52 protein-coding genes and 2 tRNA genes (2 of these 54 running past the window's edge) are annotated in these 56,790 nt (G+C 59.6%); 33 read left to right on the plus strand and 21 right to left on the minus strand.

All coding sequences use genetic code 11. The annotated features are described in order from the left end of the window. The 4 genes from ACZ47E_RS00535 to ACZ47E_RS00550 all read left to right on the plus strand — a co-directional run. Positions 1-473: the end of a 2'-deoxycytidine 5'-triphosphate deaminase gene (locus tag ACZ47E_RS00535; RefSeq protein ID WP_045533194.1), read on the plus strand. 625 nt of this gene lie to the left of the window's left edge; 473 of the gene's 1,098 nt are visible here — the last part of the coding sequence; the start codon falls outside the window, past its left edge; its stop codon occupies positions 471-473. 58 nt (positions 474-531) lie between these two features. Beyond that, positions 532-605: transfer RNA gene (locus ACZ47E_RS00540), tRNA-Gly, on the plus strand. 139 nt (positions 606-744) lie between these two features. Beyond that, the gene (gene aqpZ / locus ACZ47E_RS00545; RefSeq protein ID WP_278067202.1) at positions 745-1,470 is read left to right on the plus strand and encodes an aquaporin Z; all 726 of its coding nucleotides are present in this window, start codon (positions 745-747) and stop codon (positions 1,468-1,470) included. A gap of 52 nt (positions 1,471-1,522) precedes the next feature. After that, complete coding sequence (locus ACZ47E_RS00550; protein ID WP_006698952.1) at positions 1,523-1,816, plus strand: hypothetical protein; 294 nt, start codon at positions 1,523-1,525, stop codon at positions 1,814-1,816. A 182-nt stretch (positions 1,817-1,998) separates the two neighbouring features. Here the strand turns inward: ACZ47E_RS00550 and ACZ47E_RS00555 are convergent, their stop codons facing one another. Further along, a complete protein-coding gene (locus tag ACZ47E_RS00555) occupies positions 1,999-3,936 on the minus strand; it encodes a glycosyltransferase family 2 protein (protein WP_278067203.1) in 1,938 nt (645 codons plus the stop codon). A gap of 170 nt (positions 3,937-4,106) precedes the next feature. Between ACZ47E_RS00555 and ACZ47E_RS00560 the strand changes: the two genes are divergently transcribed. Next, entirely contained in the window at positions 4,107-4,868 is a 762-nt protein-coding gene (locus ACZ47E_RS00560; RefSeq protein ID WP_045533192.1) for a transporter substrate-binding domain-containing protein, read from the plus strand. 42 nt (positions 4,869-4,910) lie between these two features. On the opposite strand, the gene uppX is transcribed toward ACZ47E_RS00560, so the two are convergent. After that, positions 4,911-6,215, minus strand: a complete 1,305-nt coding sequence (uppX, locus tag ACZ47E_RS00565) for a Wzx-type polysaccharide biosynthesis protein UppX (RefSeq protein WP_045532874.1) — start codon at positions 6,213-6,215, stop codon at positions 4,911-4,913. Between the two features lie 268 nt (positions 6,216-6,483). On the opposite strand from uppX, the gene uppY reads away from it, so the two are divergent. Together uppY and ACZ47E_RS00575 are read left to right on the plus strand one after the other, a co-directional pair. Further along, on the plus strand, positions 6,484-7,782 hold the full coding sequence (gene uppY / locus ACZ47E_RS00570) for a Wzy-type polysaccharide biosynthesis protein UppY (protein ID WP_107341406.1): 1,299 nt from the start codon (positions 6,484-6,486) through the stop codon (positions 7,780-7,782). 26 nt (positions 7,783-7,808) lie between these two features. Further along, positions 7,809-8,561 (plus strand): polysaccharide deacetylase family protein, encoded by a 753-nt coding sequence (locus ACZ47E_RS00575; RefSeq protein ID WP_004439791.1) that lies wholly within the window; start codon positions 7,809-7,811, stop codon positions 8,559-8,561. Between the two features lie 68 nt (positions 8,562-8,629). On the opposite strand, the gene ACZ47E_RS00580 is transcribed toward ACZ47E_RS00575, so the two are convergent. Continuing rightward, on the minus strand, positions 8,630-9,277 hold the full coding sequence (locus ACZ47E_RS00580) for a S24 family peptidase (RefSeq protein WP_004439793.1): 648 nt from the start codon (positions 9,275-9,277) through the stop codon (positions 8,630-8,632). 112 nt (positions 9,278-9,389) lie between these two features. Next, positions 9,390-10,040, minus strand: a complete 651-nt coding sequence (locus tag ACZ47E_RS00585; RefSeq protein WP_278067204.1) for a response regulator — start codon at positions 10,038-10,040, stop codon at positions 9,390-9,392. A gap of 241 nt (positions 10,041-10,281) precedes the next feature. Here ACZ47E_RS00585 and ACZ47E_RS00590 point away from each other — a divergent pair, with 241 nt between their 5' ends. Together ACZ47E_RS00590 and ACZ47E_RS00595 are read left to right on the plus strand one after the other, a co-directional pair. After that, a complete protein-coding gene (locus ACZ47E_RS00590; RefSeq protein WP_004439797.1) occupies positions 10,282-10,635 on the plus strand; it encodes a DUF952 domain-containing protein in 354 nt (117 codons plus the stop codon). Further along, on the plus strand, positions 10,635-11,726 hold the full coding sequence (locus tag ACZ47E_RS00595) for a quinone-dependent dihydroorotate dehydrogenase (protein ID WP_278067205.1): 1,092 nt from the start codon (positions 10,635-10,637) through the stop codon (positions 11,724-11,726). The genes ACZ47E_RS00590 and ACZ47E_RS00595 overlap by 1 nt, the downstream gene beginning before the upstream one ends. A gap of 105 nt (positions 11,727-11,831) precedes the next feature. Here the strand turns inward: ACZ47E_RS00595 and ACZ47E_RS00600 are convergent, their stop codons facing one another. Together ACZ47E_RS00600 and ACZ47E_RS00605 are read right to left on the minus strand one after the other, a co-directional pair. Then, complete coding sequence (locus ACZ47E_RS00600; protein ID WP_037092341.1) at positions 11,832-12,329, minus strand: CAP domain-containing protein; 498 nt, start codon at positions 12,327-12,329, stop codon at positions 11,832-11,834. A 1-nt stretch (position 12,330) separates the two neighbouring features. After that, positions 12,331-12,597, minus strand: a complete 267-nt coding sequence (locus tag ACZ47E_RS00605; RefSeq protein WP_004439806.1) for a DUF6460 domain-containing protein — start codon at positions 12,595-12,597, stop codon at positions 12,331-12,333. 167 nt (positions 12,598-12,764) lie between these two features. Between ACZ47E_RS00605 and ACZ47E_RS00610 the strand changes: the two genes are divergently transcribed. The 3 genes from ACZ47E_RS00610 to ACZ47E_RS00620 all read left to right on the plus strand — a co-directional run bounded on the left by ACZ47E_RS00610 (position 12,765) and on the right by ACZ47E_RS00620 (position 15,161). Next, positions 12,765-13,706 carry a class I SAM-dependent DNA methyltransferase gene (locus ACZ47E_RS00610; protein ID WP_006698959.1) on the plus strand — a complete coding sequence of 314 codons (942 nt, stop codon included), beginning with the start codon at positions 12,765-12,767 and terminating at the stop codon, positions 13,704-13,706. Between the two features lie 130 nt (positions 13,707-13,836). Continuing rightward, complete coding sequence (locus ACZ47E_RS00615) at positions 13,837-14,448, plus strand: YitT family protein (RefSeq protein WP_006698960.1); 612 nt, start codon at positions 13,837-13,839, stop codon at positions 14,446-14,448. 71 nt (positions 14,449-14,519) lie between these two features. Next, complete coding sequence (locus ACZ47E_RS00620) at positions 14,520-15,161, plus strand: YitT family protein (RefSeq protein WP_004439810.1); 642 nt, start codon at positions 14,520-14,522, stop codon at positions 15,159-15,161. A gap of 26 nt (positions 15,162-15,187) precedes the next feature. Here ACZ47E_RS00620 and ACZ47E_RS00625 read toward each other — a convergent pair whose 3' ends face one another. After that, on the minus strand, positions 15,188-15,649 hold the full coding sequence (locus tag ACZ47E_RS00625) for a carboxymuconolactone decarboxylase family protein (protein WP_107341402.1): 462 nt from the start codon (positions 15,647-15,649) through the stop codon (positions 15,188-15,190). Between the two features lie 107 nt (positions 15,650-15,756). Further along, on the minus strand, positions 15,757-16,260 hold the full coding sequence (locus tag ACZ47E_RS00630) for an RrF2 family transcriptional regulator (protein ID WP_006698963.1): 504 nt from the start codon (positions 16,258-16,260) through the stop codon (positions 15,757-15,759). A gap of 49 nt (positions 16,261-16,309) precedes the next feature. On the opposite strand from ACZ47E_RS00630, the gene ACZ47E_RS00635 reads away from it, so the two are divergent. Together ACZ47E_RS00635 and pdeM are read left to right on the plus strand one after the other, a co-directional pair. Then, positions 16,310-18,901 (plus strand): ligase-associated DNA damage response DEXH box helicase, encoded by a 2,592-nt coding sequence (locus ACZ47E_RS00635; RefSeq protein ID WP_464016882.1) that lies wholly within the window; start codon positions 16,310-16,312, stop codon positions 18,899-18,901. Between the two features lie 46 nt (positions 18,902-18,947). Further along, positions 18,948-19,676, plus strand: a complete 729-nt coding sequence (gene pdeM, locus ACZ47E_RS00640; protein ID WP_004439820.1) for a ligase-associated DNA damage response endonuclease PdeM — start codon at positions 18,948-18,950, stop codon at positions 19,674-19,676. A 14-nt stretch (positions 19,677-19,690) separates the two neighbouring features. On the opposite strand, the gene ACZ47E_RS00645 is transcribed toward pdeM, so the two are convergent. The 4 genes from ACZ47E_RS00645 to podJ form a co-directional block, all read right to left on the minus strand. After that, the gene (locus ACZ47E_RS00645; RefSeq protein WP_006697645.1) at positions 19,691-20,128 is read right to left on the minus strand and encodes a universal stress protein; all 438 of its coding nucleotides are present in this window, start codon (positions 20,126-20,128) and stop codon (positions 19,691-19,693) included. Between the two features lie 157 nt (positions 20,129-20,285). Then, positions 20,286-21,113 (minus strand): TIGR02186 family protein, encoded by an 828-nt coding sequence (locus tag ACZ47E_RS00650; RefSeq protein WP_004439826.1) that lies wholly within the window; start codon positions 21,111-21,113, stop codon positions 20,286-20,288. Beyond that, positions 21,110-22,036 carry a sulfite exporter TauE/SafE family protein gene (locus ACZ47E_RS00655; RefSeq protein WP_004439829.1) on the minus strand — a complete coding sequence of 309 codons (927 nt, stop codon included), beginning with the start codon at positions 22,034-22,036 and terminating at the stop codon, positions 21,110-21,112. Before ACZ47E_RS00655 ends, ACZ47E_RS00650 begins: the two co-directional genes overlap by 4 nt. Positions 22,037-22,297: 261 nt before the next feature. Further along, on the minus strand, positions 22,298-26,041 hold the full coding sequence (gene podJ / locus ACZ47E_RS00660; RefSeq protein WP_278067207.1) for a cell division protein PodJ: 3,744 nt from the start codon (positions 26,039-26,041) through the stop codon (positions 22,298-22,300). A gap of 377 nt (positions 26,042-26,418) precedes the next feature. Between podJ and ACZ47E_RS00665 the strand changes: the two genes are divergently transcribed. The 6 genes from ACZ47E_RS00665 to ACZ47E_RS00690 all read left to right on the plus strand — a co-directional run bounded on the left by ACZ47E_RS00665 (position 26,419) and on the right by ACZ47E_RS00690 (position 33,915). Then, a complete protein-coding gene (locus ACZ47E_RS00665) occupies positions 26,419-28,215 on the plus strand; it encodes an acyl-CoA dehydrogenase C-terminal domain-containing protein (protein ID WP_077986626.1) in 1,797 nt (598 codons plus the stop codon). Between the two features lie 35 nt (positions 28,216-28,250). Further along, complete coding sequence (locus ACZ47E_RS00670; RefSeq protein WP_004439838.1) at positions 28,251-29,459, plus strand: acetyl-CoA C-acetyltransferase; 1,209 nt, start codon at positions 28,251-28,253, stop codon at positions 29,457-29,459. 139 nt (positions 29,460-29,598) lie between these two features. Next, the gene (locus ACZ47E_RS00675) at positions 29,599-31,815 is read left to right on the plus strand and encodes a 3-hydroxyacyl-CoA dehydrogenase NAD-binding domain-containing protein (protein ID WP_006697648.1); all 2,217 of its coding nucleotides are present in this window, start codon (positions 29,599-29,601) and stop codon (positions 31,813-31,815) included. A gap of 155 nt (positions 31,816-31,970) precedes the next feature. Then, entirely contained in the window at positions 31,971-32,402 is a 432-nt protein-coding gene (locus ACZ47E_RS00680) for a hypothetical protein (RefSeq protein ID WP_045532852.1), read from the plus strand. 283 nt (positions 32,403-32,685) lie between these two features. Next, positions 32,686-32,761: transfer RNA gene (locus ACZ47E_RS00685), tRNA-Phe, on the plus strand. Between the two features lie 563 nt (positions 32,762-33,324). Next, complete coding sequence (locus ACZ47E_RS00690) at positions 33,325-33,915, plus strand: alpha-ketoglutarate-dependent dioxygenase AlkB (protein ID WP_112555890.1); 591 nt, start codon at positions 33,325-33,327, stop codon at positions 33,913-33,915. A gap of 4 nt (positions 33,916-33,919) precedes the next feature. On the opposite strand, the gene mnhG is transcribed toward ACZ47E_RS00690, so the two are convergent. The 8 genes from mnhG to ACZ47E_RS00730 all read right to left on the minus strand — a co-directional run bounded on the left by mnhG (position 33,920) and on the right by ACZ47E_RS00730 (position 40,878). Next, entirely contained in the window at positions 33,920-34,264 is a 345-nt protein-coding gene (mnhG, locus tag ACZ47E_RS00695; RefSeq protein WP_004439848.1) for a monovalent cation/H(+) antiporter subunit G, read from the minus strand. After that, the gene (locus ACZ47E_RS00700) at positions 34,261-34,542 is read right to left on the minus strand and encodes a K+/H+ antiporter subunit F (RefSeq protein WP_004439850.1); all 282 of its coding nucleotides are present in this window, start codon (positions 34,540-34,542) and stop codon (positions 34,261-34,263) included. Before ACZ47E_RS00700 ends, mnhG begins: the two co-directional genes overlap by 4 nt. Beyond that, positions 34,539-35,027 (minus strand): Na+/H+ antiporter subunit E, encoded by a 489-nt coding sequence (locus ACZ47E_RS00705; protein WP_004439853.1) that lies wholly within the window; start codon positions 35,025-35,027, stop codon positions 34,539-34,541. Before ACZ47E_RS00705 ends, ACZ47E_RS00700 begins: the two co-directional genes overlap by 4 nt. After that, a complete protein-coding gene (locus ACZ47E_RS00710; RefSeq protein ID WP_004439856.1) occupies positions 35,024-36,670 on the minus strand; it encodes a monovalent cation/H+ antiporter subunit D in 1,647 nt (548 codons plus the stop codon). The genes ACZ47E_RS00705 and ACZ47E_RS00710 overlap by 4 nt, the downstream gene beginning before the upstream one ends. Next, positions 36,667-37,002, minus strand: coding sequence for a Na+/H+ antiporter subunit C (locus tag ACZ47E_RS00715; protein ID WP_003514993.1), 336 nt, complete (start codon positions 37,000-37,002; stop codon positions 36,667-36,669). Before ACZ47E_RS00715 ends, ACZ47E_RS00710 begins: the two co-directional genes overlap by 4 nt. After that, positions 37,002-39,920 carry a monovalent cation/H+ antiporter subunit A gene (locus tag ACZ47E_RS00720; RefSeq protein WP_278067208.1) on the minus strand — a complete coding sequence of 973 codons (2,919 nt, stop codon included), beginning with the start codon at positions 39,918-39,920 and terminating at the stop codon, positions 37,002-37,004. Before ACZ47E_RS00720 ends, ACZ47E_RS00715 begins: the two co-directional genes overlap by 1 nt. Positions 39,921-40,025: 105 nt before the next feature. Continuing rightward, the gene (locus ACZ47E_RS00725) at positions 40,026-40,403 is read right to left on the minus strand and encodes a hypothetical protein (protein ID WP_035206773.1); all 378 of its coding nucleotides are present in this window, start codon (positions 40,401-40,403) and stop codon (positions 40,026-40,028) included. A gap of 79 nt (positions 40,404-40,482) precedes the next feature. Further along, a complete protein-coding gene (locus ACZ47E_RS00730; RefSeq protein WP_161794457.1) occupies positions 40,483-40,878 on the minus strand; it encodes a hypothetical protein in 396 nt (131 codons plus the stop codon). A gap of 39 nt (positions 40,879-40,917) precedes the next feature. Here ACZ47E_RS00730 and ACZ47E_RS00735 point away from each other — a divergent pair, with 39 nt between their 5' ends. The 13 genes from ACZ47E_RS00735 (at position 40,918) to ACZ47E_RS00795 (ending at position 54,369) form a co-directional block, all read left to right on the plus strand. Beyond that, entirely contained in the window at positions 40,918-42,513 is a 1,596-nt protein-coding gene (locus ACZ47E_RS00735; RefSeq protein WP_278067209.1) for a globin-coupled sensor protein, read from the plus strand. Further along, complete coding sequence (locus ACZ47E_RS00740; RefSeq protein ID WP_004439868.1) at positions 42,513-42,812, plus strand: STAS domain-containing protein; 300 nt, start codon at positions 42,513-42,515, stop codon at positions 42,810-42,812. Before ACZ47E_RS00735 ends, ACZ47E_RS00740 begins: the two co-directional genes overlap by 1 nt. Further along, positions 42,809-43,174 carry a chemotaxis response regulator CheY1 gene (gene cheY1 / locus ACZ47E_RS00745; protein WP_004439870.1) on the plus strand — a complete coding sequence of 122 codons (366 nt, stop codon included), beginning with the start codon at positions 42,809-42,811 and terminating at the stop codon, positions 43,172-43,174. Before ACZ47E_RS00740 ends, cheY1 begins: the two co-directional genes overlap by 4 nt. A gap of 16 nt (positions 43,175-43,190) precedes the next feature. Then, positions 43,191-45,452, plus strand: coding sequence for a chemotaxis protein CheA (locus tag ACZ47E_RS00750; RefSeq protein ID WP_278067210.1), 2,262 nt, complete (start codon positions 43,191-43,193; stop codon positions 45,450-45,452). 13 nt (positions 45,453-45,465) lie between these two features. Continuing rightward, a complete protein-coding gene (gene cheR / locus ACZ47E_RS00755) occupies positions 45,466-46,374 on the plus strand; it encodes a protein-glutamate O-methyltransferase CheR (protein WP_004439874.1) in 909 nt (302 codons plus the stop codon). After that, positions 46,371-47,426 carry a protein-glutamate O-methylesterase CheB gene (gene cheB / locus ACZ47E_RS00760; protein ID WP_035206777.1) on the plus strand — a complete coding sequence of 352 codons (1,056 nt, stop codon included), beginning with the start codon at positions 46,371-46,373 and terminating at the stop codon, positions 47,424-47,426. The genes cheR and cheB overlap by 4 nt, the downstream gene beginning before the upstream one ends. Next, the gene (cheY2, locus tag ACZ47E_RS00765; RefSeq protein ID WP_003503467.1) at positions 47,426-47,815 is read left to right on the plus strand and encodes a chemotaxis response regulator CheY2; all 390 of its coding nucleotides are present in this window, start codon (positions 47,426-47,428) and stop codon (positions 47,813-47,815) included. The genes cheB and cheY2 overlap by 1 nt, the downstream gene beginning before the upstream one ends. After that, positions 47,812-48,357 carry a chemoreceptor glutamine deamidase CheD gene (gene cheD, locus ACZ47E_RS00770; protein ID WP_004439878.1) on the plus strand — a complete coding sequence of 182 codons (546 nt, stop codon included), beginning with the start codon at positions 47,812-47,814 and terminating at the stop codon, positions 48,355-48,357. Before cheY2 ends, cheD begins: the two co-directional genes overlap by 4 nt. A gap of 13 nt (positions 48,358-48,370) precedes the next feature. Further along, positions 48,371-48,754 (plus strand): chemotaxis protein CheT, encoded by a 384-nt coding sequence (gene cheT / locus ACZ47E_RS00775; protein ID WP_004439880.1) that lies wholly within the window; start codon positions 48,371-48,373, stop codon positions 48,752-48,754. 128 nt (positions 48,755-48,882) lie between these two features. Then, the gene (gene fliF, locus ACZ47E_RS00780) at positions 48,883-50,565 is read left to right on the plus strand and encodes a flagellar basal-body MS-ring/collar protein FliF (protein WP_278067211.1); all 1,683 of its coding nucleotides are present in this window, start codon (positions 48,883-48,885) and stop codon (positions 50,563-50,565) included. 372 nt (positions 50,566-50,937) lie between these two features. Beyond that, positions 50,938-51,669 carry a transcriptional regulator VisN gene (visN, locus tag ACZ47E_RS00785; RefSeq protein WP_004439885.1) on the plus strand — a complete coding sequence of 244 codons (732 nt, stop codon included), beginning with the start codon at positions 50,938-50,940 and terminating at the stop codon, positions 51,667-51,669. A 53-nt stretch (positions 51,670-51,722) separates the two neighbouring features. Then, positions 51,723-52,424 carry a transcriptional regulator VisR gene (visR, locus tag ACZ47E_RS00790; RefSeq protein ID WP_034496317.1) on the plus strand — a complete coding sequence of 234 codons (702 nt, stop codon included), beginning with the start codon at positions 51,723-51,725 and terminating at the stop codon, positions 52,422-52,424. Between the two features lie 97 nt (positions 52,425-52,521). Continuing rightward, positions 52,522-54,369 (plus strand): methyl-accepting chemotaxis protein, encoded by a 1,848-nt coding sequence (locus ACZ47E_RS00795; RefSeq protein ID WP_278067212.1) that lies wholly within the window; start codon positions 52,522-52,524, stop codon positions 54,367-54,369. Between the two features lie 54 nt (positions 54,370-54,423). Here the strand turns inward: ACZ47E_RS00795 and ACZ47E_RS00800 are convergent, their stop codons facing one another. Next, a protein-coding gene (locus ACZ47E_RS00800; RefSeq protein ID WP_278067491.1) for a PAS domain-containing hybrid sensor histidine kinase/response regulator crosses the window boundary here: on the minus strand, positions 54,424-56,790 show its 3' portion. 1,143 nt of this gene lie beyond the right edge of the window; 2,367 of the gene's 3,510 nt are visible here — the last part of the coding sequence; its start codon lies off the right edge, out of view; the stop codon is at positions 54,424-54,426.

Consider the following 56,790-nt stretch of genomic DNA (forward strand, 5'->3'; position numbering starts at 1 on the left):
ACGGGCTGATCGGTTATCGCGGCAAACACCATACGGCGGTGGTGGATGTCGACAAGAAGGCCCAGCACGATGTTCTCGATTTCTGGGAACCGCTCTATGCGCGCGGCCGCGCCGAACTGATCCTCGACCCGGACGAATTCTATATTCTCGTTTCGCGCGAAGCCGTCCACGTGCCGCCGCTTTATGCGGCCGAAATGACGCCCTTCGATCCGCTGGTGGGCGAATTCCGTGTGCACTATGCCGGTTTCTTTGACCCCGGCTTCGGCCACGCGCAGGCGGGGGGCACCGGCAGCCGCGCCGTGCTGGAAGTGCGCAGCCATGAGGTGCCCTTTATCCTCGAGCATGGCCAGATCGTCGGCCGGTTGGTTTATGAGCATATGCTGCAGAAACCGGAAGGCCTTTATGGCACCGGTCTCGGCTCCAACTATCAGGCGCAGGGGCTGAAGCTCTCCAAGCACTTTCGCGCCGCATAATGAGCTGCGGCGGGCGCTTGACACCCGCCGCGAACTATCCGATGTCTTGTTTGTGGGTGCGGGTGTAGCTCAATGGTAGAGCAGCAGCTTCCCAAGCTGAATACGAGGGTTCGATTCCCTTCACCCGCTCCAGTCTCCCTTGATCCCCTCGCCAAAAATATTGGCCCCTGTCTGCTGCCACGTCGGTGGCAGCGGGACTATGTGATTTTGCTTGACTACGATTAAATTGCACGTAATAGTTGATCCAGTCGTAACATGATGGGGAAATGTTATGAGTCGCAAACTTCTCTCTGAATTTTTGGGAACCTTCTGGCTGGTCTTTGGTGGCTGTGGCAGCGCGGTTTTTGCTGCTGCTTTTCCTGAACTCGGCATTGGCTTCCTGGGTGTCGCGTTCGCCTTCGGTCTGACGGTTCTGACCATGGCCTACGCGGTTGGCGGTATTTCCGGCGGGCATTTCAATCCAGCTGTTTCGGTCGGCCTGTCCGTTGCCGGTAAATTTCCGGCAGCAAACCTAGTGCCCTATATCGTTGCGCAGGTCTTGGGGGCGGTCGTTGCCGCGGCGGCTCTTTACGTGATCGTCACCGGCAAGGCGGGGGCTGACATTGGTGGTTTTGCTGCCAATGGCTATGGGGAGCATTCGCCGGGGGGATATTCGCTCCTGTCGGCGTTGCTGATCGAGGTTATTCTGACGGCGTTTTTCCTGATCATCATTCTGGGGTCGACGCATGGCAGGGTGCCGGTCGGTTTCGCGCCGATCGCCATCGGTCTTGCGCTTACTCTCATTCATCTGATCTCCATTCCGGTCACCAACACGTCGGTCAACCCGGCCCGCTCCACGGGGCAGGCCCTGTTTGTCGGTGGATGGGCTCTGCAGCAGCTGTGGCTGTTCTGGCTTGCCCCGATCGTCGGTGGGGCGATTGGCGCTGTAATCTGGAAAATTTTCGGTGAGGAAGAGAAGGTCGGCCATGCCGGCTCCATCCAGCCCGCACAGACGTGATTAGGAGGCTTTGTTTTTCCGAATGGTCGGGAAAACAAGTGAGGAGGATGACATGGATCTTGCTTCGATATTGGCCCAGATCATCGGCGGTGCGGCTGGTGGGACAGCCGGTGGAAAGATACTGAAGGACTCTGACCTTGGCGCGCTCGGCAACCTGATTGCCGGCGCCATTGGCGGTATTGGCGGTGGAACCGTGCTCGGATCGCTGCTTGGGGCGGCGGGAGACGCGGCGGCTGGCGGTGTGGATATCGGCGCCCTTGCCGGCCAGCTCGTTGGCGGCGGTGTCGGCGGTTTGATCGTCCAGGTCATCGTCGGCCTGATCAAGAACAAGCTTGTTGCACGATAATCGACCGCGCTTGAAATGAAACGGGACGTCTGCCGGACGAAGCGCTCCGGCAGACGTTGATTATATGCGCATTGGTGGGCGAGTTGCGTAAGGCCGGCTTCGGTTTTGCAAACCGCGACGATACCGGCAGAAAATAGAAGCCGCCTTCTGCGACCAGGTAAAGGATCGAAGCGGCAACCGTTTCAGGTAGTGTTGCTAACGCTTGGTACGTGAGGCGTCTTGTTCCAGACGAAAGGCCTGGTTTTTAACTCAAGCACGGCACGCCAGGCCGCCAGAGACAATATCAGCCAATAAAGCGGAATTGCCAGCCAGCGTTTTCCCACCTGCCTCCTCTCGTAATCGATCATCCTGTTCCTGCCCATCAGCACGAATATGGCGTAACTGCCGGCGATGTTCAGCGTATCGGTAAGAAACAGAACGCCCTGCCACGAAAACAGCATGTCTGCACCGCTGTCCCCGATAGCCGTGGCCATCCACGCCACGGAAACGAAGAGCAGGGGATGAGCCATCGACGACACCAGCATGCCGCCGATCAACAGTTGGAAGACGATATAGGAGAGCCATCCCATGCGGCGCGCCGTCGCAACGGGCGCGCGGGTCATCACCAGCCAGCTCTGCAGCCAACCCTTGTACCAGCGCGCCCGCTGGTTGAGCCATACGGGAAGCGTGGTGGGCGCGTCCTCCAGCGTCTGGCGGTATATGACGCCGCATCGATAGCCGAGTTGGTGCAGCCTGAGGCCAATATCGGCATCCTCAGTCACATTGTAAGGATCCCAGGCGCCGACGCGACGCAATACGGCGGTGCGGAAATGGTTGGACGTGCCGCCAAGCGGCAGCGGTAGCCGGTGCGCCGCAAGCACGGGCAACATTGAACGGAACAGACCGGCATATTCCAGGGCGAAACAGGCACTGATCCAGGAAGAGCGCGCATTGCTGATGATAAGCGGCGCCTGCAGGCAGGCCACGTTCTCCGGCTGATCGCGGAAGGTCGCATAGGCTTCGCGCAATTGCAGGGGATGTGGCCGATCTTCCGCGTCATAGATGGCAACGAACGCCCCACGCGCGCCGGAGAGCGCATAGGTAAGCGCCTTGGGCTTGGTCCTCGGCAGGGAAGGCGGCACTCTCACGATCTCAATATGCTGTCCGGGATTTAATCTAAGGATGGCGTCGATTGTGGCCCCGTCATCTGCCTCGCAGACGAGCTTGATATCCAGTCGGGATTTCGGCCAGTCGAGCCGCTCCAGCGCGCCGATGAGCTGGCTGACGATGGCGTCCTCACGATAGAGCGCCACCAGAATGGTATAGACCGGTAGATTTCCGTCGGGTTCGAGCGCAGCTGCGGTCGTCGTGTCTTTCTCTCCTGAAGTCTGCATCAGCACAAACAGCCTGAACAGCAGTGTGAAGAAATAAAGCATCGTCAGGGCGACGTGGATGACGGCCATGGCCGTCTGCGTGTGAAACAGCAGCGAGAGCGTAAGCAGGGTGACGACGATACCGCTATAAAAGCCCTGATGACCTTGAAGCGTGATCCTGGCAGAGTACTGCGGCGCGGTGTTGAAAAGTTGCTGGCGAGCCTCACGACAGCGGCGTGTTTCACCCGCCTTCCAGATCGCATCGCGCATGGCATGCGGCGTCGTCACCACGAGCTCGTCCAGAAGATGCGGATGTCGATCCAGCAGGCTTTTCAGTAATTCCATCCGCGCCAGCTCGGGCACGATCAGAAGTGCTGGTTTACCGTTCGCAGGCGTCAGCCGTAGCAAGCGCGGCTCGGCTAGCTGCGTATCGAGACTATGGACATCTGCGATCCGGTCCGGATCGATCTCCGCGACAAAGGGTAACCGCAAAAATCTGGCGAAAGCGCCAAAATAGGCATCTGTCGCGACAAGTCCGCCGGCCAGCAGTTCCGCTTCCAGCGTCGAGCCGTTTTCCTGCGCCTGCCGTTCGCACGCGCTGATGTAGGGCTTGCCAAATCCCAGCGCCCGAAGGAAGCGCATGTGTCCGGCTTCACCCCGATCAGGAACCGTCTGGGGTGGATTGTCGCGTATGCGGGAAAATACAATTTTTCGCCCGGCAGGCGTCGTGCGAAACGATTCTCGTGTATAGTGTCGCAAATAATCCATGCACTGCCGCCACCGTCATGGTAACGCCCCACTTCCTGCTGCGGATAGTATAGATGAGAATGACGATTGTAACGCGAAATATAATTCTTGTTTTTACTTTAGTGTTCGCTTTGCAAGTTGTCGGTATTTTCGAAAAGCTTCATGCGGAGGGCCTGTCGGACGGGAACCGCATGCCAGTGCTTTTCGACGCTCAGGAGCGGTTTCCCGGTGGCGACCTTTCCTCCGTCCCCCGCATCAGGTTTTTGATGTCGGTGGATTTTCCGCCCTTCAATTTTACCGATCAGGAAGGCCGGCTTGCGGGTTTCCATGTCGATCTCGTTCGCGAGGTGTGCGCGCAGCTCAAGGTGGAGAGCAAATGTCAGGTACAGGCCTTACCCTTTGACGAGCTGGAGGCGGCTCTGGAGATGGGAGAGGGCGAAGCGGTGATTTCCGGTCTCGCCGTCACGGCCGAGCTGCGCAAGAGCTTCACCTTTTCGCGCCCCTATCTTCTGTTGCCGGCCCGGCTGGCTGTCAACAAGGCGACGAAATTTGCCGGCTCCGGCGCCGACGCACTGTCCGGCAAGAAAGTGGGTGTGGTGACCGGTTCCCGGCACGAACAGATGCTCAAGGCATTTTTTCCCAAGGCGGCGGTTGAGGGTTTTGACGGCTACGAACCCATGTACGGTGCTCTGAAGGCCGGTAAGGTCGACGCCATCTTTGCCGATGCCCTGCGCTTGCCGTTCTGGGTTTCAGGAAGCGCATCCGAAGGCTGCTGCGCTCTTTTTGGGGGGCCTTATATGTCGGACAGGTTCCTCGGCGAGGGCCTTTCCATCATGACGGTCGATCCGGATAATGTGCTGGTGCCGGCCTTCGATCAGGCGCTTGCCGCTCTTTCCCGCAACGGCCGGCTCGAAGAGATCTATCGTCGTTATTTTCCCTACGGGCTCTATTAGGAGAGACCCGGACCGACTCGATTCAACTGAATGAGGCGGGCTCTATTTGACCGCAGCGAAAGCCTCTTCGCTCCGCCGCAGCCGTAGAAGCGCCACCCACACAGCTGCCGCTATGGCGGTTTCGACGATGAAATAGCTGCCGATCGTCCCCGAAATGCTGAAAGACCAGGTGAAGAAGGCAACGACGACGGAGCCTATGAGATTGCCGCTGTTCCATATCTTGGCGCGGATATCCTGGCGCCCGGAGGCGCCCAGCGCCTCCAGCGCGGTAGCCGCCACGGCCATCGGCAGTACGGCCCAGCAAAGCACGCGGGTGATGGTGGGAAGCGAAACATATTCGTCGCCAAATAAAAGCGGCAGGAAGGGCGCGATGATGAAGATTGCCAGCGCACTGCCGGTCGCGATGAACAGCGCCGCTTTCAGCACATTATAGGCGCGTTCGATGGTTTTGCTGATACCCTGCAGCGCTGCAGAGGCGGATCCGGGATAGATGAGCCGGTTCAGAGCCTCGACGGAAAGATAGGAGCTGTCGAGAATCCGCCGGGCGATGGAATAGCTGCCCAGGACCTCCGCACTGGCGATGGCTCCAAGGACGAGAATATCGGCATTGCCGCGTACCGCCTTGAACAGGAACTGGGTGGAAAACAGGATGCCGATGCGAATTTCCTCCCGGACGATCCGAAAGACCGGTCGGCCGAGCCTGCCTATTGCCTTGACGGAAATCACGGCTGCAATCGTGTGGGCGGCGAGGTTCCAGAGTGCCCAGGCCTCGACCGTTTCCACCTTGAAGACGAGGCAGGCAACCACGGCGGCAATGGTGCGGGCGATGGCAAACATCACCTCCAGCTTGTTGGCCGAGGCAAAGTCGGAATGGGCGATGAAGCTTTGCGTGGAAAGCGAAATAACCTTCAGGAGAACGAGGTTGGTGAACAGGATCAGGAAAGTGGTGATCAGCGTGTGCAGCAACGTTTCCGACGTCGGGAAAAACACCGGGATCGTCACCATGCCGATGAGCGTCAGGACCACACCCGTCGCCGCGCTGAGGAGATAACTGTGGCCAAGCATGACGGGGAACATGCCGCGATCCTGCGCCACGCGACGAATGAGCGATTCCTGTGAGCCGATACCGCAAATCTGAACGCCCAGATTGGTAACGGCCGTGATCGAAGCGTAAAGCGCGAATTGTTCGACACCCAGATGGCGGGCTAGCAGCGCGAAGGTCAAGAGCTGGGCGGCGCTGGACATCAGCAGCGCGCCTCCGGATGCCATATAGGCCAATCCAAGTCTGACAAGATGGCCGAGCCGCGGCGTGTTCAACGACACCTCATTCTCCGTTTTTTCCGGCATTGCCGGGCGAATTCAAAAGGACTGTCCCTTTTAAAGTCTTACGAACTGAAAGGGCGGCAACCGGGCGGTATTCGACACCGACGACCTGAATGAATGACAGTTTCTCCTGTCTTAGCCCTGTTGAGGTAAGAGAGGGTTAAAGCAATTACACAATAATGATGATAATGACTGTTTATGGTTATTAGGACATCGCCCGGTTCAGAAGGGTTTCGTTGTTCGTTGCAGGGCAGGTCCATGATCCGATTTTCCGTTCCCGAAGCAGGCTACCATGCCGCGTTTTGCTAATACGCGGTCCATTTCTGCGGAAAACAGCAGTGCCATGTCCCTGTCGGGCGGCCGTCGCGACGCGATTTTTTTTGTCGCCACGATGCTTTACATCTGGATTTCTGTCGCGCCCTTTGAAAATCTTGCGGCGCCGCCCGTGCCGCGCGCCGCCGCCAATCAGCTGACCGGTCTGGTGATCGCGCTCATCCTCGGTGTCTTCGCACTGCGCCATCGTCTGACGGGGCTTTTGCTGAGGCCCCGTTTGCCAATCCTGCTGCTGTTTTCCTGGCTCGCGCTTTGTTCGGTCCTTGGTGCAGAGCCCGGCACGTCGTTGCAGCGCCTGATTTTCACGGCGCTCCTGTGTTTTATCACCAGCGTGCTGGTCGTCATGCCGCGCGACAGGCGGCAATTCGACCGGATGATGGCCGTTTTCGCCATTCTCCTGCTGGCGCTTTGTTATCTCGGGGTTATCTTCCTGAGTTCGCGCGCAATCCATCAGCCTTACGATCTCGATGAGAAGGCGCTTGCAGGCGATTGGCGCGGAATATTCAATCATAAGAACGCCGCCGCGCCGGCAATGATCATTCTTTTCATGGTAGGCCTTTATCTGCGCAATGCCTGGTCCACGCTGGGCGGAATAGCGATCACGCTGCTGGCCGGCTTTTTTCTCTGGAAGACCAACGGGAAAACTGCAGCGATGCTTTTGCCCGTCACCATCGCCCTGGTCTGGGTCATGGAGCGGCATGCCGGGCGGACATTGCTGATGATCGGTGGCCTTCTGGCGTTTCTCAATATCGTTGCAATCGGCTCCACCTATTTCCCGAGCATACAGAGCCTCGTCGAAAGCCTGGGCATCGATTCCACGTTCACCGGACGGACGGATATATGGCGCCTGTCTTTCGACACCTTTGCGCAATCGCCGATCTTCGGGCAGGGATTCCAGGCCTTCTGGACAAGCGACCGGCTTCTGTCACAGGCCGATATTGCCGAGACTTGGGCGGTCACGGCCTTTCACGCGCATAATGGCTATGTCGAGAGCCTTTTGAATGGCGGACTGCCCGCCTTCGTCCTCACTCTCATATGGCTCGTGATCATCCCCGCAAATGATTTCCGAACAGCGGTGGACAGAGGCACGGATCCCGGCCTGACGCGGCTTTTTGGGCGAATTTGGGTATATGCGCTGCTTTCTTCCTGTCTTGAGAGTAATTTCTTTACCGGAACCGGGCCTATCTGGTCTTCTCTTCTTATTGCAATCTATTGTTTGAGACATCAGGCTTACGACATACTGGAACAGGGACAGTAATTTGCACGGCGGGCCGGGGGGCTAGTATGACGCAGAAAATCGGAACGATCGCAGACCGGGTCAATAACCGGCTCGTGCGGTATTTCCCTGGACCGACGGCGCGGATCGAGACATCCGAACCGATTGTCTCCTTCACATTCGACGATGTTCCGGCGAGCGCCTGGACCAGCGGTGCCCGCATTCTGGAAAACGAGAATGTTCGCGGGACCTTTTATATTTCCGGGGTTTTCATCGACAGGCATGACGAACCGCAGGACATGATTTCCGCTAGGGGCTGTTCGGAACTGGCTACGGCCGGTCATGAGCTCGCCTGCCATACCTATTCGCATCGCAAACTCTCGAGCTTTTCACGGCGAGGACTGGAAGAGGATCTCGATCGTAATGAAAAGGTGCTGGCCTCGTTCGATGAAAACGGGCACAGGCGGAATTTCTCCACCCCCTTCGGCATGGCTTCGCCACTCATGCAGCCTATGCTGCGGCGCAGGTTCAGGACCGCCCGCGGGATCATGCCCGGCATCAACCGCGGCAGCATCGATCCGCATAATCTTGCTGCCGTCGAATTGCGGCCCGATCCGAACTATCTCGATGCCGCTGATCGCTGGCTTGACGACGTCCTGCAAAACGGCGGCTGGCTCGTCATTTTTACCCATGATGTGTCGTCTGCGCCAAGCTTTTACGGTTGCCCGGAAGACAGGTTTCAGGGTTTCGTGCGTAAGGCGGCATCCGGTGGCGCAAAAGTCATGACGGTTGACGCAGCCGTGACGGCACTCGGCCTCTAAGGCACGGCACCGTGCTGCGCGCTTTTAGCCATCGCGGTGAAAGCGATAATGACGTGTAGGATATCGGCCTACTGGCTGGCCCATATGATGCGGGCGATCCATTCCACATCGGCCATCTCGAAGCTCCGATTGGGATGCTCAGGATTGAGCGAAAGAAGTTCGATGCTCTTGGGGCTTTGCCGCGCCAGCACCTTGGCCATCACTTCACCGTCACGGCTCTTCAACACCACGCGGTCGCCGCGCCGTACCTGCGCGCCAGGCTCCACGATGAGGATGTCGCCGTCGCGGTAAAGCGGCATCATGCTCTCTCCCTGCACTTCCAGCGCGTAGACTCCCTGTTTGCGTTCGGGAGACGAGGGAAACTCAACCACATCCCAGCCCTGACCTGCCGGAAAGCCGCCGTCGTCAAAAAAACCGCCGGAACCGGCCTGAGCGAAACCGAGCAGGGGGATGGCACTTTCCGCACCGGCAGGTCGCGTCTGCGCCTTTCCGAAAGCATAACCGAAAAACTGATCCACGCTCGCTCCCGTTGCTTCGAGCACCTTGGAAACGGACTCCGTCGAGGGCCAGCGTTTGCGGCCGTCCGGCCCGAAACGCTTCGACTTATTGAATGAAGTAGGGTCGAGACCGGCACGCTTCGCCAATGCCGAAGGCGTCAGCTGATGGCGTTCGGCAAGCGTATCGATGGCGCTCCAGATCGTCTCATGTGAAAGCATGGTAGAAAGCCCGCAAACGGAGCCGATAGCGGAAAAGCTCCTGTCGTTAACACCTCGAAATCTAGACCATATCCGGTCCGGAGTAAAGGAAGGAAAGGAATAAAATCCTTGCTTACGCCACAAGAGCCGATGTGTTGATCTTGGCGAGCTGGATGACCGCCTGCGTGCGGCTGTCCACCTTGAGCTTCAACAGGATCGCGGAGACATGTGCCTTTATCGTCGCCTCCGAGACATTGAGCTCATAGGCGATCTGCTTGTTCAGCAGGCCTTCTGCCAGCATGCCGAGAACACGGCTCTGCTGCGGCGTCAGCGTTCGCAGCCTGCCGATGAGATCGGCGACATCCGGATCGTGCTCCTTTTCGCCGTGATGGCCGGCCGGTACCCACAGGTCGCCTTCCAGAACCGCGCGGATGCCATCACGGATGTCATCGATGCCGGAGGATTTTGAAATGAAACCGGAAGCGCCGAGTTCGATTGAGCGGCGGACGGTCGTCGCGTCATCCGTCGCTGATACGATGACGATCGGCAGGCTGGAAAACTCTGCGCGTAGCGCCATGAGGCCCGAAAACCCGCTGACCCCTGGCATGGCAAGGTCAAGCAGCATCAGATCCGCATCGTTACGGGCTGCGGCTGCGCGTCTGGCAGCCTCGAAATCACCGGCTTCAACGATGGTCTGGTGTCCGTCGAGGCCGGATACGGCCTGTTTCAGGGCACCGCGAAAAAGTGGATGATCATCTGCAATGATAATGATAAGTTCCGACATTCTGGCCCCCTCCCAAGGGCATTATGCGGTTCTTTTCCAGTTATTGACTCACTCCCTTTGCCGGTGGTCGAAACACGCCCGGCTCCTCCGCCAAAGGTTGCGCCAATCGGTTCCTCTTTACAAGGAAAAGCTTGTGGACAGGCGGTCTTTCAGGCTTTCAGCAATAAAAATACCGTGGAAACTGTGGACAATCCCCTAGCTTTACGGCAAACCGCGATGGTTGGAAAGCCATGGAGAGCGCATGCAGGAAACGCCCGCGATCATCTATAAAATCGTGCCGGAGACGTTGTGGAACGAGGCCAGGGCAAAGGGTGTCTTCGACGGCGCCGCCATCGACCTGACCGATGGCTTCATCCATTTTTCCACGGCCAGGCAGGTGGCGGAAACAGCCGCGCGGCATTTTTCCGGCCAGGCCGATCTGCTGCTGATTGCAGTCGACGGCGCGGCCCTCGGCGACAAGCTGGTCTATGAACCCTCAAGAGGCGGCGATCTTTTCCCTCACCTTTATGGGCCTCTTCCCTTGACCGCCGTGCTCTGGGAGACGCCGCTTGCACTCGATCACGACGGCCAGCACCAGTTTCCGGAGATTTTGTGATGAGCGGATTATTTTCCTCGATCGGCCGCAAGGGCCTGTTCCTGGTCGATCCGGAAAAGGCCCATGGGCTGTCCATTGCGGCCCTGAAAAGCGGCTTCCTGCCCACCTGCATGGTGCCGCACGATCCGCGACTGCAGCAGACCGTGGCGGGCCTCGTCTTCCCCAATCCGCTCGGCATGGCGGCGGGTTACGACAAGAATGCGGAAGTACCGGGACCGCTTCTGAAGCTCGGTTTCGGCTTCACCGAAATCGGCACCGTCACGCCGCGGGCGCAGGCCGGCAATCCGAAGCCGCGTATCTTTCGCCTTGTGGAAGATGAGGGCGTCATCAATCGCCTCGGTTTCAACAATGAAGGCCATGCCGCTGCGCTGGAGCGTCTGAAGCAGGCGCATCTGCGTGGCATTGTCGGCGTCAATATCGGCGCCAACAAGGACAGTGAAGACCGTATCGCCGATTATGTGCAGGGCATCGAGGCGTTTTATTCGGTCGCATCCTATTTCACCGTCAATATTTCGTCCCCCAACACACCCGGTCTCCGCGACCTGCAGGCGCGCGAAAGCCTTGCCGCCCTTCTCTCGGCCGTGCTGGAACGCCGCAAGGCGGAAGCTGAACGTTTCGGCAGACGCATCCCCGTCTTCCTCAAGATCGCTCCCGATCTGACCGAAGAGGGACTGGACGACGTTGCTGAAGAAGCGCTTGCCCATGATCTGGACGGCCTGATCGTTTCCAATACCACCCTCTCACGCGACGGCCTGCGAGCCAGCCCGCACAAGGGTGAGGCGGGTGGCCTTTCCGGCAAGCCTCTCTTCGAACTCTCCACCACGGTTCTGGCCAAGGTGCGCCGCCGCGTCGGCGTCAATTTGCCGATCATCGGTGTCGGCGGCGTTTCGTCCCCGGAAACGGCCTTGGAAAAGGTAAGGGCAGGTGCGGATCTGGTACAGCTGTACTCCTGCATGGTCTATGAAGGCCCCGGTCTGCCATCTGCCATCGTCAAGAGCCTGTCGAAGCTGGTTGCCCGTGAGGGCGTGGAATCGATCCGTGATCTGCGCGACAGCGCGGTTGACCGCTGGGCGGATCGTAAGCTGGGCTGACAGCGAGCTTGGAAGGTCGGGGCAGCGCTCCCTCAGGGGCTCTCCTTCCTCATCCCTGTAACAAGCACAGAAATGAGGGAAGAGGGTGGTTCCCACCGCTTTACCTCAGGCGCAGAGCACCATCGCCCAATAGGGCCGGTTGCGGCTGGTGGCATCGTAGGCGACCGCCACGCCGAGGCCGTTATAAGGCCCAAGCATGTTTTCGAGGTGGTGTTTGGAGCCGATCCAGGCCTTCACCACCCGCTCCACGCTATCCTGACCGGCGGCCACATTCTCCGCCGCAGGAAGCGGCACATTCCCCTCCTTCATTCGGATCAGGAAACTGTCGGTCAGTCCGATCAGATGCGCCATCTTCTGCGCCTTGACCATGCGTCCGGCCTGATAGGCGGCGGCGCTGCTGGCTGCACCATTGATGGAAAGCGGCGAAAGTCCTTTCGAGCGTCGCAGGTCGTTGACCATTGGAAGCGCTGCTGCGGTCTCATCGCGGGTGCCTGAAGGTATGCCCTTGTTGGTTGGAACGGAAACGCAGGCGGAAAGAACCGAACCGGCGGAAAGCAGCACGAAACCGCGCCGTGTAAGCGTCTGGAGAGAAGTGTCGGTCATGTCAGCGGCGATAGCTCAGAAGGCGCAGGATGATGAAGACGGGAATGACGATCGTGGCGCCCAGGATCAGATAGTCGCCGATCGCCCCCAGCGCATGGAAACCGCTGCGCCACAGGTCGACGACGAAGTCGCGCGCGCCGTAAATGATGTTCCACGGCGTCAAGCCGAAGATCGCCATCAGAAAGCCGACGAGCAGTGAAACCACGAGCAGCTTCACCACCGTTCGGGCCACTGTGTCGCCCAGCAATTTGTTGACCTCACCGGCCATCAGCAAGTCTCCTGTTTTGTCCTGACATATGAAACCGACCACATCGTTGCAAGTTTTTGCGCACTATATCGCGCATATCAGCCAATTCCACGAGTGCGCCATGAAATAGGACTTGAGTTTTTTTATGGCTTGATAAATGACAGCGCGCATCTTCTCAGGAATCTTGAATGGCCCCAAACCAGTTTTCTTCCGGTGACGTCATTGCCGACCGCCGGGCGGACTATGCCCGCATGTTGGCGGAGGGCGGTGATTATCCCGCCGCCGCCGAACTCATGGAACAGGCGCTGGAACTAGCGCCACGGTGGACGGCGGGCTGGTTTCGCTTCGGGGAATATCACGAAAAGGCGGGGGAAACGGACAAGGCCGTGGCGGCTTACGAAAAGGTCGCCGAGATGGATGAGGAAGGCCTGTTTGCAGCCGAACTGAAGCTCGCGGTTCTCGGCGCCGCAGAAACACCGGAACAGCCGCCGAGCCGTTATGTGGAAGGGCTGTTCGACGATTATGCCGACCGTTTCGAAACTTCGCTGGTCGAAAAGCTCGATTACAGCGTGCCGCAGAAACTGGCCGAACTGATCGAGAAGGCGGCGGATGGCGGGGTGTTCGACACTGTCGTCGACATCGGCTGCGGCACGGGACTCCTCGGCGTTGAAATCAGAGCCTTCGCAAAACGGCTGGAAGGTTTCGATATTTCACAGAACATGCTTGCCAAGGCGGAGGAAAAAGATCTCTACGATCACCTCGGCCAGGCCGATCTTTCCCTCGAAGCGGAAACTTCGGGGCTCTTCACCACGACCCTGGCGCCGAAGCGCGCCAATCTCGTCGCCGCCGCCGATGTAATGATGTATCTCGGCAGTCTCGAAACCGTCATGCCCCTCGTTTCCGCCCTGTTGGCGCCCTCCGGCTTCTTTGCCTTTTCGGTTGAGGATGCGGCAGGGGAGGATGGTTTCGTTCTGCGGGAATCCCTTCGTTACGCCCATTCGAAAACCTATGTCAGCGGTCTTCTGGAACGGGCGGGTTTTGATCTCATGGAAATTCGCAAGACCACCATTCGCAAGGATGCCGGAAAACCCCTTTCCGGCATTCTTTTTCTTGCCCGCGCCAAGGTCTGAACATCTCATTTCTTTCCATTTTCTCGATAGGTCAGCCTTCCTTACGTATCCATCTTGATCGGGTTCGTTTTGCAGTGCAAAATATGAAAGAAACCGAGGGCAAAGCTTGAGAACGAGAAGCGTTTACGGCATGTGGAGTTCCGATCCGGCCAGACACGCGCCGGTGGAAGACGTGCAGGGCATCGTCACCGGCGCCATTGTCTCGGCGCTCGGCTTTTATCTGCTGAACAAGGTCGGCCTTTTGACGGGCGGGACCGCCGGTGTCGCCTTTCTCCTGCATTATGCCTTCGGCATCAGCTTCGGGCTGCTGTTCTTCCTCGTCAATCTGCCATTCTATTACCTGTCCTTCCGTCGGCTCGGCCTTGCCTTTTCCTTCAAGACATTCATCGCCATCGGCCTTGTTTCGGTGCTGACCGAAGTGGAAGCGCGCTGGATGGTGATCGACAGCATCAATCCGCTGTGGGCGGCGCTGCTCGGTGGTCTGCTGCTGGGTTACGGATTGCTGGCGCTTTATCGCCACCGCGCCAGCCTTGGCGGCATCGGCATTCTGGCCATCTATATTCAGGATCGCTTTGGCATCCGCGCCGGCCTGATCCAGCTCGCCTTCGATGCCTTCGTCATGCTCTGTGCTTTCCTCGTCATCGATCCGGTCACGGTTGTCTATTCGATCGTCGGCGCCTTTGTCCTCAACATGTTTCTGGCCATCAATCACCGTTCGGACAGATATATCGTCGTGCGCTGAGCGACGGTGGTTGAAATCTCCGGCACTTCAGCGCAATAGCTCGGCAGGGCTTGGTATTCAGGGGACAAGGCATGGACGATACGAGCGCGCGCAGGCGTCTTAATCTTTGGGCCTCCGCGCCGGATCGTCATTCGCTGCTGGAAGACGCGCAGGGCGTTCTTGCGGGCAGCATGCTGGTATCGCTCGGCGTCACGCTGTTTTCCGCAGCCGGTCTTTTGACGGGTGGCACGGTTGGTCTGGCGTTCCTCGTGCATTACGGCACCGACCTCAGCTTCGGTACGGTCTTCTTCCTCGTCAATCTGCCGTTTTATTATCTCGCCTTCCGCCGCCTCGGCCTCGCCTTCACGGTCAAGACCTTCTGCGCCATCGCTCTGACAGCGCTGCTGTCGGAATATATGCCCGGCTTTTTCGCCTTTCAGAGCATCAATCCGGTTGCCGCAGCACTTTTCGGCGGATTGACGGTTGCGGCGGGCATGCTGGCGCTGTTTCGTCATCGCACCAGCCTCGGCGGTTTCGGCATTCTGGCACTTTATCTGCAGGATCGTTTCGGCTGGCGCGCCGGCCTCGTGCAGCTCGCCTTTGACGGCATGGTGCTGGCCTGCTCATTCTTCGTTGCCACGCCTTTTGTCATTATCTGCTCCGTTCTCGGAGCACTGGTTATGAACCTCACGCTTGCTATCAATCACAGGAACGACCGCTACATTGCCATGTAGCGGCCGCCGGTCGCGGGTTTACGAGGTCAGGCCGCCTTCGCAGCCGCATCAACCGGATGCTGCGAGCGGAAACTGACAGCAATACGGTTCCAGGTGTTGATGGCGCCGATGGCCACCGTAATCTTCACGATCTCCTCATCGGAGAAATGCGCTTTCAGCGTTTCGAAGGCATCGTCCGGAGCCCCGGTCTCAGCAATCTTCGTCACCGCATCCACCCAGCCGAGCAATGCGCGTTCCTGCTGTGTATAAACGGGAGATTCCCGCCACACGCTCATCAGGTTGATCCATTGTTCGGAAAGCCCGTCATGGCGGCTTTCCTTTACATGCATATCCACGCAGAAGGCGCAGCCATTGATGATCGAGGCACGCAGCTTGATGAGGTGAACGAAACGGCGTTCAAGTCCGCTGCCCTGAACGTAATTTTCAAGCGCCATGACGGCCTTGAAGGCTTCGGGGGATGCTTTGGCATAGTTGATACGGGTTTTCATGGGTCTCTCCGTTGGTTGGGTCAGTTTGAAGTCATGCGTCATCAGTCAGGAAAGCGACGAAGCCCTCCGGCGTAGATCGGTCTTTCTTCGGGGCCTGTTTTCCAGTCTCAGCGCGCTGCTGTCTTGCGCTCGTTCAACTCCAGGAAGGCACAGCCACGCGCAGCAATTCCACCATCGTCAGTGGCGGCAAGATCGCCCCGAATATCGGCAATGGTGGTTTTGGCGAGTTCGGCCCTATAGACCTTCTCTGCCTTCAACATCGCTGCATTGATACCACAGGGCTTGGTGAAATACCGGCCCGGCAATGGGTTTGGTCCGCGTTGCCGGATTTCCGCGCAACGGAAAGCCGGCTGCGGCCCTTCAACGGCCAGAACGATGTCCAGCAGGGTGATCTTGTCAGTCGGTCGCGCCAGACGATAGCCGCCCTTCGGCCCCGGCACCGTGGCAACTATTCCCGCGCTGGACAATGATTGCAGGTGCTTCAGAAGATAGCTGGTGGAAACGCCGTGGAATTCCGCGAGCGCGGCTGCGGACAACACGCCGCCTTCGGAAAGGCCCGCCAGCATTCCCACGCTGTGAATGGCCTGTTCAACGCCGTCCCCGAGTTTCATCGGTCTTTTCCATGTCCTGTTGCTGCGTTATCATGGATATTATTTATCCATGATTCTGTTTTCCTGTCAAGCGGCCCTGTTCCGCCCTTCTTTTTCTCAGGTTTTTCACTACGTTAAAGGCGTGAAACACACCGAGTCCCCCATTTCCGGCATAGATGTCGGCACCTTGCCCCTTTCATTCCAGAAATGGTTTGTCGAAAAAGGGTGGTCTCCGCGCGCCCATCAGCTGGAGCTTATGGCGCGGGCACGGGGCGGCGAGAACATGTTGCTGATCGCGCCCACCGGTGCTGGCAAGACGTTGGGCGGCTTCATGGCCTCGCTCACCGATCTGACAGAGCGGGGCAAGATACCGTCTGGCTCCGGCTTTGTCGGCGTGCACACCCTCTACATCTCACCGCTGAAGGCGCTTGCAGTCGATATCGAGCGTAATCTCACCAAGCCCGTTTCCGAAATGGGTCTGCCGATTGTCATCGAAACCCGCACCGGCGATACGCCCCAGGCGAAACGCCAGCGCCAGAAGGTGCGCCCGCCGGATATCCTGCTGACCACACCGGAACAGGTCTCGCTGCTGCTCGCCAACAAGGAGGCCGAGCGCTTTTTCCGTGACCTGAAATATGTGGTGCTGGATGAGCTGCATTCGCTCGTCACCTCCAAACGCGGCCATCTGCTGTCGCTGGCGCTCGCCCGCGTGCGCCGGCATGCGCCCGATGTCCGTTTCATCGGCCTTTCGGCCACGGTGGCGGAGCCGATGGATTTGCGCCGTTATCTTGCACCGCAGGGGCAGGGGAAGCCGCCCGCCGGCTTGATAACCGTCGAAGGCGGTGCAAAGCCGGATATTTCCATCTTGCACACGGAAGAACGCATCCCATGGTCCGGCCATTCAGCGCGTTATGCCGGAAAGGACTTATACGAAGCGTTGAAGCAGCATCAGACGACGCTGGTGTTTGTCAACACACGCTCGCAGGCGGAAAGGGTCTTTCAGGAGCTCTGGACGATCAATGACGACAATTTGCCGATTGCACTGCATCACGGCTCGCTGGATGCCGGGCAGCGCCGCAGGGTGGAAGCGGCCATGGCGGAAAACAGGTTACGTGCCGTTGTTGCCACCTCCACCCTCGATCTCGGCATAGACTGGGGTGACGTTGACCTTGTCGTGCATGTCGGCGCGCCGAAGGGCGCAAGCCGCCTCGCTCAGCGTATCGGCCGTGCCAACCACCGCATGGATGAGCCGTCAAAGGCGATCCTCGTTCCCGCCAACCGCTTCGAGGTGATGGAATGCCGGGCAGCGCTGGATGCCAACTATATCGGCGCGCAGGATACGCCGCCGATCGCCGAAGGCGCGCTTGATGTTCTCGCCCAGCACGTACTCGGCATGGCCTGTGCCGAGCCTTTCGATGCGGATGAACTTTATCGCGAAGTCACCAGCGCCTCGCCCTATGCCGACCTGCCGCGTGCCACCTTCGATCGGGTGGTGGATTTTACTGCCACCGGCGGCTACGCGCTGCGCACCTATGAACGTTATGCCCGCATCCGCCAGATGAAGGACGGTCGCTGGCGCGTGTCCAATCCGGCGGTAGCGCAGCAATATCGCCTCAACCTCGGCACCATCGTCGAGGCGGCGGAACTCAATGTCCGCATGGTCAAGCGCAATGCCAAGGGCACGGTCGGTCGCGGTGGCATGTCGCTCGGCAAGGTCGAGGAATATTTCCTAGAGCAGCTGGTGCAGGGCGATACTTTTCTCTTTGCCGGCAAGGTGCTGCGGTTCGAGGGCATCAGGGAGAATGAATGCCTGGTCTCACAGGCCTTTTCCATGGATCCGAAGATACCCTCCTATGCCGGTGGCAAATTTCCGCTTTCCACCTACCTGGCAGATCAAGTGCGCTCCATGCTGGCAGACCCGACACGGTGGCATGCCCTGCCAGATCAGGTTCGCGACTGGCTGGCAATCCAGAAGGAGAAGTCGATCATTCCCAAGCGCGACGAGCTATTGGTGGAGACCTTCCCCTTCCGTAAGCGCTTCTTCATGGTCATGTATCCCTTCGAGGGACGGCTGGCGCATCAGACACTGGGCATGCTTCTGACGAGACGGCTGGAGCGGGCCGGAGCAAAACCGATGGGTTTTGTCGCCACCGATTATTCGCTGGCCATCTGGGCCATGGAGGATATCGGCATACGGCTGAAGTCCCGCCGCCTGTCGCTGGCCGACCTTCTCGATGAGGACATGCTTGGCGACGATCTGGAAGCATGGCTTGACGAATCCTTCATGCTGAAACGCACCTTCCGCAATTGCGCAGTCATTTCCGGGCTGATCGAACGCCGCCATCCCGGCAAGGAAAAGACCGGCCGGCAGGTCACGGTGTCCGCCGATCTTATTTATGACGTTCTTCGCAGCCATGAGCCGGATCATATCCTGCTGGAAGCGACGCGACGCGATGCCGCAGCAGGACTTTTGGATATTGGCCGTCTTGGCGATATGCTGAAGCGAATCAAGGGACACACCACGCATCGCGCGCTGGAGCACGTTTCGCCCCTCGCCGTTCCGGTCATGCTGGAAATCGGCCGGGAGACGGTGGCGGGCGAAGCGATGGACGATGTGCTGGCGGAAGCTGCCGATGAGCTGATCGCCGAGGCCATGTCCTGAAATATGCCCATGTGCTGAAGTATGCATTGAAGGAACAACGATAAAAGTGCTGAGCCGGCTGACATTGAGCGACAGGTTTTCCAACGGCTTCGAATGCCTGGGCAGCGAGACCGCCATCAACGGCGTTTCCGCCTGGTGCGACCCTTTGGGTGGGCTCTACCTGCCCGACCTGTCGCTGCTCGTCGTTTCCGACCTGCATCTGGAAAAGGGTGCGGCTTTTGCAAGGCGTGGACGCATGCTGCCGCCCTACGACACCATCGCCACCCTCAAGATACTGTCTTCCCTCGTCAGCCGCTACGATCCGAAGATCGTCGTCAGCCTCGGCGACAATTTTCATGATCGGGTTGGCTCCCAGCACCTGCCGCTGCCGTTGCGCGAACTCATCCGCGAGATGGCCCGCGGTCGCGAATGGATATGGATCAACGGCAACCACGACCCCGATGGCACGGTCGATCTGCCGGGTTCTTCGGTGGATGAGATGTTTTACGGCAATCTCGTTTTCCGCCACGAGCCTAAGCCGGGCGATGCGGCCGGTGAAATCGCCGGTCATCTGCATCCCTCTGCCACTGTGCGACGCCGCGAGAAGACAGTGCGGCGGCCCTGTTTCGCCACCGATGGTTCGCGTCTGTTGATGCCGGCATTCGGGGTGTTGAGCGGCGGGCTGGATTTACGCCACAAGGCAATGCGCGGCCTGTTCGATCATGCCGCTCTCGTCGCGCATCTGATGGGGAGAGATCGCATCTACTCGGTGCGGTTTTCCAGTCTGCTCGGCTGAGATTTTAGCGCAGCCTATTGGCGGTAGACCAATACCGGTATCTTCGAATTCTTCAGCACCTTGGCGGTCACACTGCCGAGCAGCATCTCGACGAAACTCCTGCGCCGGTGCGAGGCCATGGCGATGAGATCGCAGCCGGTCTTGTCGGCTATTTCAATGATCGCCTCGTCCGGCCGCCCCGCCCGCGCCAGCAGGGCCTCGCAATCCAGCCCCATGGCGGTGGCATGCGCCTGCGTATCGCGAAGCAGATGCTCCGCCTCTTCGCAACGGTGGAATTCCTCTTCGGCAATGGCGGCAATGTCCTCGACATCGCTGGCAATCACATGAAAGGGTTCCGATACCGTCACCACGGTCACCTTTGCGCCTGCCTCCTTGGCGAGAGCGAACCCTTGGTCGATTGCGATCTGCGCCAGCGGCGAACCATCGGTGGGAATGAGAATGTGCTTGAACATGACATTTCTCCTTTTCATCCCCGTTACAACCGCACTTGCCGCCATCAGCTGCGTGCGTTTGTAACGCCTTGAATTTTACAGCAAACCCCGGAAGGAAGCGAATGCTATCTTTGCCAGTGCGGGTGGCAGACGCTCTCTTTTGCGCGATTGAAAACGCTCAGTCCTTGCGGAAGATGATGCTGGCGCCCCAGCCGGTGACGACGGCGAGCAGAACGCAAAGCGCGCCGTAAGCAAGCGGCGTCTGATGCGCGGCATCGGTGATCGCCTGTTCCATGCCGGTCTTGACGACGCGCAGTTTTAATTCGCGCTGGGCGATGAATTTGCCGCTCTTGAAGAGATAGGCGCGCGCCGTGTGCACCCCGTTCGGCACGTTGGCGGGCAGGCGCAAGGTCGCCCAAAACAGGCCCGTGCGTTCCAGCCGCACCCCTGTCGTGTCATTGCGGTAGATGCCGCTCGAAAGCTTGAGCCGACGATAGGCCTCCTGAAAATCGAAGACATTGTCGGGCACGCCCGAAAAGACAGCGCTTTTGAGCGACAGATGGTCGACGCCGAGCCCCATGGCGCGCAGCGTTCCGGGGGAGGCGACATCGCTGATATTGCGGGTGCTGGCCATGGAGTAGGATTCCGGCAGCGGCGTGAAGGTGATGGCGCTGGTATTGATCCAGATGCCTGCCACACGCTCCTTCTTGCGCACGGTCATGTAGTCGCTCGGCCCTTCCAGCGTCACCACGATATCATATTGCCCGATGGCCAGTAGCAGCTGGTCGGTATTGTTGAGTGCGCCGAAGAGGGTGAAATCCGCCCCGCGAAAATCCGAGGCTATCGGAATTTCCGTCGTCGAAGCGCCGATTTCGATGTTTTCCTGCAGGGGGCGCTGCTGCGGACCCGGCGGCAGCGCAAGCGGCGGCGTCTGGGCGGAAGCAGTTTGCCCGAAGGCAAGACAGGAGAGCAGGGCAAGGGCGGCAAGCAACAAATGGCGGGTCAATAACCTAACCCCCCGACGGCGACCGAAAACAGATCTTCCGGCCGCACCACCAGCGATACTGCAAGGCGAAGGGCGACGGCGAGGACAAGAAGCGCCAGCAGCGCACGCAGCTGTTCGCCGCGCAGTTTCTGGCCGACGCGTACACCATATTGCGCGCCGATGACGCCAGCCACCATCAGGATGAAGGCCAGCACCACATCGACGGAGTAGTTGGTCGCTGCCTGTACGACGGTCGTGTATGCGGTGACGAAAATGATCTGGAACAGTGAGGTGCCGACAACCACACTGGTGGGAATGCGTAACAGATAGATCATCGCCGGCACCATGATGAAACCGCCGCCCACACCCATGATAGAGGTGAGTATGCCGATGCCGAAACCGAGCGTGACGACTGGAATGATGCTGAGATAGATCTTCGATTTCTTGAACCGCATTTTCAGCGGCAGGCGGTGTACCCAGTTGTGGTGTCCCGGCCGGCGCAGCGTCACCGTCTCGTTGCGGGCGGCGCGGCGAAGTGCCGAAATGCTTTCCTTCAGCATCAACCCGCCTACGGTGCCGAGCAGGATGACGTAGAGCAGCGAAACGATGAGATCGAGCTGGCCGATGCTGCGCAGGAAGGAGAATATCCACACGCCGACCGTCGCCCCCAGGAGGCCGCCGACGAGCAGAACGCTGCCGAGCTTGACGTCGAGGGTTCCACGCCGGAAATGGGTGATCGAGCCTGAAACGGAGGAGGCCACCACCTGGTTGGCGCCCGTCGCCACGGCCACGACTGGCGGAATATTGTAGAAAATCAGCAGCGGGGTGATCAGAAAGCCACCCCCCACACCGAACATGCCGGACAAAAAACCGACGGCCGCGCCCATGCCGAGAATGATGAAAATATTCACCGACAGTTCTGCGATCGGCAGATAGACAGTCACGGCTCGGACCTCGGGCAAATGGTTCCGGGCGGCATGGCTTGTCCGGTGAGGGGGCCTTGCCGCGATTTACACTTTCTGTCTGAAAAGACCGGGCATGCCCAGCCTTCATCCGTCATGCCCGCGAGGGCCTAACCTGTCAACATTCAACGGTAAATACGTTGATAATTTGGAAAGATAGAGGTCTGGCGAAGGCAGCCGCCCACATTCCTGTCAGGCGTTGCAAAAAAGCGGCCGGCGGGCCGCTTTTGGGTTTCAGAACCATTATTTATTGCGGGCGAGAAGCGCTGTCACCAGTTCGTTGGTAATGCGCCCGTCCGGGGTCTGGCCCACGGATTTCTGAAAGTCCTTGATGGCCGTCACGGTGTTCTTGCCGAGCTTGCCGTCCGGCTGCCCGGCATCGAAGCCGTTCTTGTTGAGGATCGCCTGAATGTTGCGGATCGCCTTTTCCATGTCCACGGAGGCGGTTTTCACGCCTTCCTTGCCAGCCCACTCTTCCGGCGGGTTGACGCTGTTGGCATCTTCCGAAAGCGGCTTGACCTTCCACGCCTCCACCTTGGCCTTGGCGCTCTGGAGCTGCTGCGGGTTCAAGGCCCCCGCCACTTCGTCGCGCTTCTGGGCGGCATCGGCATCGCCATCCTTGGCGGCAATGGCGAACCACTTGTAGGATTCCTCGATATCCTGTTTCACGCCGCTGCCGCGCGCGTAGAGGATGGCAAGATTGAACTGGCTGTCGCGGACGCCGAGTTCGGAGGCCTTGATGAACCACTGCGCGGCGGCAGCAAAATCCGGCTGGCCAGCCGCGTCGGAAGCGAGCAGGACGGCAAGATTGTGCATGGCGCCCGCATTGCCCTGTTCGGCGGCCAGCGTGTAATAGCGCTTCGCTTCCGGAAGGTTGCGTTCGACGCCGTTCGCCTTCTCGTAGAGATTGGCGAGACGATATTGCGCGGGCGCAAGACCGCGATCGGCAGCCAGCTTGTACCACTTCGCGGCTTCGGCACGGTCGGCGGCAACGCCGCGACCGTCGGTATAGCGGGCTGCGATTTCGAAAAGCGCCTGCGTGTCGCCCTTGGCGGCGGCTTCAGCAAGCGATGCGGGCTCTATCCCGGCGGGAACGACGATGGCGCCGTCGGCGGGAGCGGCCGTGACGACGGCCTCAGCCGGTTTCGGCGGTTCTGCCTGCGCGACGGTGCCGGACTTTGCGGGATCCACGGCGGGAACATCGGCGACCGGCGGCTCCTCGGGTAGCGGCGCACCGCCAATGGTCCGGTGGTCAATGGTATTCTGTGCCGGAGCGGAGTTCTCGATGCTATCGACCGGGGCTGCCTGCCCGGATTCGATCGCGAGGTCAGACGGTATGGTGACGGCCTTGTCGCCGGTTTCGGGTAGGGCGGAAACCGGTGCATTGTCCATCTTCTGTTCAATCACCGGCGCCGGGGCTTCCGTGCCGCTGATCAGTGTCTTGACGAGGGGCATGGCCATCATCGCCAGAAGGATCGCGCCGATACCGAGCAGCAGCGGCCGGCGATAACGCGAAAGAGCCGAAGTTTCGGTCTTTCTTTTCTTTTTGCCGGTTTCAAGCTTTTCCGGCGCTGTTTCCATCGCGGCGGCCTGCGCGGCACGGCGGGCGGCGGCGATAAAGTCCGTCCGTCCTTCCGCGTCCACGGCCTTGCCGGTGGCGGCCACCTGGCTGGCGCGCACGCGTTCCAGGATTTTCTTGATATCAGGCGCGCCCGAACCGGGCTCCAGGAGTTCGTTCTCCTGACCGGCTGGCAGAACGTCGATCGGATCAAGCGACGGGGCAGGCTCAACCTGGGTGCGGGCGGAAGAGGCCGATACGGGTTCTTCCTTGGTCTTTGCGGGCTTCGCCGTGCTTGTTTTGAAGCGCTTCGTCAGCCCGGCGAGCAGGCTCGTTTTCTTTGCTTTTGCGGGCTTGACGGCAGCGGGCGGCACGATGGCGGTCGCGTCATTGTCGCTGACATCCTCGAGAATGGCCTGCTCTTCGGCTATATAGCACTCTTCCGGGAATATGGCGGCCGGCATCGCGACGTCGTCGCGGCCTGCGGCAACAGCCTGCTGTGCAACGTGACGGGTGGGCTCTTCGCGGTAGGGCGTTCCGTTGTCGAGATTATCCAGGCGGCCGGCAATCTGCACCAGCGTTTCGTGCAGTGCTTCGAAGGTGCGGTGCGTGCGCTCTTCGGTGTTGCGGCTCAGCGCTTCAAGGTTGCGCAAATCGGCCGCAAGGTCGGTCAGCATCGACATGTCGGCGATGTTCGCGCCGGCCGAGAGGTTGTTGCGGGTATAGGCGTCGAGAACGGCCTCGGCTGCCTGCCGGGCCGCTTCGATGATATATTCGTCGTTCGAAGCCATATAGTCTTCGATCGCCGCCATGCGCGCATCGAGTTCAGGCGACATGCCTGCGGCCTGCATCTGAACCGGCTGGCTGATCAGCGTCGAGAGATGGGCGATCTGGTTTTCAAGGCTCGCCAGCGCATGGCTGTCAGCGGGGGCGGCATGGGCGGTCTCATCCAGTCGCGCGGCGATAGTGCCAAGCCGCTCTTCCAGGCGCGAAAAGGCGCTTTCACTGAGGCCCGATGCCAGCTGCGGCTGGCTATAGCGATAATCGAGCTCCTCGATCTGCCGAGAGAGCGTGTCGAGCCGTTCGGCCAGACCCTCATTGACGGTGCCGTGGTCGAGCGCATCGATCTTGCGGGAAATGTCGCTGAGGAAAGACGTCAGCTCCGCCTGTTGCGAAGGGCGCTGCGACCGTTCCAGAAGCAGTGAAAGCTGGTCCAGTCGCTCATGCAGTTGCGCTGCATCGCGCGCGGTGCTCAGCTCATCGATCTTGCCGGCCAGCGCCTCAAGGCGCGCGGTGAGATCAACGGAGGGTTCCGGTTTTGCAGCGGCGAGGCGGTTGATATCACCGAGCTGTTCGGCGAGGCCGTTCAGGCGGTTTTCCAGTCGCTGGGCGAGCGCATTGTCGGTTGCCTGCGCGTTGGCGCGTGTGCCGGTCGCCGCAATGGCGCGGCTGATTTCGTCCAGCCGCTGATCGAGACCGGAAAACTGTTCGCTGAAGACCGCTTCATTCGGCTGCATGTGCTTGCCGAGTTGCTCGACCGCGCTGGCGATGGCGATCAGCTTCTCCTCGAGCACGCGAACGGCCGGATTGTTGCTCATGCCGCCGAGCTGCGTCTTGATGTCATCGAGACGATAGGCGAGGGAGACGATTTCATCCTGAAGGGCGCCGGCATCGAAACCGCGCAGCGTGTCTTCCACAGTGTTCCAGCGGCTTTCGATCCGATGGACGCTGTCTTCGCGTGCGAGCTGGTCAATGGTGAGGCGTAGGTCCTCGAATTCGTTGCGCAGCGCATAGACATCCGGAGATGCCAGATTGCCGAGCTGGTCGATGCTTCCGGCAAGCCGTGCGATGTCATCGCGCAGATCGCCGATGAATTGCTGGTCTTCCGCCGCGGCGCGAATATTGCGGATTTCCGCGCGCAGTCCCTGCGCTTCCCGCGCAACGCCCTCGGCAATATCGTGCTTCAATTCGTGGCGGAGGTTGACGAGTGCCTGCGCGATTTCCTGCAGGGCCGCGTCATTGCGTGGCTCCTGATAGGGCGGGATGGCGCGTGCGCGTGGTGCGGCCTGAGGAGCCGGCTGGGGCTCCCTCTGCCGATATTCCGGCGCGAGCGGTCGTGTGATCGTGCGTTCAGCGCGGGCGGCAGGTTCCTGCGGGCGCTGGAAGCTGGTCTCCAGCAGACGCTGGCGCTGGCGTATTTCGTTGACGGGATCAAGTTGCGGTGGCGTCACGCTTGTGCGTGGCTCGCGTGGTGCGGCATAGGTTTCGCTCTTTGTTTCCGGCGGGGCGCCAGCGGCCCGCTGGTCGCGCGGAAACTTCTGGCTCATCAACCCTTCGATGCGGGCTTCAAGGCCTTCAATGGTGCGATTGAGAGCATCAAGAGACGACCTGTCGCTTGGCTGTTGGGTTTTCGATCGCAATCCGTTCATCTTTTCGCTCGCTTCGCTTCCGCCCGCCGTGCCCGGTTATCTGTCGCGACGTTGCCTGTTTGGACACGCCGTCGCCGCAACATGCAGCAATTCTAGAGCCGGTATTTGCCCCCGTGGAGGAAAATGCGCCGATGAACGAAGCAGTTACCTCCATCGGGAGAATTCACGAAACGTGGTAAAGAAGTGGTTAACCAAGGTCGGAATTTTTTAACTTTTGCGGTGCAGGCCGAGCCCCGGGGCGGTGCGGAGGACAATTACGCAAAAAGGGAGAGCGATAACCCCATGGAATTTATTTGACGTTTACGCGCACGTCAAATATTGTCACGTCATATCGGCCGGATTATCTCCGGCGCCCACGATGCGGAGGAACATCGGTAATGCCTGTTTACAAGGCCCCAGTTAAGGACACGCTTTTTATCCTGAATGACGTTCTCGGCCTGGAGCGGTATAATAACCTGCCCGGCTTCGAGGATGCGACGCCCGACATGATCGAGGCAATCACCGGCGAAGCGGCAAAGCTTGCCGAGGAACGACTTTTCCCACTCAATCTTTCCGGTGACCAGCAGGGTTGCAAGCGCGCCGATGACGGTTCTGTCTCCGTGCCCGATGGTTTCAAGGAAGCCTATGACGCCTATTGCGAAGGCGGCTGGATCGGCCTTGCCGTTCCCCAGGAATTTGGCGGGCAGGGCCTGCCCTATACGCTGCATGCGGCGATCGGCGAATATATGTCTTCCGCCAACCTGTCCTTGATGATGTATCCCGGCCTGACACAGGGCGCTATTGCCGCCGTTCTCGTTCACGGTACTCCGGAGCAGAAGCAGACCTATCTGCCGAAAATGGTCGAAGGTATCTGGTCCGGCACCATGAACCTCACCGAACCCCATTGCGGCACCGATCTCGGTCTCCTGCGCACCAAGGCGGTGCCGCAGGGAGATGGCACTTACAAGATTTCCGGCCAGAAGATCTTCATCTCGGCTGGTGAACATTCCATGACCGATAATATCGTCCATCTGGTGCTCGCCCGCATCGAGGGCGCACCTGAAGGCACGAAGGGTATTTCGCTTTTCATCGTGCCGAAATTCCTGGTCAAGGAAGACGGCACGCCCGGTGAGCGCAACGGCGTCACCTGTGGTGCGATCGAGCACAAGATGGGTATTCACGGCAACGCCACCTGCGTCATGAATTACGATGATGCGACGGGTTATCTGCTCGGTGCGGAAAACAAGGGCCTTTCGGCCATGTTCGTGATGATGAACGAGGCGCGCCTCGGCGTCGGCCTGCAGGGGCTTTCCGTAGGCGAAATCGCCTATCAGAACGCCGTCGAATATGCCCGTGAGCGTATTCAGGGCCGTTCGCTTTCCGGCGCGAAATTCCCGGACAAAAAGGCCGATCCGATCATCGTGCACCCGGATATCCGCCGCACGCTGATGACCATCAAGGCCTATAACGAGGCTGGCCGCGCTTTCCTCCTGTGGACAGCGCTGCAATCGGACATCGCCCACCGCTCGACCGATGAGAAGGAGCGGCAGGCGGCAGACGACCTGCTCGGTCTCGTCACGCCGATCCTCAAGGGTGTTCTGACTGACAAGGGCTTCGACCACGCCGTGATGGCGCAGCAGGTGTTTGGCGGTCATGGCTACATCGAAGAACATGGCATGAGCCAATATGTCCGCGATGCGCGTATTACCATGATCTATGAGGGTGCGAACGGTATCCAGGCGCTTGATCTGGTGGGCCGCAAACTCGGCATGAATGGCGGCCGCGCCGTGATGGCGCTGTTCAAGGAAATCGGCGATTTCTGCGAGGAAAACCGCGGCGATGAAAAGCTCAGCCTCTACACCAAGGGTTTGAAGAAGGGCTTGAACGATCTTCAGGCCGCAACCATGTGGTTCATGCAGAACGCCATGGCAAAGCCCGACAATGCCGGTGCCGGCTCGACCGACTACATGCATCTCTTCGGCATCGTGGTGCTGGGTTACATGCAGGCGCGCATGGCGAAAGCCGCCAGCGAAGCGCTTGCGGCAGGCAGCGCTTCGGATGAGGATTACCTCAAGACCAAGCTTGTCACGGCGAAGTTTTACATGGAGCGCATCATGCCGGAAACGGCGCTGCGCAAGGCCCGCATCGAAACCGGGGCGGACACCATGATGGAACTGGCCGCGGAAGCATTCTGAGACATGGCGCTGACCGCGCCGCAGGGAGAGAGTTTATGACCGACGTATTTATCTACGACCATGTCCGCACCCCGCGCGGACGCGGCAAGAAGGATGGCAGCCTGCATGAGGTGCCTTCCGTTCGCCTTGCCGCCAAGACGCTGGAAGCCATCCGCGACCGCAACGGGCTCGACACTTCCGCTGTCGATGACATCATCATGGGCTGCGTCGATCCTGTCATGGATGCCGGCGCCGTCATCCCCAAGGCCGCCGCCTTCGAGGCCGGTTACTCCAACAAGGCGCCGGGTATGCAGATCTCGCGCTTCTGCGCCTCCGGTCTCGATGCCATCAACTTCGCAGCCGGCAAGGTCAAAGCCGGTTCGGACGATATCGTCATCGCCGGCGGTGTCGAAAGCATGTCGCGCGTCGGTATGGGCATGTCGGGCGGCGCCTGGTACATGGACCCCTCGGTCAACTTTCCGGCCTTCTTCATGCCGCAGGGCGTGTCGGCCGATCTGATCGCCACGAAATACGGTTTCTCCCGTGACGACGTCGACGCCTATGCCGTCGAGAGCCAGAAGCGCGCCGCGCATGCCTGGGAAAAGGGCTATTTCAACAAGTCGGTCATTCCGGTGAAGGACCAGAACGGCCTGACGATCCTTGACCGCGACGAGCACATGCGCCCCGGCACCGATATGCAGGCGCTGGCTTCGCTAAACCCGTCCTTCCAGATGCCCGGTGAAATGGGCGGCTTCGAAGCTGTCGGCATCATGGCGCATCCGGAAGTGGAGCGGATTAACTACGTACATCACGCCGGCAACTCATCCGGCATCGTTGATGGTGCTGCCGCCGTGCTGGTTGGTTCGAAAGCGGGCGGCGAGGCAATGGGCGTGAAGCCGCGTGCCCGTATCAAGGCTTTCGCCAATATCGGCTCCGACCCGGCGCTGATGCTGACCGGCCCGGTTGACGTAACCGAAAAGCTTCTGAAGAAGACCGGCATGTCGCTTGCCGATATCGATCTCTTCGAACTCAACGAAGCCTTCGCCGCCGTGGTCCTGCGCTACATGCAGGCTTTCGACATCGATCACGACCGGATGAACGTCAATGGCGGCGCAATCGCCATGGGTCATCCGCTGGGTGCAACCGGCGCGATGATCCTCGGGACGGTGCTGGATGAGCTGGAACGGCGCGATCTGAACACCGCGCTCGTCACGCTTTGCATCGGTGCAGGCATGGGTACAGCAACCGTCATCGAGCGGGTTTAAGGCAGCGGCTACGGCCCCGCTTCCGTCATCCTCGGGCTTGACCCGAGGATCTATCCCCGGTGCTTGGATCCTCGGGTCAAGCCCGAGGATGACGAGGAAAGCGAAGCGGCCACTACGATTCAGGGAAGAGGAATCCCAAATGAGCACTTACACCAATTTCACCATCGAGACGGACGCAGACGGCATTGCCCTCGTCACCTGGGACATGCCGGAAAAGTCCATGAACGTCTTCACGTCAGAGGTGATGGACGAGTTGAACACCATTCTCGACGCCACCGTCGCCGATAGCGCCGTCAAGGGCGTCGTCTTCACGTCGGGCAAAAGTACCTTTTCCGGCGGCGCCGATCTGTCGATGATCAAGTCGATGTTCTCCTTCTACAATGACGAGAAGACGAAGAACCCGGATCAGGCGGCAGCAAAGCTGTTCGAGCTGGTGGGCCGCATGACCGGCCTGTTCCGCAAGATCGAGACCAACGGCAAGCCCTGGGTCTCCGCCATCAACGGCACCTGCATGGGGGGCGCTTTCGAACTGTCACTCGCCTGCCACGGCCGCGTGGCCTCCAGCGCCAAGAACCTCAAGATCGCACTGCCGGAAGTCAAGGTCGGCATCTTCCCGGGCGCTGGCGGCACCCAGCGCGTCTCGCGCCTGACCGATGCACAATCTGCCTTGCAGATGATGACGACAGGCCAGTCGCTGACCGGTGCACGCGCCAAGGCCATGGGGCTGGTGCACCAGGTAGTCGAGCCGGATCAGCTGGTCGCAACTGCAAAGCAGATGATCAAGGACGGCCTGAAGCCGGTAGCACCCTGGGATGAGAAGGGCTTCAAGGCCCCCGGCGGCGGCATCTGGACGCCTGCGGCTGCCCAGCTGTGGCCCGCCGCTCCGGCGATCCTCCGCCGCGAAAGTGCCGGCAATTATCCGGCCGCACTCGCCATCCTCAAATGCGTTTATGAAGGGCTGCAATTGCCCTTCGATACGGCGCTGAAGGTGGAGCAGCGTTATTTCACCGAAATCCTTCGCTCGAAGGAAGCCTCCGGCATGATCCGCTCGCTGTTCATTTCCATGCAGGAGCTGGGCAAGGGCGCGCGCCGTCCGTCCGGCCAGCCGAAGACGGAGTTCAAAAAGATCGGCGTCGTTGGGGCGGGCTTCATGGGGGCGGCCGTCGCTTACGTCACCGCCGCAGCGGGTATTCCCGTCACGCTGGTGGATCGCGATCAGGAAGCCGCAGACAAGGGCAAGGGCCATTGCGAGGAAAGCGTCAAGGCCGCCATCGGCAAGGGCAGGCTGACGCAGGATGAAGGCAAGGCCCTGCTCGATCTCGTCACTCCCACGGCGGATTACACTGCATTGTCTGATGCCGATCTCGTTATCGAGGCCGTCTTTGAAGACCGCGACGTGAAGAAGGCCGTCATCGAGGCCGTGGAAGCCGTTTTGCCCGAAGGAGCGATCTTTGCCTCCAACACGTCCACCTTGCCAATCACGGGGCTGGCAAAGAACTCCAGACGTCCGACCGATTTCATCGGCATCCACTTCTTCTCGCCGGTCGAGAAGATGATGCTGACGGAAGTGATCCTCGGCAAGGAAACCGGCGACAAGGCGCTCGCCGTCGCGCTGGATTATGTGGCCAAGATCAAGAAGACCCCGATCGTTGTCAACGACACCCGCGGCTTCTTCGTCAATCGCTGCGTGCTGCGTTACATGGCCGAAAGCTACGACATGCTGATCGAAGGCGTGCCGCCCGCGATGATCGAAAATGCAGCGAAATTCGCCGGCATGCCGGTCGGCCCCTTGGCGTTGAACGACGAAGTGGCCATCGATCTTTCCTACAAGATCCTGAAAGCCACCGTCGCCGATCTCGGCGAAAAGGCGGTCGATCCGCGCCATATGGAACTGGTGAAGAAGCTTGTGGAAGGCGAGGGCCGCTTTGGCCGTAAGAACGCCAAGGGCTTTTACGACTACCCGCCAAAGCCCGCCAAGAAGTCCCTCTGGCCTGGCCTGAAGGACCTCTATCCGCAGCAGAAGCCTGAAGACGTGGATATGGAGGTGCTGAAGCAGCGCTTCCTCGTCACCGTGGCGCTGGAAGCCGCCCGCACGGTGGAAGAGGGCATCGTCACCGATCCGCGTGAGGCGGATGTCGGTTCCATCCTCGGTTTCGGCTTCGCGCCCTATACCGGGGGCGCGCTGTCCTACATTGACGGCATGGGCGTGAAGAGCTTCGTCGCGCTCGCCGAAAAGCTCAGCGAGACATACGGACCGCGCTTCCAGCCAACGCCGCTGCTGAAGGATATGGCCGCCAAGGGCGAGACCTTCTACGGTCGCTTCGATCCCTATGCCAGCGCCGCGAAGGCGGCCTGAGGCTCCAGTGAGATGATTGAACAGGCCCTTCGGGGCCTGTTTTATTATGCCTGTCTACCCGCTTTCCATGCATCCTTTGCTGGGCTGAGGCGTTGAAAAGTCTGACCGGGCAAAAGCGCCCGCCGCCGCAATTCAGCACGCCTCAGGAGACAGCGATGAAAGCACCACTGCGATCCCACGGTTTCGATAAGCCATCAGACCTGGACGACGAGTTGGCCGAACTGGACGAAGAGGCGGAAGCTGTAGCTGCCGAAGAGACGGTGGAAAAAACCGCAGCCAGGAGGACACCTGCCGCCAATACCATCGACCCGGCGCTGCGTGCCGAACTGGACGAGCTTCGCCAACAGGTCGAAAAGATCCGGCGCGATGTCAAGCGGCTTGAGGCGGCCGAGATGTCCCGCCACAGGCCCGCACAGCCCCACCATGAGCGCGACCGCGAGAACTCCCGCCTGATGACGGTCGTGCGCTCCGTAGCCGTCACCTCGCTTGCAAGCCGCATCTTTGCGTCTTCGCCCGTCATGGCGGCGCTGGTAGCCGTGGTGCCTTTCGCGCTTGGTTTCGCAGCACGGCGCCGCGAAGGGGCATAGCCCCACCTGCCATGCTGCGCCCGCCACCGGCCGGGATAGGTCCCTCGCAAACATGACGCGGGCAAATGCGCTCTGGCATCAGGAGGCCATACAGTGAGTTTTCCTGCGTGAACCGGCCTTCGCCCTGCGCTCTTTCCAGCCATCCACAGGCGCCGTGAAAAAACTGTCAAAAAACTTCGGAAGGGCGCTTGCCATGTTCGAACAAGATGTTATAACCCCGCTCACTTTCGGGGCGCAAACGACCCCGACCGCGAAAAGCGGAGGTTCTTCAAGGACCTGAAGTGCCCGGATAGCTCAGTTGGTAGAGCAGCGGATTGAAAATCCGCGTGTCGGTGGTTCAAATCCGCCTCCGGGCACCATTAAATCTCCAGATTGATATTTATATAGGTGCGTGTTCGGACCGATCCGACCTAATCTTGTGGGATTCAACGATAGCCATAATGGCAATAAACATTTGCCTCGGGGGCGGGTAGGCGAAAATCCTCGTAAATATGTTTTTTGGGTGAGTGTATTTCGTCCGCTAACATTATCCCAAACATATCAGATGCTTGGCAGATACTTAACCTCTGCTTAATGGATTTTTTGCCCAGCTTGGCGATTTGCCATTCCTGTGACCGTTCGGCGTGAAATGCTCGTGACAACAAAATTGATCGCCGTTTTCTTGGGAGTGCCGCAGCCCATCTTTTGAGCTCCGGCAAAGTTGCAATTACTGTCGTAAACAGTTCTCACTACGATGGAGCCTTTGATATGGATCGGGCTGCTGAACGCAGTGGTTTTGCTAGACCGGTTGCGTACCCGTTTCAGTTTTCCGACTATCCGGGATACGCACACATAAAACGAAAGATGACGGCACCTCTGCGCTAGATGAGAATGACGAGTTTGCAACACACGTTTTTCATCGTAAAGGGAGAACAGCCCGCAAATGGATCATACTGTAATTCCATCTTCTTTACCGCCCGGCGTCATATATTTCGGTGACTTCCTTTCGCCGCAAGAGGAAGCTGCCACCGCAACCATATTGGATGCCGGTGGGTGGAGCACGGAACTGAAGCGTCGTGTGCAGCATTTCGGTTATCGGTATGACTATAAAGCCCGCGCAGTTGCGCCGGATGCCTATCTCGGGCCTTTGCCGCCATGGCTGGGCGTGTTCGCCAGAAGATTAGTGAGGAACGGCCACTGCGAGAACTTGCCTGATCAGGTTATCGCGAACGAATACTTTCCAGGGCAGGGGATCAGCGCGCATGTCGATTGTGTCCCCTGTTTCGACGATACAATCGTGTCGATAAGCCTTCTATCCGCTTGCGAGATGGTTTTCCGCGATTTGCGCGGATCCGGCACATGTGGCGTTGTGCTTCAGCCCCGCTCAGGTGTCCTGCTCATGGACTCCGGGCGTTATCATTGGACTCACGAAATTCCGGCTCGCAAATCGGATATTGTGAACGGGGTGAAGACCGTTCGAAGCAGGAGGATTTCCCTGACTTTTCGTAAAGTCATTGCTTCAACGCGCACCTAAGCAATTACAAATGCTCTCGGTTATCCGAATTCTGCTCCGCCCGGTCCCGATAAAGCGCGGCCCGCCCCAGCAGCATCAGGGAAACCGGCGTCGTCACCGTCATGAAAATGCCGATGAAGATTTCGTGGAAAGCGAAGCGGCCGCCGGAGACGGAGAAATAGATGATGGAGGCCATGACGATGCCGCCGGTCCCCCAGCTGGTGCCGAGTGTGGGCGCATGCAGGCGTTCATAGAAGCTGTTGAGCTTGGCAAAGCCGATAGTGCCGATCAGCGTCAGGGAGGCGCCGAGGAGGACGAAGAAAGCCACGGCGATGGCGGCCCAGAGCGGAAATTCTGCGGCGTTGCTCATTCTATGACCTCCCCGCGCATCAGGAATTTGGAAAGGGCGACGGTGGACACGAAGCCCAGGATGGCGATCAGCAGCGATGCCTCGAAATAGATGTCGTTGCCGGTGCGCAGGCCGAAGGTCAGCAGCAGCAGCATGGCGTTGACATAGAGCGTATCCATGCCGAGCACCCGGTCCTGGGCGCGCGGGCCAATGGCGATGCGATAGACCGAAATCGTCATGGCAATGGCCAGCATCAGCTGCGCCAGCGAAAAGGACCAGAAAAGGATAATCGAACTCATTCGAATATCTCCATCAGCAGTTTTTCATATCGGTTCTTGATGAGGCTTATCCACGCGGCCTCGTCCACGTCGTCGAGGACGTGGAGCAGGAGCGTGCCCTGACTGGAATTATATTCAAGCCAGGCGCTTCCCGGCGTCGAGGTGAGGATTGTCGCCAGAACGGCCAGCGCCATGGGATCGCGTATATCGAGCGGCACGGCCAGAAAACCCGATTTGCGGTCCCTTTCGCGCCTGAACAGAATGATCTTCGCGACCGAGAGATTGGACCTGACGATATCGTAAAGCACGATAAGGATCAGCTGCACCAGCCGATGCCAGTTGCGGATCCGGGGTTTTGCCGGCCTCAGCGACGCCATCGCCCAGGAAGCGATGAGCGCCACCGCAGTTCCGAGCAGCAGATGCCCCGGCGAGAAACTGTTGATCGTCATCCAGAAGAAAATCAGGGAAACGGTCAATAGCGGGTAGGGCAGGACACGGTTCATCATGGCTCTGCCTCCGGGTTGCCGCCCGCCCGTGGCGCGGAAATGACGCCCTGGATATAGCTCGCGGGCAGATCGAGGATGCGCGCCGTTTCCTGCATGTAACGCATCACCGGTCCCGCCTGAACGGTCATGGCGAGTGTCAGGCCGAGAAGCAGCATGATGGGTGCGATTTCGATGACGAGCACGCGCGGCACGGTGCCTTCGATGGAGGCCCAGAAAGTACGGATGCCGGCACGGGTCATCGAGATCAGTGAAGCGAAGCCGGAAAAGACGATCAGGAAGACGATCCACCATGACAGGGTGGAGATGCTGTCATTGGCGCCGAGACCGGACGGATTGAGAATGGCCGATAGCATCGAGAATTTGGCAATGAAGCCGGAAAGCGGCGGCAGGCCGGCGAGCAGGATGCCGCAGGCGGCAAAGCATGCGCCCAGCACGGCCATGGTGGCAGGCATGGTCACGCCGATTTCCTCTTCCTCGTCTTCTTCCTCGCCTTCGCCATAAGCCTCCATGGTTACGGCAAGAACGTTTGCGCCCGCATCCTGCCCGCGCTCGACAAGTTCGATGAGCATGAAGAAGGCACTGATGGTGAGGGTGGAGCTGACAAGGTAATAAAGTGCGCCGGCCGCCACCGTGGGATTGCCGGTACCCATGGCTGCAAGCAGCGTTCCCGATGAGACCAGAACCGAAAAGCCGGCAAGCCGTCCCAGCGCCTGCGACGCCAGAACCCCGATGGCACCGAAGATGATGGTGGCGATGCCGCCGACCAGCAGCGCATCGTGGCCGAAACCGGCCGATTCCCCGGCCGTCTGGCCGAACAGCAGGAAGGAGAGGCGGGCGATGACATAAATGCCGACCTTGCTCATGATCGCGAATAGGCCGCCGACCGGTGCAGATGCCGCACCATAGGCGGAGGGCAGCCAGAAATTCAGCGGCCACATGCCGGCCTTGACCAGAAACGCGATGCCGAGGATGGCCGAGCCGGTTTCCAGCAGCATCCGCTGGTCGGGGTTCAGCCCCTCGATCCGGTGGGCGAGATCACCCATGTTCAGCGTGCCCGTCACGCCATAGATCAGACTGACGCCAATCAGGAAAAACAAGGCGGCAACGAGGTTGATGGCGATATAATGCAGCCCTGCCTTGACGCGTTGCTGGCCGGAGCCATGCAGCAGCAGCCCGTAAGATGCCGCCAGCATCACTTCGAAGAATACGAAAAGGTTGAAGAGGTCGCCGGTCAGGAACGCGCCGTTGACGCCCATCAGCATCATCTGGAACAGCGAATGGAAATGGGCACCCGCCTTGTGCCATTTCGCCATCGAATAGATGAGCGAGGGAATGGCGAGCAATGCGGTCAACAGGACCATCAGGCCCGACAGGCGGTCGGCGACGAGCACGATGCCGAAGGGTGCCGGCCAGTTGCCGAGCAGATAGACGCCGCTCGAAACCACAGCAGCGATCTCGGTATTAACGGTTGAGTTCACCTCGCGGAACAGCAGAATCGCAACCACCAGCAGCAGCACCGTGGAGGTGAAGCTGATCGCGGCTTTGGCCACACGCTGGCGCTCGTCAAAAAACAGCAGCAGCGCGGCGGTAATGAGCGGCAGCAGGATGGGTGCGATGACGATGTGGAAGGGGAACGACATCATTTCGACTCCCTCCCGTCCACATGGTCAGTGCCGGTGAGGCCGCGCGCTGCGAGCAGCACGACAAGGAAAAGCGCTGTCGTGGCAAAGCCGATGACGATTGCGGTCAGCACCAGCGCCTGCGGCACCGGGTCGGCAAGCGTCGAACTGTCGACGCCGTTCACCAGCACCGGGGGTGCGTTGGTCTTGATGCCGCCGACGCCGAAGATGAACAGGTTCACGGCATAGGACAAAAGCGAAAGCCCGACGATGACCTGATAGGTGCGCGGGCGCAGGATGAGCCATACGCCGGAGCCGGTCATGATGCCGATGCCGATTGAAAGAATGAGTTCCATTACACGTCCTCCGCTTTTGCGGCGTCAGGCGTGCGAACGCGGTAGTTGCGCAACGATTGGTGTGCCAGTGCTATCAAAATAAGAACGGTGGAGCCGACGACCAGCGAAAAGACGCCGAGATCGAACAGCAGGGCGGAAGCCGTCGGCATTTTGCCGATATAGGGTATCTCCGTATACTGGAAATAAGAGGTCAGGAACGGGTAGCCGAAGTACCACGAGCCGATACCCGTCGCCGCCGCCATCAACAGGCCAAAGCCCATCCAGCGAAGCGGCAGGATGCGGATGCGGTCCTCGGCCCAGCGCGCCCCGCCGGCGAGATATTGCAGAAGGAAGGCGATCGCCATGGTGATACCGGCCGCAAAACCGCCGCCCGGCATATCGTGGCCGCGCATGAAGAGGAAAATGGAAAAGGTGATGATGACGGGGAACATCCACTGCATCACGATGGATGGCACGTAGAGATAATCGCGAACGGTATCGCCCTTGCTGCGATCCGGGCGCTCCGCATCGAAGGCGTTCTGCATCTGCTGCTGTTCCGGAAGTCCGATGCTTTCATGGGCGGGACGGAAACGGCGAAGCAGCGCGAAGACGGTGAGCGCCACGATGGCCAGAACCGCGATTTCGCCGAAGGTGTCGAAGCCACGGAAATCGACCAGGATGACGTTGACCACATTGGTGCCGCCGCCTTCGCTGTAAGCGCGTTCGAGGAAATAGGTCGCAATGGCATTCGGAACTGGCAGCGTCATCACCGCATAGGCGATGACGGACATTCCAATGCCGCTGGCGGCGGCCAGCAGGAAATCGCGGGCACGGCGAAGCTGCGCCGGCAACTCATCGCTGCTGTCCACTTTTTCGAAGCGTTTCGGCAACCACCTGAGGCCGAGCAGGATGAGAACGGTGGTGACGATTTCCACCAAAAGCTGGGTAATCGCCAGATCCGGTGCGGAAAGCCAGATGAAGGTGAGGCAGGTGACGAGCCCCGAAACGCCAAGCATGACAAGGGCTGCAAGGCGATGATATTTCGCCTGCCAGGCAGCACCCATGGCCGCAATCATACCGATCAGCCACAGAATGGCGAAGATCGGATCGAAGGTTGTTACCCGCGGCAGCGACAGGGAGAATTCCGAAAGGAAGAGCGGCGAGAAACCGGCAAGAAGCGCCACGAGGATAAGAAGCCTCAGCTGCGGCTGCAGGCGCCGGGTGCCGAGCGTGCTTTCCAGCCACCGCGCCCACTTCCAGGACACGGTGACGAGAATGCGCTCGAAGATGCGCTGACCCCGCAAATGCCGGAAGATCGGCGGACCGTCATCGCAGCGCGAGAAATAACCGCCGAGCAGGACGTAGATCGTTACCCCGCCGATCAGCGCCGCGATACTCATGATCAGCGGCAGATTGAAACCGTGCCAGATCGACAGGCTGTACACGGGTGTCTGTGCGCCGAGAACGGAAAGCACGGCCGTATGCAGGAACGGGCCGATGGAAAGGCTCGGAACGATGCCGACGATCAGGCAGGCGAAGACGAGGAATTCGATCGGAAACCGCATCCAGCGCGGCGGCTCGTGCGGATTGGGGTTTGGCAGATCGACTGGCTTGGGGCCGAAGAACACCGTGTGAATGAAGCGCAGCGAATAGGCGACGGCAAATGCGCCGGATAATGTTGCCACATAGGGCAGCGCCCGGTCGAGAAGCGAGTCGGCATGGGTTTCGACGGACTCGGCAAAGAACATTTCCTTGGAGAGGAACCCGTTGAACAGAGGAACCCCGGCCATGGCCGCACTTGCCGCCATGGCGAGTGTCGCCGTTGCCGGCATATAGGTATAGAGCCCGCTCAGCCGCCGCATGTCACGTGTTCCGGTCTCATGGTCGATGATGCCGGCCGCCATGAAGAGCGAGGCCTTGAAGGTGGCATGGTTGACCATGTGAAAGATGGCCGCCACCGCAGCGAGCGGGCTGCCAAGGCTTAACAGCGTGGTGATGAGCCCGAGATGGCTGATGGTGGAATAGGCCAGCAATCCCTTCAGATCCTGCTGGAACATGGCAAAGTAGGCACCGAGCAGCAGAGTTATGACGCCGGCCGCGCCGACCAGCCAGAACCATTCCGGCGTGCCCGCAAGCACCGGCCAGAACCTTGCCAGCAGGAAAACACCCGCTTTCACCATGGTAGCCGAGTGGAGATAGGCGGAAACGGGTGTTGGTGCCGCCATGGCATTGGGCAGCCAGAAGTGAAAGGGAAACTGCGCGCTCTTCGTCAGAGCGCCGCCGAGAATAAGAATGAGCGCAGGCACATAAAGCGGATGCGCGCGAATGGCGGCGCCGGCCTCGATGATCCTGTCGAGATCGTAGCTGCCGGCCATGTGACCGAGGATCAGCAGACCCGCCAGCAAGCTGAAGCCACCAATCCCCGTCACTGTCAGCGCCATGCGAGCGCCGTCGCGGGCGCCGGCATTCTGGTGCCAGTAGCCGATCAGGAGGAATGAGAAGATGCTCGTCATTTCCCAGAAGATGGACAGCAGAATGACGTTGCCGGATAGAACGACGCCGAGCATCGAACCCATGAAGGCGAGAAGAAAGGCGAAGAAGCGCGGTATGGGGTCTTCAGTCGACATGTAGTAGCGGGCGTAAAGCACCACCAGCAGGCCGATGCCGGTAATCAGCATCGAGAAGATCCAGGCAAATCCGTCGAGCCGCAGTGTGAAGTTCAAACCGAGCTGCGGCAGCCATTCCACATCGTATTTAAGAACGGCGCCCCCGCTGACGCTGGTATAAAGGAAAATACTGCTGACCAGCCCGAAAAGGGCAACTGCCCCTGCAACGGAAGCGGGAGCTGCAGCAGCACCCTCGCGCGGCATGAACGCCGTCAGGAGTGCGCCGACGAAGGGCAATGCGACAATAAAAGGAAGAATGGTTGCAAGTGTCATATGCGGCGGCGGTTTTCTCTCTGGAATGGGAGCTTGCGGCGGATTTCCGACGACTCCAATCCCTCAGGATTCCAATGAATCCAATGATGATGACCGCCGGAATGACTAGTACATAAGATGCGGAGGCGCGCGTGGTACCACGCTGGCAAAGTCTCGGGACGCTTGTGGCGCGACGGCAACAGCAACGAGCCGCGCCTTTGCCTCAAGGTCAACACTGACGGCGGTTAAGGAAAACGCGTCCTGACCAATACCCGGGGCCGCATTGCCTGACCGGCAACCGAAATCACCGCCGTTGTCGCAATCCTTGTCGCGAAGCGAAAGGGAGCGGCCAAGATCGACGGTCTGCATGCGTTCGAGGCGGCTGGTCTTGGAAAGCGGCTTGATACCCGAAGGCGCCTGGAAGCCGATCATGAGAAGAAGGCTGGCGACCACGAGACCGATCAGCACTTGCGGATGGCGCCTTGAACTGCGGCCTTTCTCCATCCATTGCAAGTTGGCATCTCCTTGATCGAAAACGTCTCTTTAAAGCATCACCGCTGCGCGAATATCCCGTTGATTTGTTTTAGGGGAAGCCACCCGCGCTTGTCCAGCACACAGGCCGGAAAAACCGCCCGAAGCGCTCGATTCCTTTTTGTTTTTGCTCATTTGCGGCAAAGTCGGGGCAGGGGCCGTTAAAAGACTTTACAAATTTTACCGTTTGACCCGCAACGCCGCGTTTCTTAACTTTCAAGCAAGGAATTAACCATAAAGATTGGTGGTATTTCCACGGCGGAATGGGGTCTCTCCCCTTCCAGGCATGACGCCGCACTGCCGTACCGGTGCCGATCCGGTATTTCGTTTCTTGGTTCAAGAAGGTCTGGCAAGCGTCGATGCCGCATCGTCCGCGATGGGTGTGTTCGTTCAAAAATCCCCTCAGGGTGCTGGCGTTCTGAACCTTGGCAAATTGGCCGGGTTTCACCGGCTGTCATGTTGTTGGGGACGTCGGTTGGGGCAGGACTTGCCATCAGATCAAGCGCGCAGATCGGCAGGCGGAAGCCTGGCGGGGCGGCTGCGTTTTGCCGGCCTCGATGAGACGCAATCCGACTTCCTGCGCAGCTATCGCGGCATGCTGGAGCCTTACGTCAAGGCCGGCCTGCGCGATGTGATGACCCGTTTCCAGTCCATGCCGGACTGTTCCCCGTCCTTCGACAGCGAAAACCAGCTCGAACGCCTGCACGATCTGCAATCGTCGCACTGGAGCGTTTTGACGGATGCACGTTTCGATGCGCTCTATGCCGAGCGGGTGAAGGTGCTTTCCGACAATGCCAGCCGCATGGGTCTCGATCCGCGCTGGCAGATCGCCAGCCACGCCGTCGTTCTGGAGCACCTCGTTGGTGGACTGGTGGCGGAACACGCGCCCCGATCCATCCTGCCGGGTAGCCGCAAGAAGAGCCGTGAGCTCGCCGAAGCGGTAAAGAATGTCGTTCGCCTCGTGATGGTCGATACCGAGATAGCGGTCTCGCTGCGCTTTAATGAACTACGCCTGCGTCATGGCCGCGAACTTCAGGAACAACGCGACAATGACCGGGCTGAAGCGGCAAACCTCTTCGGCGTCGCGTTGAAAGCTTTTGCGGCAGGCGATTTGCACGCACGGATAGACGGTGACGTTCCAGACGCCTATCGGGATGTCGCGACAACATTCAACACGGCCCTTGAAACCATAGGCGCGTCGTTGACGGCGGCCCATAACAGCGTCGGCGAGGCCGAGGCCTTGAGCGGACGTTTTGCCGATATCGGCCGTTCCATTGCCGAGCGTTCACGCCGGCAGGCCGAAGCCCTTGCCGAAACCTCGCATGCGATTCAGGCACTGATTGGGAACGTTGCCGAAAACGGCGCTCGCATTGCGGCGACGGAAAAGGCGGTTTCGAGCGCCCGCGACGCGGCGGTCGAAAGCGGCCGTGCGATCGGCGAGGCGATCGACGCCATGTCGGACATCGAACAATCCGCCGAACAGATCGGCAGGATCATCGGCACGATTGACGAGATCGCTTTTCAGACCAACCTTCTCGCGCTCAATGCCGGCATCGAGGCGGCGCGTGCGGGTGAAAGCGGTCGTGGGTTCGCTGTCGTCGCGCAGGAAGTCCGGGCGCTCGCCCAGCGGTCTGCAGATGCCGCAAGGGAGATCAAGAGCCTTGTCGGAACCACGAAGACCCAGGTCGCGGGCGGCGTCCGCATGGTCAACCGCACACAGGACGCAATCGGCGGCGTCGTCCGGCAGGTCTCGGGCATCAACGACATGATCGCTGAAGTCTCGCGGCTTACGGCCGAGCAGGCCGGTGAACTGCAATCTGTTGCCGCCGATATTGGCGGGCAGCAACGGCAGGCGGACCGCAATGCCGTCGATATCAGCGCGAGCGCCTCCGAGGCCGACACGCTTCAAACCGTCATTCTGGAACTCGGCCGCACCGTGCGCGAATTTCGTATTGCCCGCCAGGAACATTTCGCTGCCGCCACCGGTGCGGATCGGCAGCAATCATCATTTATGGCCCGTGAGGATAGCCGCACGGATTACCGCCAGGATTACCAACAATTCAGACGTCAGGGAGTCATGTAATGGCAGCCAGAAAAGCAGCTGAGGCGACGCTGAAACTGTCACCGGTGCTGGACCTCAACGAAGCATCGGCCCTGCACGGCAAGCTGATGACGTTGCGGGGAGCACCGCTGTCGGTGGATGCGTCAGAGGTGGAACGTATCGGCGCCCTTTGTGCGCAGGTCCTCATGGCCGGCGCCAAATCCTGGGAAGAGGACGGCAAACGCTTCGGCTTTGCCAGCGTGTCCGATGCATTCGACAAGACCATGAAACTGATAGGCGTCGATATCGATCATTTGCTCCTGAAGGAGATGCAAAAGTGAAGAAAAAAGTTCTTACCGTGGATGATTCCCGGACGATCAGGAACATGCTCCTGGTCACGCTCAACAATGCCGGTTTCGAAACCATTCAGGCCGAAGACGGCGTCGAGGGCCTCGAAGTGCTCGAGCAGAGCAACCCCGACGTCATCGTGACTGACATCAACATGCCCCGTCTCGACGGTTTCGGTTTCATAGAGGGTGTTCGTCGCAACGAAAAGTACCGTGCGATCCCTATCCTCGTTCTGACGACCGAAAGCGATGCAGAGAAGAAGAACCGCGCCCGCCAGGCCGGTGCGACGGGCTGGATCGTCAAGCCGTTCGACCCTGCCAAACTCATCGATGCCATTGAGCGCGTAACCGCCTGATACGGGACATTTCACGATGGATATGAACGAAATCAAGGAAATCTTTTTCCAGGAATGCGAGGAGCAGCTCGCCGAACTGGAATCGGGGCTTCTTAAATTGAATGATGGCGACCGTGATCCGGAAACCGTCAACGCCGTTTTCCGTGCCGTTCATTCTATCAAGGGCGGGGCAGGTGCCTTCGGTCTCGATGATCTCGTGGCCTTTGCGCACGTCTTTGAAACGACCCTCGACTGCGTGCGTTCCAACAAGCTGGAACCGACGCAGGATGTTCTCAAAGTCATGCTGCGCTCTGCCGACGTGCTGGCAGACCTCACCAATGCCGCAAGAGACGGTGGCAGCGTCGATGAAAGCCGCACCCGTGGCCTCGTGAAGGAACTGGAGGCGCTGGCAAACGGCGAAGCCGCTCCTGCATCCGCGCCCGCTCCCGTCGCAATAAAGGCACCGGAACCCGTGAAGGCCAAACCGACGGATGAGAGCGGCTTCGAGCCGATCCCCTTCTCCTTCACGGACTTTGCCGACGAAACCACGCCGCTGATGGAAGCGCCATCCTTCCAGATCACCTTTAAGCCGCATGCATCGCTTTATTCAAAGGGCAACGAGGCGGCACTTCTGCTGCGCGATCTTTCCCGCATTGGGGAGATGAGTATCAATTGCGACATGTCCGAGCTGCCTTCGCTCGACAAACTCGATCCTGAAGCATCCTATCTCTCCTGGACGGTTTCGATCACGACCGACAAGGGTGAAGAAGGTATCCGCAGCGTCTTCGAATTTGCCGAATGGGATTGCGATCTCGAAATCACGCCAGTTCTTTCGGAGGCCGCTGCCGACGAGGAAGAACTCCCGATGATCCCCGTGCCGTTCGACCTTTCGGCGCTTGATAGCGGCGCGGAAGAGCAGCCCGTTGTTGAAGTCGCCACGGCGGAAGCGTCTTATGTTGCAGCAGCTGTCGCAACGGCCGTCGCAACGACGCAGATCGCCCAGAGCGTCAATGCCGCCATCGAAAAGCGTGAAGCTGCGGCAGCACCTGCCGCAGCGCAGGCAAACGCCAATGCCGCTGCCAATGCAAGTGCCGGCCAGACCATTCGCGTCGATCTCGACCGTGTCGATCGCCTGATCAATCTCGTCGGCGAGCTCGTAATCAATCAGGCGATGCTGTCGCAGAGCGTCATCGAAAACGATGCGAGCGGTACGTCAGCCGTCAATATGGGTCTCGACGAGCTGCAGCAGCTGACGCGCGAAATCCAGGACAGCGTCATGGCGATCCGTGCGCAGCCGGTAAAACCGGTGTTCCAGCGCATGTCGCGTATCGTTCGCGAAGTCGCCGACATGATCGGCAAGCAGATCCGCCTTGTCACCGAAGGTGAGAACACCGAAGTCGACAAGACGGTCATCGACAAGCTGGCCGAACCGCTGACGCATATGATCCGCAATGCCGTTGATCATGGCATCGAAACGCCCGAAAAGCGCGAAGCCGCTGGAAAGAACCCGGAAGGCACTATCAAGCTTTCGGCCAAACACCGCTCCGGCCGCATCCTGATCGAGCTTCAGGACGACGGTGCCGGCATCAATCGCGAGCGCGTGCGCCAGAAGGCGATCGACAACGATCTCATCGCTGCCGATGCGAATCTGACGGATGAAGAGATCGACAATCTCATCTTCGCCCCCGGCTTCTCGACCGCCGACAAGATTTCCGACATTTCCGGCCGCGGTGTGGGCATGGACGTGGTCAAGCGCTCCATTCAGGCGCTCGGCGGTCGCATCAACATCTCCTCGCGCCCCGGCCAAGGCTCCACCTTCACCATGAGCCTGCCGCTGACGCTTGCCGTTCTCGACGGCATGGTGGTGACGGTTGCCGGCCAGACACTGGTGGTGCCGTTGACCGCGATCGTGGAAACCCTGCAGCCGGAAGCGAAGAACATTCACTCCTTCGGTGCGAACCAGCGGCTGATCTCCATCCGCAACTCCTTCTGCCCGCTGGTGGATGTCGGTCGCGTGCTGAATTTCCGCCCGACGCAGGCCGATCCGGTCGAAGGCGTCGCTCTTCTGGTGGAGTCGGAAGGCGGCGGCCAGCGTGCCCTGATGGTTGATGCGATCCAGGGTCAGCGCCAGGTTGTCATCAAGTCGTTGGAGGCCAACTATACCCATGTTCCGGGCATTGCCGCCGCAACGATTCTCGGCGACGGGCGCGTCGCTCTCATTCTGGATGTCGATGCCATCGTCAGCGCCTCGCGCGGACAGCCCTTGAAGCAGGAAATGTCGCTCGCGGCGGCGGGTTGAAAGCGGATCATTCATGGCAGCACTTAATTTCAACGACCAGCGCCAGTCTCCGGATGACGTTCTTGCCAGCGGTGAATACCCGCTGACGAGACGTGACCTCTCGGAAATCGCGGCGATGATCTATGCCGATGCGGGCATCTATCTCAACGACACCAAGGCGTCGCTGGTTTACTCCCGCCTGTCGAAACACATCCGCAATCTCGGCCTTTCGGGCTTTCGTGAATATTGTGTTCTGGTGTCATCTCCAGATGGCGCGCAGGCGCGGCGCGAAATGCTGTCGCACCTGACCACGAATTTCACCCGCTTCTTCCGCGAAAACCATCATTTCGAACATTTGCGTGACGAGGTTCTTCCTGGCCTCATTGCAAGGGCTAAGAGCGGCGGGCGTGTTCGCATCTGGTCCGCCGCTTGCTCCGACGGACAGGAGCCCTATTCCATAGCGCTCACCGTGCTCGCCATGTTTCCGAATGCAGCCGATTACGACTTCAAAATCCTGGCGACGGATATCGACCCGAAAATATTGGCGCAGGCCCGTGCCGGGGTCTATGACGATAATGCGCTCGAAACCGTGTCTCCCGCCATGCGCAAGCAATGGTTCACGGAAGTGGATGCTGGCGGCCGCCGCAAGTTCCAGATCGACGACAAGGTCAAGCGCCTCATCACCTTCAATGAATTGAACCTGATGACGCAATGGCCCTTCAAGGGCAATTTCGACGTCATCTTCTGCCGCAACGTCGTCATCTATTTCGACGAGCCGACGCAGATGCGCATCTGGTCGCGTTTTGCAGGCCTGCTGCCGGAAGGTGGTCATCTTTATATCGGTCATTCCGAACGTGTCTCCGGTGACGCCAAGAACCTGTTCGATAATACGGGTATCACCACCTATCGCTACATCGGTCACGCTTCGGGGAGGAAGGCATGAGCGCACTCGCACGGGTACTCGTCGTTGATGATAGTCCGACCATGCGCGGCCTGATTTCGGCTGTGCTCAAGGCCGATCCGGAGGTCGAAGTCGTCGGGCAGGCCGGCAACGCCATGGAAGCGCGTGCCGCCATCAAGCAGCTCAATCCCGATGTCGTGACACTCGACATCGAGATGCCGGAAATGAACGGGCTGGAGTTTCTCGAAAAGATCATGCGCCTGCGGCCCATGCCGGTCATCATGGTCTCGTCGCTGACACATCGCGGGGCGGACGCCTCGCTCGCGGCACTTGAAATCGGCGCCTTCGACTGTGTCGGCAAGCCGGCACTAGGCGATGCGCGCCCCTTCGGCGATCTGGCTGACAAGGTGAAGGCTGCCGCGCGCTCCCAACACGCTGCTTACCGTGCGGCGCGGCCGGAAGCCGCAGCCGCGCCGCAGCCGGTTCCGGTCAGCGAATATCGGGCGGGGCGCAAGGTCGTGGCCATCGGTTCGTCCACGGGGGGGGTCGAAGCGTTGATCGCGGTGCTGCAGAAATTCCCGGCCAATTGCCCGCCGACCGTAATTACCCAGCATATGCCGCCCACCTTCACGAAGAGCTTCGCAGAACGGCTGAACCGCATCTGCGCTCCTGTGGTGGAAGAGGCGACGGATGGCGCCCGCCTGCAGACCGGCAAGATCTATCTCGCGCCGGGCGGCGAGCGTCACCTGCAGATCGCCAATCGTTCGGCACCCTGCTGCCGGCTCGTAGAGCGCGATCCCGTCAACGGCCATCGGCCCTCCGTCGATGTGTTGTTCGACTCTGTAGCCGAACTTGCCGGACGCAACGCCGTCGGCGTCATCCTGACCGGCATGGGGCGCGATGGTGCCGCCGGACTTCTGAAAATGCGCCATGCCGGTGCGCGTACCGTCGGCCAGAACGAAAAAACCTGTGTCGTCTATGGCATGCCCCGTGTGGCCTACGAGTTAGGCGCGGTTGAACAGCAATTGCCGCTGGGCTCCATCGGCGAAGAAATCCTCAAACTAACCACTGCCCGCAAAGAAGGTGCTGACTAATGTCTCTCGCAGAAAAGATCAAAGTTCTGATCGTTGACGATCAGGTGACCAGCCGGCTGCTCCTCAGCGATGCGCTGACACAGCTCGGCTTCAAGCAGATCACCGCCGCAGGTGACGGCGAGCAGGGAATGAAGATCATGGAGCAGCAGCCCCATCATCTCGTCATCTCCGATTTCAACATGCCGAAGATGGATGGCCTCGGTTTCCTGCACGCCGTGCGGGCCAATCCGACCACCAAGAAGGCCGCCTTCATCATTCTCACCGCGCAGGGCGACCGCGCGCTGGTGCAGAAGGCTGCCCAGCTCGGCGCCAACAACGTGCTGGCCAAGCCCTTCACCATCGACAAGATGCGTGCTGCCATCGAAGCGGTTTTCGGATCGCTGAAATGATTGAAGCTGCAGCCAAGCGCGTACATATCATTCAGGGCGAGTATAAGGTCGTCAGCGATCCCGATGTGGTGCTGACGACGATACTCGGTTCGTGCGTGGCTGCCTGTCTGAGAGACCCCGTTTCCGGCGTTGGAGGAATGAACCACTTCCTGCTGCCGGGAACCGGTAGCGTGACCGGCGGAGATGCGACGCGTTATGGCGTGCATCTCATGGAACTTCTGATCAACGGCCTGCTGAAGCAGGGCGCCCGTCGTGACCGGCTGGAGGCCAAGATTTTCGGCGGCGCGAAGACGATCGCCAGCTTCTCCAATGTCGGTGAGCAGAATGCCATATTCGCCATGAAGTTTCTCAAGGATGAAGGCATTCCAGTCATAAGCTCCTCCACGGGCGGGGAACATGGCCGCAAGATCGAATTCTGGCCGGTCTCGGGCCGCGCCCGCCAGCATCCGCTCAGCGGCGCGGAAACACAGAAGACGGTGGCCATGGAAACGCGTCCGGTGCCGGCGCCCAAACCCGTCGCCAACGATATCGAATTTTTCTAGTACGGAGTTTCCAATGCAGCTTGCAGAGCACACCGCCACCACTCCGTTCGAAGAAGCCCTGCCGGATGTTCTGATGCGTGTGGTATCGGAACTGCACGATGTCGCCTATCTCATCGAGCGCATCGAGCCGCAATTGCTTGAGGTGACCAGCGGCCAATTGTCGAGCGAAGGCGTCAAGCTGCTGCAGGGCATCGACCTTGCGGTCCAGAAGACGCGTGGCCTAGCCGAGTTCATAGACACCATCACCGGCTCCATCCCGGGTGACTGGATCGTGGATGTCTCCACCGCGCTCAGCCTCGTCAAGCTTGCTGAAATGCAGAAGGCGCTCGGCGCGGCCTTCCGCCACGGCCATTCCCAGCCGCTCGACAAGGCCTCCGGCGACTTCGACCTCTTCTAGCGCTGTTTCCACCGGCGCCTGCCTCTTCGCAGAATGCGGAGAAAGGCAACGCTCGCGCAAGCTTCGCACCCTATTGTCATCACGGGGCCAAAAGGTCTCGGACTCTATGAATGACGGTGCGGAACAGAATGAATCTGTTAAATCAAATCCCTCAGGTCTTGAAGAATGTCGCGGCGCTGGGGCAGACGCGGCTGCTGATGTTGGGCGGCGTGGGCGTTGTGTCCATGGCCATTATCCTCGCTGCAGCGCTTTATGTGAACCGTCCCGCTTACGAGACCCTTTATGTGGGGCTTGAAAAGAGCGACCTCAACAAGATCAGCATTGCGCTCGCCGAGTCGGGTCTGGACTTTCAGGTGGGGACCGATGGTTCCAGCCTTCAGGTCCCGGTCGGGCTTACCAGCAAGGCGCGGCTGCTTCTGGCTGAACGTGGCCTGCCCGACAGCGCCAATGCCGGTTATGAACTTTTCGACAATGTCGGTTCTCTCGGCCTGACCTCCTTCATGCAGGAAGTGACGCGCGTTCGCGCTCTTGAGGGTGAGATCGGCCGCTCCATCCAGCAGATCGATGGCATCGCAGCCGCACGCGTGCATATCGTCATGCCCGACGTCGGCAATTTCCGCCGCGGCGAACAGAAGCCCACCGCATCTGTCATGATCCGTGCGAGCGCCTCCGCCGGCCGCAAGGCCTCCGCTTCCATTCGTCACCTCGTTGCCTCGGCCGTTCCCGGCCTTGAAGTCGACGATGTGACCCTGCTCGATTCCACGGGTCAGCTTCTGGCGTCCGGTGACGACGTCACCAATGCCGCCATGAACCGTTCGCTGACGCTGGCGCAGAACGTTCAGCAGGAAATCGAGACCAATATCGACAAGGCGCTGGCGCCCTTCCTCGGCATGGACAATTTCCGCTCGAGCGTGACGGCGCAGCTCAATACCGACAGCCGCCAGATTCAGGAAACCGTCTACGATCCGGAATCGCGTGTCGAACGGTCGGTGCGGACCGTGAAAGAAGACCAGAAGTCGCAGGAAACGCAGCCCGACACGGCCGCGACCGTGGAGCAGAATGTTCCGCAGGCCGCACCTCAGGGCGGCGGCAGCACGCCGCAATCGTCGGACGAATCGGCGAAGAAAGAAGAACAGACCAACTACGAGATCAACTCCAAGACGGTCGCCACGGTGAAAAACGGCTATACGGTCGAAAAAATTTCCGTCGCGGTGGTCGTCAACAAGGGGCGTATCGCAAAGATGGTCGGTGAACCCGCCGATCAGGCCAAGATCGACGCCTACCTCGCCGAAATGCAGAAGATCGTCACCTCGGCCGCCGGCATTTCGTCCGACCGTGGCGATATGGTCACCCTGACTGCAATGGATTTCCTCGAAACCCAATTGCTTAATGAGGCCGCCAGCGGACCGGGTGTCATGGAAGTGCTGAGCCGCAATTCCGCTGGCATTATCAATTCCCTCGCCTTTGTCGCCGTCGCCTTCCTTGTCGTCTGGCTCGGTGTACGCCCGCTGGTCCGCACGGTTACCGGCAACGGCGCGGCCGCAGGCCAGCTCAGCCAGGAAGCCGCCGGTCTCGAACTGCCGGACTTCTCTCCGGGCATGGATGCGGGCGCGGGCGGCCTCATGGAAGGGTTCGGGGCGGATTTCGGCTTCGACAGCACCGACGATCTTCTGGCGGGCGGCGATGGCGAAGGCACCTTCAACCGCCGGGTACGCGAAGGGCCCGAACGCAGGCTCTCCCGCATGGTGGAAATCAGCGAGGAAAGAGCCGCCAAGATTCTGCGCAAGTGGGCAGTGGAAAAAGCAGCATAATATCGAAAAGGCCGGAGTTTTACCCGGCCTTTTTTCCGTTTTTGGGCTTTTCGCTATCCTTGGCGGACGCATCGTGGCAATCTCGTTTTAGGACAGTGTTTACAAAAAATTCAGCAACGATACAGTTTGCTGGGAATTGGCTGAGAATGCCGTTTATGGATTGAACAGCTTTTCAGTATGTTTTTTTAGCAATAGACGAACGGTGAAATACGTGGAAAGGCTGGTGTCAGGTAATGGCAAATCCCAGTCCGTTCCATAAAATGAAATGATTCGGTCTCCGGGGGCTTGCCGTCCCATTTTGGTAAGCTTCTCGAATGGAATGATTCCATCCCGAGGTATAATCTCCCACTGGGAGCAAGAGGGCGTAGGCGATTGAAAGTCGATGTTGATATCCGCAGGCTGTCTGCCAAGCCTATGGAGGGCATGGGTAAGCCCCTGCCGCGTGATCAGCTTGCCAAGAACGTCGCAGCCACGGCTGCTGCCGGTAACGTTGCAGGCGCGCTTGATTTGCTCGTGACTTACGCTGGCGCCTCGCACTACCTGCTGGCGCGGGATGACCTTCTCGAAGAAACCGGGCTTAAATTCATCGTCACATCCGATTGGCCTTTCGATCTGGTGCGCCGGTTGGGCGTTGAGCTTGCCAATAGCCAGAACCGTTCGAGCGAAATGGAAAAATGCCTTTCGCTTCTGCAGCCGCGGCTGCTCTTGCTTCCAGAGGACGTTTCGGTTCCCTATGGCATAGACCGGCAGTATTCTGCGCTCTCTTTCTGCGTGGGGCGCATTCGCCTTTCTCTCCTGCTGCTGTTCCCCGAGGAAGCGGTTCCGTCGCCGGAGCGCCTGCGTGAAATCGCGCTTCTGACGGGCTATTGCGTCAGTTTCGGCATTGCCAGCGAGGCAAAAGCCGTGCGCGATATCGACCTCACCGAGCGCGAGCTGGAGTGCCTTTTCTGGATCGCGGAAGGCAAGACGAGTGACGAAATTGCGATGATCCTTGGCATTTCACGCAATACGATCAATAATTACATCACAAGCGTGATGCGTAAAACTGCGACAAAAACCCGCTCGGAGGCAATTGCCTACGCCGTGCGCAACAACCTCGTATAATGGTCGGACGGATGGTACAGACGAAAGACAATGAGGGTACTGGTCAAACGGGCATGTTTTACCGCAGCCCTGTCGTGACGAGCCGGTCGGATCTGTTTCCGAAGCTTGTCGCCATGCAGAAGCTGGTCGGCGCGCGCAATTTCGTGGTGACGAAGGCGGCCGCTTCCGGTTTCCCTAACAAGAAGAAGCTGACCTGCGAGCTGGAAAACTGGGGCATGAATGCCGCGGAGCAGAGCACGCAGTTCATTCGCGCTGTCGGCGATATTCTTCTCGATCACATCGAGACGTCGCTTCTGCCGGTCATCTGGCGCAACAAGAATGCCGGCGGTTTTGCCGATCTCCCCGACGTGCCTGCGCTTCTGCGCCGGATCGAGAACGATACTTTGCCCTATGCGGGTCTGGCGCTACCGGTGCGCCTCGGCACCATCGGTAACGGCTATATCGTCTTCTGCGGCACCAATCTCGTTCTCGACAATGAAGTGGTGATCGAACAGCACATCAAGTGCTGCGAGATCATGGTCGATATGCTGGCGCTGGACGAGCGCAAGGCGGCGCCCTCGGAAGCGTTGAGCGAGAGGGAAATCGCCTGCCTGCAACTGGCGGGCGATGGCCGTATCAGCGAAGAAATCGCGGTCAAGCTCGGGCTGTCGGTCCACACCGTCAACGCCTATCTTGGTTCGGCGACGATCAAGCTTGATTCCGTCAACCGTATCCAGGCGATCGCGAAAGCCATCCGGCTCGGCTACATCCATTAACGGCGGGCGGGTCTCCCGCCCCCTTCGCCGGCACTTCGCGTTTTTTTAACAGTTGCCCATTAGAACTTTTATAAGTTTGGCTTTGGGGAACTGTTTCATGCACAACCGGCTCTTTAAGTCCGTTGCTGGCAAGGTCGTGGCTTTGACGATCGGTCTGATCGCGCTCAGCGTGGCGGCGGTTGGTTTTTCGACTTACATTCGCTTGAAGGACAACATCATCACCACCGCGCTGCGTGATACGCACAGCGCAATGCGCAGCATGGCGATCCTTTACGAACTGAAAGTTGGCGGTGTTGCCCTCGAATTGGTGGATGGCGACCTCAAGAGCGTGGGCCGCGCCAGCATCGGAACGATGCGCGATAATGATCTCGTCGACCGCACCGCAGCCGGAAACGGTGGCATCTCCACCGTTTTTGAAGCCAGAGGCGGCGAATTCATTCGCATGACCACCAATCTGAAGAACGAAAAGGGCGAGAGAGCAGCAGGAACCAAGCTTGCGACCGATCATCCCGCTTTCGAAAAAGTCTCCAAGGGTGAATCCTATTTTGGCACCGCGACGCTGTTCGGCACCAGCTACATGACGGGTTATATGCCCGTTACGAACAAAACCGGCGCAACCGTCGGCATTCTGTTCGTGGGTGTTCCCATGGATGTCTACGATGCGCAGATATACAGCCTGCGCGACATGATGCTGATCTGTGGCGGGCTCGCCATGCTTGGCGTCGGTTTGCTCGCCTATTTCGTCATCAAGCGTACGCTTCAGCCCCTGGGCAAGCTGACCGATGCAGTGAAGTCCCTTTCGGACGGCAATCTCGATACACCGATCCCCTATGCCACCAACACCAATGAGTTTGGCAACATTGCCCGCGCTTTGGTGATTTTCCGCGAAAATGCACTTGAGAAACTGGCGATTGAGGGCAAGAGCGCCGAGGAACGTGCTGCGGCCGAGTCCGAACGTTACCGCAATGACGCCGAGAAACGGGAGCTGGACGGTCAGATCGAATTCGCGGTCGGCGAGATTGCGTCCGGTCTCGGCAGGCTATCGCGTGGCGATCTCAGCCGTACGATTGATACGCCCTTCTCAGGTCGCCTCGACCGGCTGCGCACGGACTTCAACAGTTCCCTGCTCAACCTGCGGGATGCGCTGGGCCAGATCCGGGAGCGCACGCTCATCATTCAGCACAGCGGTATCGAAATCGAGCAATCTTCGGTCGATCTGTCGAAGCGTACCGAAAACCAGGCCGCCTCGCTGGAGGAGACCGCTGCCGCTGTCGAGGAAATCACCGCCACCGTCAAGTCATCGGCTGAAAGGGCGCGCGAGGCCAATGAGGCCGTTCGCATTACCAAGCAGAGCGCCGACAGCTCCGGTTCGGTCGTCAGCAATGCCGTCGACGCCATGGGCCGCATCGAAGACGCCTCACGTAAGATCGAACAGATCATCGAGGTCATTGACGACATTGCTTTCCAGACCAACCTTCTGGCGCTCAATGCCGGTATCGAGGCCGCACGTGCTGGTGAGGCCGGCAAGGGCTTCGCCGTCGTGGCGCAGGAAGTGCGCGAGCTTGCCCAGCGCTCCGCCGACGCAGCCCGCGAGATCAAGCAGCTCATCAATCAGTCGACGCATGAGGTCAGTTCCGGGTCGAAGCTGGTGCAGGAGGCGGGCACGGTTCTTTCCGCCATCAGCCAGCAGATCGTTACCGTCAGCCAGCATGTCGAAACCATTGCGACGGCAACGCAGGATCAGTCTTCCGCACTTCACAACGTCAACAGTTCCGTCAACCAGATGGACCAGATGACCCAGCAGAACGCGGCGCTTGCCGAACAGTCAAGCGCGGCCAGCATGATACTGTCCGGTGAAGTCAAGGCGCTTCTCGAACTCGTGCAGCGGTTCCAGATGGAGCAGGGCTCGGCGACAGGCCGAGACCGGTACAATCAAGCGGCCTGATACGCCGGTTTTTGAAGATAAATACCGCTCCCGGATCGCAAGGTCCGGGAGTTTTTACTCGGCCGCTGCCCGCACGGTACTGGATATCTGGTTGATATAGGCGCGCAGCGCTGCCGGTTTCACCGGTTTGTGCTGGACAGCAATTCCGTATTTTTCGGCATCGCTGCGCACTTCCGGGCTGCGATCCGCCGTTACCAGCAGAGCCGGGATCGTTTTGCCATAAAATGTCCTGATGAGGCGGATGGCGCTAATGCCATCGCCATCATCAAGATGATAATCAGCGACGATGACGTCGGGTGCTGCGGTCAGAGAAAGAAATGGTTCTTCCAGCACCGCCACGGATCCCGCTGGTAAAACGTCGCAGCCCCATCCCGTCAGCAACAGCGTCATGCCCTCAAGGATTTTCGGCTCGTTATCGATGCACAGCACCCGCACGCCGTGGAGGCGATCGCTGGCAGCAGGATTGGCGATGGGGCCGCCCGACTTCGCGGGTGCGACACGATCTTCCTCACGCATGAGGTGAATACGGAAGGTCGTGCCCTTGCCCGGTGTGGAAATCAATTGAACCGGATGGTGCAGCATGCGCGACAACCGGTCGACGATGGAAAGGCCAAGGCCGAGCCCCGAAGCCGTTTTTGCGCCTTCGTCCAGCCGGGCGAATTCCTTGAAGACCGTGCGGAACTTGGAGGCGGGTATGCCGATGCCGGAGTCCGTCACCTGAATGACCACTTCGCCGCCCCGGCGGCGCGCGCCGACAACCACTTTGCCCTTCAACGTGTATTTGATGGCGTTGGAAACCAGGTTCTGTATCAGACGCCGCAGGAGGTTGGGATCAGACCGTACCGTCAGCGAAGTCGGCATGACCACGAGGTCGAGGTTCTTCTCCTGCGCCATCGGCGCAAAATCGGTCTCGATCCGCTTCAGCAAGTCGTTCAGCGGAACGGATGTCATGCGCGCCTTCATCGAGCCGGTGTCCAGACGGGAAATATCGAGCACCGCGCCAAGGATGGTCTCGACCGATTCCAGCGCCGAGTCGATATTCTGCACGAGTTCGCTTTCTCCCGATTCTCCGAGGCGTTCGACCAGCGAGGATGAATAGAGACGGGCGGCATTCAGTGGCTGGAGAATATCGTGGCCGGCGGCGGCGAAAAACCGCGTCTTGCCGATATTCGCCTCGTCGGCTGCCGCTCTCGCCTCAGCCAGCGCGCGGTTGACGCGGGTCAGTTCGGCGGTCCGCTCCACCACGCGCTGTTCCAGCGTTTCATTCGCCTGTTTCAGCGCCTGATCGCTTGCCACCCTCTGGGTAATGTCGGTGAAGGTTGCGACAATGCCCTTGTCCGGCATCGTGTTGGAGCGCACCTCGATGATGCGTTCGCCGCCCGCCAGCACCAGAGGGAATGGCAGGTCCATGGTCAGAAAGCTGGTGATCAACTGTTCCGTATCACCGGCCGGCATGTCGCCTCGTTCCTGCAGCATGGAGACGATGTCGGTTAGTGGTACGCCCACCTGGCCGAACTGCTCGGGCAGGTCCAGAAGAGTGCGAAAGCGCCGGTTCCAGATCGTCAGCTGCTGGGAGCTATCGAAAACGGCGATACCCTGGTCCATCTGCGCCAGCGCCGTCTGCAACATGTCCTGATTATACTGCAGCGCTTCGCTTGCCTGGTCGAGCAGCCACGCCGTGTCTGCGCTGGTGTCTTCCGCCTTCTGCAGAATGATCGAGAGCACCAGGCGGGCGGAGGAAGAGCCGATGGCGCTGCCGAGTAACTGTTCGGAGAAGTGGATCAGCGCCATGTCCGCCGGCTGGTCGTCATTCAGCTTTCTGCCGGCCGTTTTTTCATAGGTGGCCAATGAACGGAGCATGCGCTCCTCGCCGAGATAGCGGGCGATCGCGCTTTTCAGATCGCCGACGCTGACACGGGTTTTCCAGCCGCGGGTGGCGAATTGCGATTTTGAATGACGCTTGACGAAGATGCCGGACTGAATGCGTTCTACCGGTCTTGGATTGCGCGAAAGCGAGCCGAGCACAAACGCCATGCTGTTGACGAGAAGACTGAGAATGACTGCATTCACGAATGGATCGGCTTCAGGCCCGTTGAACACGGTGCTGCCGGAAAACAGGAAACCGAGAATATTCGCCGCAACCTCGGAATTGTCAGGCCCGCCGAAGCTCGGCAGGAAAAGCAGATAGGCCCAGACGAAGAAGCCGGAACTCAACCCCGCGATTGCGCCGCGCGCATTGGCCCGCCGCCAGAAGAGGCCGCCGAAAAGGGCAGGGGCCATCTGGGCAATCGCAGCGAAGGCCAGCAGGCCGATGGAGGCGAGACCCGTGGCGCTGTCGGCGGCGCGGTAATAACCATAACCCAGCAGCATAACGGCAAAGATCGCCGTTCTGCGGATGTTGAGCAGGGTCTTGGCGAAGTT

This window comes from Agrobacterium sp. 5Ca39 (genome assembly GCF_055382365.1).

What these genes read in the sequence shown, in the direction of transcription:
- ACZ47E_RS00675 (WP_006697648.1), top strand. Translation starts at nt 29,599, where the DNA reads ATGAGCACTTACACCAATTTCACCATCGAGACGGACGCAGACGGCATT.
- ACZ47E_RS00635 (WP_464016882.1), top strand. Translation starts at nt 16,310, where the DNA reads ATGATTCTGTTTTCCTGTCAAGCGGCCCTGTTCCGCCCTTCTTTTTCT.
- cheY2 (WP_003503467.1), top strand. Translation starts at nt 47,426, where the DNA reads ATGTCTCTCGCAGAAAAGATCAAAGTTCTGATCGTTGACGATCAGGTG.
- ACZ47E_RS00720 (WP_278067208.1), bottom strand. Translation starts at nt 39,920, where the DNA reads ATGACACTTGCAACCATTCTTCCTTTTATTGTCGCATTGCCCTTCGTC.
- ACZ47E_RS00580 (WP_004439793.1), bottom strand. Translation starts at nt 9,277, where the DNA reads ATGCTTTCACATGAGACGATCTGGAGCGCCATCGATACGCTTGCCGAA.
- ACZ47E_RS00680 (WP_045532852.1), top strand. Translation starts at nt 31,971, where the DNA reads ATGAAAGCACCACTGCGATCCCACGGTTTCGATAAGCCATCAGACCTG.
- ACZ47E_RS00670 (WP_004439838.1), top strand. Translation starts at nt 28,251, where the DNA reads ATGACCGACGTATTTATCTACGACCATGTCCGCACCCCGCGCGGACGC.
- ACZ47E_RS00715 (WP_003514993.1), bottom strand. Translation starts at nt 37,002, where the DNA reads ATGGAACTCATTCTTTCAATCGGCATCGGCATCATGACCGGCTCCGGC.
- ACZ47E_RS00700 (WP_004439850.1), bottom strand. Translation starts at nt 34,542, where the DNA reads ATGAGTTCGATTATCCTTTTCTGGTCCTTTTCGCTGGCGCAGCTGATG.
- ACZ47E_RS00625 (WP_107341402.1), bottom strand. Translation starts at nt 15,649, where the DNA reads ATGAAAACCCGTATCAACTATGCCAAAGCATCCCCCGAAGCCTTCAAG.
- ACZ47E_RS00595 (WP_278067205.1), top strand. Translation starts at nt 10,635, where the DNA reads ATGAGCGGATTATTTTCCTCGATCGGCCGCAAGGGCCTGTTCCTGGTC.
- ACZ47E_RS00620 (WP_004439810.1), top strand. Translation starts at nt 14,520, where the DNA reads ATGGACGATACGAGCGCGCGCAGGCGTCTTAATCTTTGGGCCTCCGCG.
- ACZ47E_RS00630 (WP_006698963.1), bottom strand. Translation starts at nt 16,260, where the DNA reads ATGAAACTCGGGGACGGCGTTGAACAGGCCATTCACAGCGTGGGAATG.
- ACZ47E_RS00550 (WP_006698952.1), top strand. Translation starts at nt 1,523, where the DNA reads ATGGATCTTGCTTCGATATTGGCCCAGATCATCGGCGGTGCGGCTGGT.
- uppX (WP_045532874.1), bottom strand. Translation starts at nt 6,215, where the DNA reads ATGCCGGAAAAAACGGAGAATGAGGTGTCGTTGAACACGCCGCGGCTC.
- ACZ47E_RS00615 (WP_006698960.1), top strand. Translation starts at nt 13,837, where the DNA reads ATGTGGAGTTCCGATCCGGCCAGACACGCGCCGGTGGAAGACGTGCAG.
- ACZ47E_RS00605 (WP_004439806.1), bottom strand. Translation starts at nt 12,597, where the DNA reads ATGGCCGGTGAGGTCAACAAATTGCTGGGCGACACAGTGGCCCGAACG.
- ACZ47E_RS00795 (WP_278067212.1), top strand. Translation starts at nt 52,522, where the DNA reads ATGCACAACCGGCTCTTTAAGTCCGTTGCTGGCAAGGTCGTGGCTTTG.
- ACZ47E_RS00590 (WP_004439797.1), top strand. Translation starts at nt 10,282, where the DNA reads ATGCAGGAAACGCCCGCGATCATCTATAAAATCGTGCCGGAGACGTTG.
- ACZ47E_RS00710 (WP_004439856.1), bottom strand. Translation starts at nt 36,670, where the DNA reads ATGATGTCGTTCCCCTTCCACATCGTCATCGCACCCATCCTGCTGCCG.
- ACZ47E_RS00705 (WP_004439853.1), bottom strand. Translation starts at nt 35,027, where the DNA reads ATGATGAACCGTGTCCTGCCCTACCCGCTATTGACCGTTTCCCTGATT.
- ACZ47E_RS00560 (WP_045533192.1), top strand. Translation starts at nt 4,107, where the DNA reads ATGCCAGTGCTTTTCGACGCTCAGGAGCGGTTTCCCGGTGGCGACCTT.
- cheD (WP_004439878.1), top strand. Translation starts at nt 47,812, where the DNA reads ATGATTGAAGCTGCAGCCAAGCGCGTACATATCATTCAGGGCGAGTAT.
- cheB (WP_035206777.1), top strand. Translation starts at nt 46,371, where the DNA reads ATGAGCGCACTCGCACGGGTACTCGTCGTTGATGATAGTCCGACCATG.
- ACZ47E_RS00610 (WP_006698959.1), top strand. Translation starts at nt 12,765, where the DNA reads ATGGCCCCAAACCAGTTTTCTTCCGGTGACGTCATTGCCGACCGCCGG.
- fliF (WP_278067211.1), top strand. Translation starts at nt 48,883, where the DNA reads ATGAATCTGTTAAATCAAATCCCTCAGGTCTTGAAGAATGTCGCGGCG.
- uppY (WP_107341406.1), top strand. Translation starts at nt 6,484, where the DNA reads ATGCCGCGTTTTGCTAATACGCGGTCCATTTCTGCGGAAAACAGCAGT.
- ACZ47E_RS00600 (WP_037092341.1), bottom strand. Translation starts at nt 12,329, where the DNA reads ATGACCGACACTTCTCTCCAGACGCTTACACGGCGCGGTTTCGTGCTG.
- mnhG (WP_004439848.1), bottom strand. Translation starts at nt 34,264, where the DNA reads ATGAGCAACGCCGCAGAATTTCCGCTCTGGGCCGCCATCGCCGTGGCT.
- ACZ47E_RS00690 (WP_112555890.1), top strand. Translation starts at nt 33,325, where the DNA reads ATGGATCATACTGTAATTCCATCTTCTTTACCGCCCGGCGTCATATAT.
- aqpZ (WP_278067202.1), top strand. Translation starts at nt 745, where the DNA reads ATGAGTCGCAAACTTCTCTCTGAATTTTTGGGAACCTTCTGGCTGGTC.
- ACZ47E_RS00750 (WP_278067210.1), top strand. Translation starts at nt 43,191, where the DNA reads ATGGATATGAACGAAATCAAGGAAATCTTTTTCCAGGAATGCGAGGAG.
- cheT (WP_004439880.1), top strand. Translation starts at nt 48,371, where the DNA reads ATGCAGCTTGCAGAGCACACCGCCACCACTCCGTTCGAAGAAGCCCTG.
- ACZ47E_RS00575 (WP_004439791.1), top strand. Translation starts at nt 7,809, where the DNA reads ATGACGCAGAAAATCGGAACGATCGCAGACCGGGTCAATAACCGGCTC.
- ACZ47E_RS00740 (WP_004439868.1), top strand. Translation starts at nt 42,513, where the DNA reads ATGGCAGCCAGAAAAGCAGCTGAGGCGACGCTGAAACTGTCACCGGTG.
- ACZ47E_RS00555 (WP_278067203.1), bottom strand. Translation starts at nt 3,936, where the DNA reads ATGGATTATTTGCGACACTATACACGAGAATCGTTTCGCACGACGCCT.
- ACZ47E_RS00645 (WP_006697645.1), bottom strand. Translation starts at nt 20,128, where the DNA reads ATGTTCAAGCACATTCTCATTCCCACCGATGGTTCGCCGCTGGCGCAG.
- ACZ47E_RS00585 (WP_278067204.1), bottom strand. Translation starts at nt 10,040, where the DNA reads ATGTCGGAACTTATCATTATCATTGCAGATGATCATCCACTTTTTCGC.
- cheR (WP_004439874.1), top strand. Translation starts at nt 45,466, where the DNA reads ATGGCAGCACTTAATTTCAACGACCAGCGCCAGTCTCCGGATGACGTT.
- visR (WP_034496317.1), top strand. Translation starts at nt 51,723, where the DNA reads ATGTTTTACCGCAGCCCTGTCGTGACGAGCCGGTCGGATCTGTTTCCG.
- ACZ47E_RS00665 (WP_077986626.1), top strand. Translation starts at nt 26,419, where the DNA reads ATGCCTGTTTACAAGGCCCCAGTTAAGGACACGCTTTTTATCCTGAAT.
- podJ (WP_278067207.1), bottom strand. Translation starts at nt 26,041, where the DNA reads ATGAACGGATTGCGATCGAAAACCCAACAGCCAAGCGACAGGTCGTCT.
- ACZ47E_RS00725 (WP_035206773.1), bottom strand. Translation starts at nt 40,403, where the DNA reads ATGGAGAAAGGCCGCAGTTCAAGGCGCCATCCGCAAGTGCTGATCGGT.